The following is a 55,447-nucleotide window of genomic DNA, read 5'->3' on the forward strand; positions in this document are numbered from 1 at the left end:
GTCGCCAAGACACGCGCGCCAGTCCCGACACTCGACACCCAGCACTGACCGACGAAGCGGCGGCCGCAACGACGGTTGAGGCCGCCGCTTCACCCTGCCCACTTGACACAACGCATTCCATATCAGCATTCCGGGCTGCTCCCAGGGCGGTGTCACGACCACAGCTTCTCTCTGGCGGCACAGGATAGGGACTTTCGGCCCACGACACCGGACGGAAAACTACTTACCGTCGTAGGAATGACGTATGTGATCGGTAGCGCGTGTAGGGACATCGTCGACAAGTCCTGTGTGCAGGAGTGCCCGGCCGACTGTATCTACGAGGGCGCACGGGCGATGTACATCAACCCCAACGAGTGCGTGGATTGTGGCGCCTGCCGGTTGGCGTGCCGCGTCGATGCCATCTATTACGAATCCGACTTACCTGACGAGGAGCTCGCGCACCTCGAAGACAATGCGGCGTTCTTCAGCGTGATACTGCCCGGCCGCGACGCCCCGATCGGGGACCCCGGCGGTGCGGCCGCCCTGGGCCGGATCGGCGTCGACACCCCGTTGGTGGCAGCACAACCAGCGTCGACGGCCCAGCACCCCTAGCGGGCGAGGCTCGGCGTCCGGGCGCGCAGAAACCGGCGGGCGATCAATCGGCTGATACCAGGGTGACGGCCCAGCGGCTCGGTCACCACATCGGCGCCGCTGGCTCGCAGTCGGTCCTGAAACAACCCCTCGGACAACAGATACGAGGCCACCACGACGCGTCGGCCACGCCGGCGCAGTGCCGTGACGGCGTCGGCCACCCGCGGTTCGCCGGTCGCGGCGAACGCCAATTCCACGCGGCTGCCGATCGTCGCCGACAGCCATGCAGCGGTGGTGTGCAGGTCGCGCAGCGCGGCCGGGTCCGATGTGCCGGCGGCCGCGAGGATAACGGAATCTTCCGAGCGCCAGCCGGATTCGATGAGTCGGTCGACGATCACTCGCACCAGGGCCGGATCGGGGCCGAGCGCGGGCGTAACCGTGACGGCATCGTGCCCGCTGGCGTTCACATGCGCGGGGATGTCGGTGCTCACGTGATACCCGCGTGCCAGGAACGCGGGAACCAGGATCGCCGGCTCACCGGTGTGGGCGTCGAGTGCGTCGGCCGGGGTGGGTCCGATGACGTCGACGAACGCCACATGCACGGGATGCTTGACCAGCTCGGCGACCTGGCCGGCCAGGTCGCCGATCAACTCCACGCCCTGCGGCTTGCGAGTGCCATGGGCGACCAACACGTAACTCATGACGCGTTCGCCTCGTCGACGGGCAACCGGTAGCCGCGTTTGACGACGGTGGCCACCATCTTCTTGTCTCCCAAGGCCGTTCGCAGTCGTAGGACGGCGGTTTCGACGGCGTGGGTGTCGGTGCCGCTGCCGGGCAGGGCGCGCAGCAGGTCGGCCCGCGACACCACCGCGCCTGGGTGCTGCGCGAGGGCGCGGATGGTGGCCATCGCCGCCGGTGACATCGCCTTGACCGCCCCGTCGACCAGCACGCAGTTGCCGCGGATCTCCAGCAGATGCCCGGCCACCCGAACGGTGCGGGCCTGCAGCAGCGGCAATTCGTCGGTGATGTGGCGGGCCAACGCGCCCAATCGCATGCGTTCCGGAGCCGAGGTCGGTACGCCGAGCCGCACCAGCGGTCGGGCGGTCACCGGGCCCACGCACATCGCGTGCACGCTGCCGCGCAGCGCGGCCAGCAACGCGTCCTCGACACCGAGTTCCTGCGCCCTCATCAGCACCGAGGCAACCGCGGGCGCGGAGGTGAAGCTGACGGCGTCGAACTTCTCCTCGGCGATCCCGACGACCAGCGCGTCGAAGTCACCGTGCCGCGGCGCGGGATGCCAGCGGTACACCCGGATCGGCACCACGTCGGCGCCGGCGGCGCGTAGTTCGTCGAGGAACTCGGGAAACGGGTCCCAGTCGGCGGTCGCACCGTGCAACTGCACAGCGATGCGGGCACCCTCGATACCGCCCTCGAGCAGATAGTGCAGGACCTCACGGGACGACTCGGAGTCCGGCGACCACTCCTCGGGCAGGCCGGCCGCCCGCAGTGCCCCGGTGGCTTTCGGCCCGCGGGACACCACGCGGGCCTTGCTCAGCGCGGCGGTGAGCTCGGGGGCCAGACCCCAGCCGTCGGCGGCGGCCATCCAGCCGCGCAGCCCGATGCCGGTCGTGGCGACCACGATGTCGGGCGGCTCGTCGATGAGGGCCCGGGTGCGGTGGCGCAGTTCGTCGTCGTCGGGCAGCGGCACCATCTCGATCGCAGCCGCGCTCGTCACCGTCGCGCCACGGCGGGTCAGCAGGGTGGCGAGCTCGTCGGCGCGCCGCGCTGAGGTCACCGCGACACGGAATCCGGTGAGCGGCGACCAGTCCGGCTCACTCATGTCCACTGTCTAAACACGTCGTGTTTCGCTCCGGTTACCACGTCGTTGCGGCGCGGTGTCACCGCCGGGCAGGCCGTGAATTTCCGCTCACCGCAGGTCCGGGGTCATTGTGAGGCCTCACCAGACGTCGCCGTCGCGCCAATCGCAGGCGATGTCGACGGCCGTATCGAGGTCCACCGCCGAGCTCACCGGCAGCACGAAGACGGTGCCGTCGTCGTCCGGGGTGCGCATCAGGCCGGTGGGTGTCAGCACCGAGGTGGTGCCGGGCCACGGCACCCAGCCGCGACTGCTGTACAGCGGCCGTCCCAGGTCACTGGTGCTCAGTGCGCCGAGGGCGTAGCCGCCGCGGATCACCTGCTCGGCGGCCTCCATCAGCGCGTGCGCCAGTCCCTGACCGCGGTGGTCCTCGCGCACCGCGACCGCTTCGACGTAGCCGCACCGCAGCGCCGTGTCTCGGCAGAACAGTCGTCGCTGCACGACGGCTGCGTGGCCGATGATCGCCCCGCGCTGGCAGATCAGCGCGTGCATACCGCCCAGCGCGTGCTCCCAGTCGGTGTCGGAGAACTCGCCGCCGTAGGCGTCGGTGAGCATCCGCCGCGCGTCGGCGCGGGAGTCGTCGTCGAGATCGGAGGTGTGGACGAGGCGGGCACGCACATCTGCAGGTCTACCAGGCGGACCGCTCGCTCGGCGGTGAGAACGGCACCCTCGGTCGCGCCCAGTGCAGTCGTACCGTCTGGCTGGATCGGGCTTGGGCGATCGCGTCGACGTCGTCGTCGACGACCACGCCGATCACCGGGTAGCCGCCGGTGACAGGATGGTCGGGTCCGAGTATCACCGGAAAACCGTTGGGCGGCACTTGGATTGCGCCACGTGTCATACCCTCGCTGGGTAGCTGACGGTCCGGCCGGCGGTACTCCAGCGGTATGCCGGCCAGCCGCATGCCCACCCGGTCGCTGCGGTCGGTGACCTGCCAGTTCGTGCGGACGAGGACGTCAGGGTCGACGAACCAGTCGTCCCGGGGCCCGGGCACCACCCGCAGTTCGACGACGCCGTCGTCGAGCGCGGCAACCGGCGCCTGCTCGACTTCGGGGAACTCGTCGGTGTGCTCACCGACCCGCAGCACGTCCCCGGATCGCAGTGGCGGCGGGCCGATCGACGACAGCACATCGAAGCTGCGCGATCCGAGCACCGGTTCGACGTCGAACCCGCCGCGCACCGCGAGATACGACCGCAGACCCGTGCGGGCGGGCCCCAGGGAGATCACCTCCCCGGCACGAACGTGGTGAACGCTGTTGGTGCCGAACGGGATTGCGTTGATCGCGGGATCGGCGTCGGCGCCGGTGACCGCGATGGCCACGTCGCCGCCGCACACGCGTGCGGTGAATCCCCCCAGAGTCACCTCCACGGTGGCGCGGTCGTCGGGGTTGGTCACCAGCCGGTTGGCCAGCGTGTGGGCACGACGGTCGGCGGCGCCGGAGCGGGTCACGCCGAGATGCGACAGCCCCGGCCTGCCCAGATCCTGCACCAGGGCCAGCGGACCGGGCTGCAGGATCTCCACCGTCACCCCGGTCATGCCGTCACCGCCCGGAACTGCACCCAGCGCCCCGGTGTCAGCAGCGCGGGGTCGTCGCGATCGACGTCCCACAGCACGGCGTCGGTCCGGCCGATCAATTGCCAGCCGCCGGGCGATTCCCGCGGATACACCCCGCTGAACGCGCCCGCGAGTCCGACGGCGCCGACGGGAACCTTGGTGCGGGGCTCGGCGCGCCGGGGAACCGCAAGACGCTCGTCACCGCCCAGCAGGTAACCGAATCCCGGTGCGAATCCGGTGAATCCGACCCGCCAGGGCCGGCCGGTGTGTGCGGCGACGACCTCGTCGACCGACATGCCGGTCAACCGCGCCACGTCGTCGAGGTCCTCGCCGTCGTACGTCACGTCGAGGACGATGTCCGCGGTTCCGGCGGGGGGAGAGGTCGAGTCGGCGATGTCGTCGGCAGGAGGCGCGACCCGGCTGAGGCGCTGCCGCGTGGGGGTCTGCAAGCCCGGGCTCGCGAGGATGATCAACACGGTTCGGGCGGCAGGTACGACGTCGACCATGCCGGGCAGCTCGGCCGCCCGCAGTGTCTCGGTCCACGCCAGGACCTCGGTCGTCGTCCCGAATTCCAGCAGCAGAGCCCGATCGCCGTAGTCGTGGATCGCGTCTGCCGTCACCGCCATCTGCCAACGCTACCGTCGCGCGCAGGGTTGAATGCACGGATGGGTGGGGGGTCGGCGCGCGCCGGCGCGCTGATGGCGGTGACCGCGATGGTCTCGGTGCAATTGGGAATGGCGGTTGCGGTCAACCTGATCGAGCACATCGGCTCCGACGGCACGGCGTGGCTGCGATTGGCCTGGGCGGGACTGATCCTGCTGATCGTGGTGCGCCCGCGTCCGTCGGCGTTCACGGCCAAGACGTTCGGTATGTGCGTGGTGCTGGGTGTCGTCAGCGCCGCGGTGTCGCTGTTCTTCATGGCGTCGCTGGACCGGTTGCCCCTGGGAACCGCGACCGCGCTGGAATTCCTCGGTCCGCTCACGGTGGCCGCCGCGCACGGCAGGGGACGCGCGCGGGTGCTGTGGCCGGGTCTGGCCGCGCTCGGCGTGGTGCTGCTCAGCCAGCCGTTCAGCGGCGGCGTCGACCTCAAGGGGGTGGTGCTGGCGCTTGCCGCGGGCGCCGCGTGGGCGCTCTACATCCTGCTGACCCAGAACGTGGGTGATTCGGTCGCCGGTGTCACCGGGTTGGCGGTGTCGATGCCCATCGCCGGGCTGGTGTCGACGTTCACGGTCAGCACAACGGTGTTCGAGCGGATGACGTGGGAGGTCGTCCTGATCGGCTTGGGCATGGCGATCCTGCTGCCGGTGGTCCCGTTCGTCCTGGAACTGCTGGCGCTGCGCCGCTTGACGACGGCGGCGTTCGGCACGCTGATGTGTCTGGAGCCGGCGCTCGCGTTCGTGGTCGGGTTCACCCTGCTGCACCAGGAGCTGGGCGTCTCCGCGATCATCGGCATCTTCGTGGTGGTGATCGCCGGTGTCGGGGCGGCGCGCAGCGGCGGCCGGCAGGCCGACATGCACATCGAGGTCGGCTGAGTCGACGATTCAGCAGAAGCGTTTCAACCGACCAGCTGATACGTGGGCTCCCGGCGCTTGATGGCCGCGATCACCCGGTAGGTGACCGGCAGCATGACCACCTCGATGGCGGTCTTGTAGACCCAGCCGAGCGCGGTGTAGACCGCGAAGTCCTTGAATGTGGTGATGCCGATGGCGCTCGCGGCGATGGTGCAGAACACCAGGGTGTCACCGAGTTGACCGACGAACGTCGACCCGACCAGCCGGGCCCACAGGTGCTTCTCCTTGGTGCGCTCCTTGATCGCCACGACGACCCACGCGTTGAGGGTCTGACCGACGATGAAGCCGGCGAGCCCGGCGACGATCAGCTGGGTGTAGGCGTGCACGACGTTCTCGAAGTGCTCCTGATTGGTGTAGAAATCCGCGGCAGGCAGATAGATGGTCACCCAGAACGCGAGGGCGGCGAGGATGTTCATCGCGAACCCGGTGAAGATGGCCCGGCGTGCGGCCTTGAACCCGTACACCTCACTCAAGACGTCGCCGATCACGTACGTCAGTGGGAAGACGATGAAGCCGCCGTCGGTGATGATCGGTCCGAACGCGACACCCTTGGTGGCGGTCACGTTGGAGATGATCACCAGCGCGGTGAACACCGCGACGAGAATCGGATAGTAGGCCGAGCCGACGCGCGCGAAGGTGGCGTGCTCTGCGGTCTGGGGCTCGGTCACCGGCCCATTAGATCAGCTCAGCGCGGTCGCGATCATCGGCGGGAGCTTGTCGATCACCACCGGGTAGGACAGCACCGAGGCGTAGGCGATCGCGCCGGCGAGCTCCTTGCCGGTGAAGACGGTGTGCTTGCGGGTGATAGCCCGCGACGCGGCGACGACGGGGTCGGCCAGCAGGGCCGCCTGCTCCTCGTCGCTTTCCGTGGTCCAGATCACCACGTCGGCGGAGTCGAGGACCTGGGCGAGCCGGTCCCGCGCAATGGTGCCGTCGGCATCGGCGAGGGTCAGGCCCATCTCGGTGAGGAACTCCCGCCGCCAGGCCGGGCCGGTGACGCGGGCGCCGGCGTCGTCGACGCGGCCGTCGAGCAGCAGCACCGTCGTGTTCGCGAACTCCGGGTGGTCGTCCTTGACCTTCTTCAGCGATGCATCGATGTCCGAGACCATCGTGGTCATGTCGTCGTGGTGGAACGTGGCCTGCCCGATCAGCGCGGCCTGGTCGCGCCAGGGCTCGAAGAAGGCGTCGCGGCCGGATTGCGCAATGGTGGGGGCGATGGCCGTCAGCGCCTGGTAGGTGTCCTGATCCAGGCCTGCGTTCGTCGCCACGATGAGATCGGGCCGGGTGGCGGCGATCTGCTCGATCTGCAGGCCGTCTGCCAGCGACAGCACGGCCGGGGTGGCTCCGCCCAGCTTGGCCTGCGCCCAGGGCCAGACGCCGAAGGGTTGCCCGCCGAACCAGTCGGTGACCGCCACGGGCACCACGCCGACTGCCAGCAGGTCGTCGGCGTCGTTGAGACCGGCGCTGACGACGCGCGTCGGGGGTCGGGGAATCCTGGTCTCCCCGAAGGCGTGTTTCACGGTGACCGAACCGTCGGAGGCCACCGCACCCGGCTTCTCGGATCGGCAGGCCGTCAGCACCGCCGCCACCGCCGTCAACGCCAGGACGTTCCGCCGGGTCCACACTTCTGGCACCCGGCGAGGATATAGAGCCCACCTCGTCATTGCCGGACATTGCAGTGCTAGTGAGTGAGCGGCAGGCCCTCGTCGAGGAAGTTCAGCCCGGCGACGATCGCGGCGGGATCGATGGGGGTGTTGTGCAGGGCGGCCATCATGACCCCGGTCATCGCGCCCGCGGTGACGCGCAGGCGCGGATCGTCGGCGGGGAGTCCGACCCTGGACGCGAGGCCGTCGGTGATCAGCTCGATCGTCTCGATGTACGTCATGTAGAGCGCGCCATGTGCCTCTGGCAACGAGTACAGCAGCCGCTGGCGCGCCATCTCGTCGGCCCATTCTGGTTCGTCGATGCTGGCGAACATCTTCTCGACCGCGTGGCGGTAGGCCGCGATGGGAGACAGGTCGGCGGGGGCTGCGAGGAACATCTCGATGATGGGTTCCGTCAGCTGGTCGGGGATCAGCAGCGCGGCCTTGGTGGGGAAGTAGCGGAAGAAGGTGCGCGACGAGATGTCGGCTTCGGCAGCGATCTGTTCCACGGTGGTGTTGGGGTAGCCGAATTGCTCGAACAGCCGGAAGGCGGCGCATCGCACCGCTTCGCGGGTCTGGCGCTTCTTACGCTCTCGAAGCCCCTCAGCGTGGTCGGGGGACATCCCTCGATTGTGGCGCAGTCGTCTGCCACGAACTGCCGTTCGGATCAGCCGAGAACAAGCGTCACACTTAGCGCGATCATCACGACGGCGATGACGCCGTCGAGCACCCGCCACGTACGGGGAGAGGCGAAGTGGCCGCGCAGCCGCGTGGCTCCGAAGCCCAGGGTCGTGAACCAGACGGCGCTGGCGGTCACCGCGCCGACGCCGAACAACCAACGGTCCTCCCGGTGCTCGTTGGCCAGTGTGCCGAGGAGTACGACGGTGTCGAGGTAGACATGCGGGTTGAGGAAGGTGAGCGCGAGGCAGGTCGCGAGCACACCGGCCAGGCGCGCCGGTCGGGCGTCGGCGGGGGTCAGCGCGCCCGGGTGCAGCGCCCGGCGCGCGGCGAGGAGACCGTAGACGAGCAGGAAGGCCGCGCCGCCATATGTCGCGACGTCGACGAGTCGCGGGTGCGCGCTGACAAGGACCCCGAAGCCGGCGATGCCTGCGGCGATGAGGACGAGGTCGGACACCGTGCACACAGCGACGACGGGCAGGACGTGTTCGCCGCGGATGCCCTGTCGCAGCACGAAGGCGTTCTGCGCGCCGATCGCCGCGATGAGCGCCATCGAGGTGGCGAACCCGGTCAGCAGGACCAGGGCGGCAGGGGACATGATGACGACGCTAGGCACGGGAACAGGAGTAGTACAGCCAAAGATTCTTCAGTCGATTAAGTCGTTCTAAGGATGTCTGTGGTCATGTGTCAAACGCCGTCATTGTCACAAACACCGTCATGATGGCCGAGCTCGACCCGCGCTGAGCCTGCACCGTGATCACGGGCACCCTTCGACCCGAACCGCAAGGCGCAGGCTTCTACTTCACCCTGTGCACAGGCGGTCATCAACCCGGATTGTTCATCGATCCCGGCGGCGACTCCAGCACCGCCCAGCCCGTCCGGCCCACCACCGGAATGATCGTCGGCGCCATCCACGACGCCTCGTTCAGCACATGCTGCCTGCACCTACGACCCGGGCAAACGCTCTTGCTGTTCACCGACGGGATCATCGAAGCCCGTAGGGCAAAGACGCCTTCGACATCGACAGCCTCGCCGCCTTCGTCCACCAACGAGCGCACCTGAGCGCAACAGAGCTGACCCAAGACCTCGCCACCTTGGCCGCCAAACTCGAACCCGATGACGACGTCGCCGTCCTCGCCATTCAAGCCGCCATACGACGCGATTGAACGACGACCATCCATCGACGCAAACCGAGCTGGCCCCGTTGGCGCTTCGCGTCACCAACCGATAGTCGCGGCCGACCCCTACTGACCAGCGGGTACGAAGACGCGGTGTCGGTTCCGAAGTCAGTCGGCGTCCGTGGTGAATCCGCCTCGTTGGGAGCGGGACTGGCGTGACATTCGTCCAGGATTGCGGCGAGTCCAGCGCATCTGCTCGGCGCACGTTGTCGTCAACGTCGCGAGTTCGCGGGATCGCTCACACGCGCGCTGAGCACGCTCGACGGTGTCGTCGATGCTTGCCTTCAGCTGCAGACGCCGCAGTCGAAGTTCCAGAAGCGGTTCAGACAGCGTGACGGGTACGCCGGCTGACCTCGTGCGGTACGCCTTCTGCCGGCAAGCCGGCGAGCAGTATCTGGCGTCGGCACGTGCCACGAATCGATGACCACATCCGATACACGCCACGTCCGCCATAGCCGTAACGTTACATTTGATGTGGCGAGCAGTGCCGCCAAACTCGCGCAGCAGAGCCCGGAGGGTCACGACGATGAGGTCAGCCGGTGCTGACAACGCCTGACGGCGATCCGCGCCACTTGGCCCTGCGGATGGCCGAGGTCGCCCGCGTCGTCGCCGCGCCACGAACCGCAGCCGAGATCTGTATGCGCATATCGACGACCGCCCTCGAGTTGATTCCTGGTGTCGATGCTGCCGCGGTGCTGCTCATGGGTAAGAAAAACGCACTGCAGACCGTCGGGCCGACCGACCGCCTTTCCCTCGAGTCGCATGAACTCCAACGTCGATTCGGCGAAGGACCATGCTTGCAAGCTCTCCGAGACGACGTCGTGGTCTGCGCCGACGACTTTGCCGCCGAATCGCGATGGCCCCGCTACAGCCCTGCCGCAGTCGAGCTGGGCATCCGTGGCGCAATGTCACTGAGACTGTTCACCGCCGACCAGACGGCGGGAGTTTTGAGTCTTGTCAGCTACGCCGCGCGCGGCTGGAGCAACGACGCCCAAATCACAGGGATGGTGTTGGCGGCACACGCCGCCGCCGCAATCACCGCCAGCCGCCAAGCTGAGCAGCTGACCTCGGCGTTGGCCAGCCGCGACCGCATCGGCCAGGCCAAAGGCATCGTCATGGAGCGCTACGCCGTCGGTGACACGCAGGCGTTCGACATGCTCCGGCAACTATCGCAGGAATCGAACAGGCGACTCACTGACATCGCAGCCGACGTCATCGACACCCGCACAACCCATTCACCTGACCGAGACGCACCGCCTCCGGACAAATGCAACCGCTGATCACGGTGACAAGCAACCGCGTCCACGCGTGGTGCCGCTGACACACAGCGGGCGTCACGCACACGCTCATCCACAACACGTGCCTGTCCCGGGTCGGGAATCAGGTGTGGCGTGAGCGACGTCGGCTCGTTCCGCGTGAATCCGCCACCAAGATGAGAAGGACGCTTTCGACATCTTCACTCGGTGAGTTTCCTGGTCAAGCTGGGCAGAAGCACCGTGTCCACGAGCGTACGCACGGTCTCCTCGGTCGGCGGTCGGTCGGCGACCAACGCTCGGAACACGAGGTATCCCGGCAGCAGATCGAAGATCTCCTCGTTGATGGCCGATGCGTCGATCTCGCCGCGTTCCACCGCGGCGGCGAGTACGCCGTCGATCACCAGTTTTCGTTGTATGACGAACTTCTCTTGCAACGCCTGGCTGAGCCGCGGGTTGTGCGACATCTCGTTCAGCACCGCCCGCATGGTGGGAGTGTGTTCGCGCGAGTGCTCGCACACTGCGCGACCGATCTCGAGAAGATCCGTCCGCAGCGCGCCCGTGTTGGGCGGCATCGACGGCCCGCGGGGTGGTCGCCGTGCTGGCTCATTCCGGTCTGATCGGCCTGTCCACGTACTCCACGAATCTGTTGACGCTCATAGCCATCGCGGCGGGCACGGACTACGCGATCTTCGTCGTCGGCAGATATCAGGAGGCGCGAAGCAAGGGGCTCGAACGGCTACCGGCCTACTACGACATGTATAAGGGCACCGTGCACGTCATTCTCGGCTCGGGTTTGACCATCGCCGGCGCCGTCGCATGTATGCAATTCACCCGGCTGCCGTACTTCCAGACCCTGGGCATCCCGGCGGCGCTGGGGGTCGTGGTCACCTTGGCCGCGGCGTTGACGATGGGGCCTGCAGTTCTGTTGATCGCCAGCCGTTTCGGGTTGTTGGAACCCAAGCGCAAGCTACAGGCGCGCGGGTGGCACCGGATCGGCACGGCCATCGTGCGCTGGCCCGGCCCCATCCTGGTCGTGACACTGGGCATCGCGCTGATCGGTGTGCTCGCACTGCCCGGCTACCGGACCAGCTACGACAACCGTCCCTACATCCCGGACAGTGCGCCCGGTGTGGTCGGTATGCAGGCCGCCGAGCGGCACTTCACCGAGGCTCGGATCAACCCGGAGTTGTTGATGATCGAGACCGATCACGACATGCGTAACCCGGCCGACATGCTCATCCTGGAGCGCGTCGCCAAAGCGGTCCTGCACACCCCAGGGATCGCTCGGTGCAGTCGATCACCCGGCCCCTCGGCACACCGATCACGCACAGCTCGATACCGTTTCAGATCAGCGCATCCAGTGCCAGCCAGATCATGAACCTGAGCTATCAACAGGACCGCGCCCAGGATCTGCTCAAACAAGCACACGAGATCGACAACACGATCAATGTGCTCAGGCAGCAGTTGGCCCTGCAACAACAGAGTGCCGCGGTCACCCACGAGCAGACCGAGGCATTCCATGACACCGTGAACACAGTCACCGATCTGCGCGACAAGCTCGCCAACTTCGACGATCAGTTCCGGCCGCTGCGCAACTACTTCTACTGGGAGCCGCACTGTTTCGACATACCGCTGTGTGCCGCGCTGCGCTCGGTGTTCGACTCGCTCGACGGGATCTCCGAGCTGGCCGACAAGTTCAACGCGATCACCGCGAGCCTGGACAAGCTGGATGCGCTTCAGCCTCAGCTCGTTGCGCTGCTACCACCGCAGATCGCCATTCAGGAACGCAACCGCGAGCTGACGCTGTCGAACTACGCGACCACGGGTGGCACCAACAACCAGAGCCAGGAGGCGCTGGTCAACGCCACCGCAATGGGTAAGGCCTTCGACGACGCCAAGAACGATGACTCGTTCTACCTACCACCGGAGGCGTTCGACAACCCGGACTTCAAGCGTGGCCTGAAGTTGTTCTTGTCGCCGGACGGCAAAGCGGCCAGAATGATCGTCACCCATCAGGGCAATCCGGCTGACCCCGAGGGTATTCCGCACATCGACGCCATCAAGGACGCGGCGTTCGATGCTTTGAAAGCCACCCCGATGTCAGACGCCAAGATCTACGTCGCGGGTCTTGCGTCGACGAATAAAGACATCCAGGAAGGGATGACGTACGACCTGCTGATCTCCGCGCTGGCAGCGTTGGCGCTGATCCTGTTGGTCATGATGTTCATCACCCGCAGCATCGTGGCCGCCATCGTGATCGTCGGTACCGTCACGCTGTCCCTCGGGGCGTCCGTCGGTCTGTCAGTCCTGTTGTGGCAGTACATCTTCGGCATCCATCTGTTCTGGATCGTCGTTCCGTTGGCGATCATCTTGCTGCTGGCGGTCGGTGCCGACTACAACTTGCTGCTGATCTCACGGTTCGAGGAAGAGATGCACGCGGGGCTGCGCACCGGCATCATCCGGGCGATGGCCGGTACCGGCCGCGTCGTCACCGCAGCCGGATTGGTGTTCGCGGCAACGATGTCGTCGTTCATCTTCAGCGACCTGGTGGTGCTCGGTCAGATCGGCACCACGATCGGGCTCGGGCTCCTGTTCGACACTTTGGTGGTGCGCTCGTTCATGACACCGGCCATCGCAGCGCTACTGGGCCGCTGGTTCTGGTGGCCGCTGAACGTACGGCCCAGCCCGGCCAGCCGGATGTTCCGGCCGTACGGAACCCGCACCGCGGTGCGGGAGTTGCTCCACCTCGACGAGCGCAAGCGGGACACCCCGACGGCGACCGCCGAGACCTAGCCGGCGCCGGGGCAGACTACTTCCCTTGGCGAGTGCCCAACCCCGCCGACAGCGGCTTGGCATCCGGATGGGCGTCGGGCTGCGGAGCCGTCGGGCTGAACACCGCCTCGCTCTCCGGTCGGAGCATGGTCATGACCCAGGCGAGCGCCGCGAGGATGAGCACCGCTCCCGCGGGGAAGAGAAAAGCCTTCTCCCCGAAGTAATGCTGCAGGATTCCGCCCATCACGGCGCCACAGGTCAGCCCGAGCCACAGCGGCCCCTGGATCCAGAACGACGGGGCGGGCTTGTGCAACAGCATGTTCGCGAGCCCGGCGCCGAAGCGCACGACCGAGCCGGTGACGTACGTCAGCGCGAGGCTGCGGCCGGCCTCGTCCTGCAGCGTCGCATTCTGCAGGCCCAATGCCAGCACGATCGGGTAGACGTGCCACGGAATCGCGTCCGGCCCGTGGGGCATGAACACGCCGAGCAGGGTCAGTGACCCCTGCACGGTCAGCAGCGTCGCCAGCCGCCACCGGCCCGACCACGCGGCGATCAGCGTGCCGAGGAACGCGCCGAAGCAGAAGACGAGGATGACGCCGCCGAACCGGACCACGCCGATCCAATCGGCGTCACTGGCGGCCTCGCCGAAGCGGGTGGTGTTCCCGCTCATGAAGGACATGAACAACTGGGCGTACTCGATGAACCCGATGGCGTCGGCCATCCCAGCGAGCAGCGACAACGTGACCGCGAAGCGGAACCGGGTTCTGTCGTCGGCGGGAAAGCTCTTGTCTGTCACGTCGGCTCCTCATGGGTGGGGCGCGGCAGGCAGCGGCGCGAGACACGGTCGACGTTGACAGTGTGCGGTGAATCACTCTGTCTGTTGTCCGACAACGTCTTTGACGGACCCGTCAAGAGCTCCAGGCTGTGCAACCCATTTCTACCCGACCGTCGAAGCGCGGCAAACTGGTCAAACATGACGGGAGGCGAACGTCAGCGCAAACGACATGGGAGGGGCCCTCGGACCCAGCTCCGCCGGTGTCAACCGACAGTCACCGCTCCTCGTCGCCGGGCCTCGCGTCGAGCGAATTCCGTGTAACTGGTTGCGGGGCGCCCGAGCAGTTTGGGCAGCACGGTCATGTCCCCCGCGGGGAGGCCGTTCTTGTCGTAGTACCGCATCATCGCCACGTAGCAGTCCTGCGATTCCTTCGGCCAGTCCCGGACACCTTTGGCGTTTGATGACTGCCGGATTCCTCGGATGATGTGCATCGGGGCTCTGACTTTGGTTGCTTGCAACGACTTCGCCACGACCGGGCCGAAAGCAGCGATTCCGTTCACGGGATTGGCGACCACGCCTGGTCCGAGTCGCACGGCCGACACCGGATGTCCGAGAACTTTGCTCCACTCGGCAGCCATCTCGTGTCGGGTGAGTTCTTGAGTGGACATGTCGTAGGTGTGGCCGGCGTGGGTCTCGACGGGTCCGGCCAGGATGCGGGCGCTCACCTCGGCGACGTCCTCGCCGTCGACGACGCCCATTACCGAGTCCGCTGACGACGGGTAGGGCAGCACGCCGCCGCGGATGAATTCCCAGAAGTCGAGGTAGTTCTGCATGAAGTGCGAAGCGCGGAGAAACGTAGCCGGCAGGCCCGAGTTGCGGAATACATCTTCAACCCGGCCTTTTTCCTGGTGGTGAAACATCTCTTTGATGTCGGGGTGGATTACGGAGTGGTACACCACGTGCTCGACACCGTTCCTCCGCGCAGCGTCGGCGATGTTCTCCGCGATGGACACTTCGCGGATCACGCTCGTGGGTTGTGCGTGCCACACCCGCTCAACCCCGGCGACCGCTTGGAGGACGTCGTCGCGAGATCGGATGTCGCCGACGACGGTCTCGGTCGCCCCTTCGGCGCGTGCCGTTTGACCCTGCACGGTGTTCTTGACGAATGCGCGGCTGTCGATTCCGCGTTCTCGCAGGCCGCGGAGCAGCGCGCGGCCCACGTTCCCGCCTGCACCTGTCACCAATATCATCGCCTGACCTCCTCGGACGTGGATCGCTTGTGATCCGCATGCTGTTGTTGGACTTGGTTTCTGGTGGAGCGCGCGTTATCGGGCGTGCGCCGGCGTCAGAAGTTGAGCGCGGCATCCTCCGACGACACGAAGCGGTGCAGCTCCTCAAGAAAGCGGCGCGGACGTTCGATGTGCGGCCAATGGCCGGTGTGGTCGAACCGCACCTCGTCGGCCGACGGAACCTTCGACAGGAACAGCGCGACGTCTTCGGGCGGCGACAACGCATCGCCGTCACCGCGCAGGATCCGCGTGGGGCACCTTATCTGCTCCAGGTCGCGGCCGGGATCGCCGATCACTGCCGAAGCCAGGACAGGGAAGGTCGCGGGCGCACCCAGGTCGTGCATGGTGGCGCGCACCACCTCTGCATCGAGCAGATCCGGCCGGGCCACAAACGCCCCCAGCGCAGCCTGTCGCAGGTGCGGTGACCTGGCGATGAGCGTGGCGACCGGCCCGGGCAGGGGTAGGCCGACGACCGCCGACTCGGCGACCAGTGTGGCCACCGACCGGGGGTGACGCCAGAACGTTTCGATTGGACGTCGGAGGAGATGGACCAGCGACAGGATCGGACCTCCGGTGATGATCAACTGACCGAGCCGGGACGGATGTCGCACCGCCACACGTGTACCGACCAGGGACCCCATCGAATGTCCAACCACCACGGGAGCATCGAGCGCGAGTGCGTCGCACGCATCGACGACCACGTCGGCGAGCCCGTCGAAGGTGATGTGGTGTCGCGAGAATGGCGAGGCGCCGAAGCCCGGAAGATCCAGCGCCACAACGCGATAGCTCTGCGACAACACCGGGAAGAGATGCGCGAACCACCGCCAGCCCGCCGAGATGCCGTGCAAGAACACCAGGGTCGGACCCTGCGGGTGAGGCACGTCGACGCAACTCACCCGGGCGGTGGAAGTGTCCACGTAGCGCACGCAGTCATGCCACCGCGCCGTCGGCACCGCACCAGGTAGGGCCGAACCGTAACCAGCCCACACGTCAGGGGAGCCACCCACAGCACACCTCCAGTTCACGACGTCGGCAACACCGGCTCAGCGGCATGCACTTCATGATTTACTGTCATTGACATCAAGTCAACCAACGGATAGCTTCGGGTTCATTCCGATCTCACGCAGTCAGGAGAGTCCTATGACGACAGTCGGAGCGGGTATTGAAGGTCAGTCGGTCGACGCCAAGTTGGTTCCTGTCCATGAGCGGGCCGATCTGCGCCGCGCGTTTGGATGCTTCCCCAGTGGAGTCGCGGCTGTCTGTGCCGATGTTGGCGACTACAGCACGGGGATGCTGGTCAGCTCTTTGACGTCGGTGTCGATAGATCCGCCCCTGTTGTCGGTCTGCATTCAGAAGGGATCGCGCACGTGGGCCTCATTGGAATCGGCTGACTCGCTCGGGGTCAGCTTTCTCGGAGACGGACACGGTGGGCTGTGCGATCGATTCACAGCCGCAGCGCCTCAGCGCCTAGCCGGGGTTGACGTGACGGTGACATCCGAAGGGGCAGTTCTCATCCCGGAGTCAACGGCCTGGTTCGTCTGCTCCCGCCATGACTCGATCGCAGCCGGCGACCACCTCATCGTGCTCCTGCGCATCGACTCGATGTGTGTGCATCCGGGGTCGCATCCGCTCGTGTTTCACGGCTCGGCGTTTCGCCGTCTGGCCGCCTGAGCAACCGCCCCTCCCAACTTCGACCATCCAAGCCGATCAGGAGAACTGACGTGACCGTACCCACCACCACGGAGACCGCCGACGATGTGCTCGACCGAGTGGGCGCGCTGCAGCCCTTGATCCGTGAGCATTCGGCTCAGAACGAACGCGACCGCAAGGTCTCCGACGAGGTCATCGCCGCATTGCGTGACGCCGGCGCGTTCCGATTGGCTGCACCCCGCCGGTTCGGCGGCCACGAGGCAGGGCTGCGAGCTATGCTCGACCTCTCTGCTTTGGTCGCCGAAGCCGACGGCGGAACATCGTGGGTGACAACGTTATCCAACATCAACGCCTGGTCGACGTGTCTGTATGAGACCGCCACCGTCGACGAGATGTACGCCGACGGACCCGACACCATCCTCTCCGGTGTGGTGTCGCCGGGCGGTACGGCTCGCAAGGTGCCTGGCGGCTACATCATCTCCGGCCAATGGCCGTACTCATCGGCGAGCCTGCACGCCCAGTGGGTGTCCGGTGGCGTGTGGGAGATCGATGAGGATGGTGACGAGATCGACCAGGCAATGGTCGTCATGCCCATTTCGGATGTTCAGATCAAGGACACCTGGTACGTGGCCGGGATGCGCGCCTCGGGCAGCAACACGATCATTGCCGACGAAATGTTCGTCCCCGAGCACCGGCTCAGCTCGATGCTTCCGGTGATCTCCGGCGGGTACCTGGAGCAGTACCCGGACAATCCGTTTTATCGTGCGGCGTTCGCCCCCATGTTGGTGCTCGTCCTCGTCGGCCCCCAGCTGGGGTTCGGCCGCGCCGCACTCGACATCGCGGTCGGAAAGGCGTCCGGCAAAGCCCTGGCGTACACCAACATCGAACGTCAGACCGACTCCGTCGCCTTTCAGCTGTTGGTGGCCGACGCGGCGGCCAAGATCGACACCGCGCATTTGCACGCCTACCGCGCCGCCGACGACGTCGAGCGATACGCCACCGAGGGCACCTACCCGGACATCCAGGCGCGAGCCAGGATGCGGGCGGACGCCGCCGTCGCGTTGACGAGCATCAACGACGCCATCAACACACTGTTGAATGCTTGCGGCGCAGGCAGTTTCGCCGAGGTCAACCCCATGCAGCGCATCTGGCGCGACTCCAACGTCGCTGCACGTCACGCGGTGACACTCCCGCACGTCTCGATGGAGACCTACGGAAAGGCCCTCTTGGGCAGGGTCGACCACATCACGGCAATCGTCTGATGCCTACCGCTACCGATGGAGATGCTTGATGCCCGAAATCACCACATCACGAGAAATCGATGCTTCACAGGCCGCAGTATGGGCTTTGGTCTCCAACCCGCGACGGTTCGCCGACTGGAACACGCTGCACCTGAGATGGGATGAAGAACCACCCGCTGAACTGACCACGGGTGTGCGCGTGGTCGACGTCGTCAAGATCAAGGGCATCGTCGACACGATCGCATTCACCGTCGACGACATTCGTAACCCCGAGTTCCTCTCACTGTCCGGTTCTGGCAGCACGGGATCCACCGTCGTGCTCGACGTCTCCGTGACGGCAGGGTCCGCGACCGGCTGCCTGGTCACCCTTCACATCGTGTTCACCAGTTCGGTGTTGTTCGGTCCCTTGGGCAAAGTGGTCGAAAAGGCGTTCCGAAAACAACTCGACGCCTCGCTGGACAAGCTCGCAGCCGCGTTCGTGGGCGCGTAGAGTGTTGTTCTGGAGCGCTTTTCACTGCGAAGGTGTGGCAGCCTAGCGCGTCGGCTGGTCGTCGAGCGTGCTCAATGCCCCGTCGATTCCCATCCCGGGATCGAGTCGGATCGCTTCGCGCATCACAGCGGCCGCCATCGCCACCATCCAGTCGACCATCTCATCGACGTCATACGGTTGGCCGTTGTGCAGCCAGAAGATGGCCGCTTCGTCCATGGCGCTGACGGCGGCCCGGCCCGCCATGCGCACCGCGGGGCGATGTGCGTCGACTCCGAACAATTCGGCGGTGGCTTCCACTGCTCTCCATCTGGCGGCCTCGAACACCTCCCAAGCCAGTGGGTCGGCGCCGCGGCCGCCTAAGATCAGGCGCTGAGCCAGGCCGGGGTTGTCGGCGAGATACCTCAGGTGCGAGGCAACGGCCTGACGCAGCTGATCGATCGGCGGCAGATCAGGTTCAAACACGAATGCAGCGGCGAGTTGTTCCGCCGCCCCGCGCATCGCCTCCAGATAGAGGCCCCGCTTGCTGCCGAAATAGTGAAAGAGCAGACCGTGCGCCACTCCAGCAGCCTTCGCAATGTCACCAACGGCGACATCGTCATAGGTCGTGTCGGAAAAGATCCGCACCGCAGCAGCCACGATGCGCTCGCGGGTCTCTGCTGCCTGCCGGGCCCGGGCGGTCATCTTCTTGGTCGAGTCCGCCACGGTCGGGTTCTTCCTTCCTCGCCAGGGAACGAGCCGGTGCACACCTGCAGCGCTACCCAGATCATTTTAATTCAATGACATTCAGTCAACGGCCGCTGAGGGGCCGCCGGATACGTCGGTCGACACCGTCAGATGTAAGCGACGGACCATCCGCACGGCCTGTGCGGGATTGCCGCCATCGAAGACCGCGGCGTGGATTCCACGCATGGCCCCGGTGATCGTGTGCGCTGCCGCCGGGATGTCGGTGTCCGGGTCGATCGTCGCGTCCGCAGCGCATCGCGTCAGGATCTGCTCGACGCCCTGCTCGAAGGTGTCGTGCCAGCGCTCGGCGAACGATTCCGAACGCGGAACTCCGAGGTCGCGGAAGAGAACGTGCGCGGACGGTGTGGCGTAGATGGCTTCGGCGGACAGCTGCAAGAAGGTGCTCAATTGCGAGAGGGGCTGGTCCGGCCACGGCGAACTCTCGTAGTGACGACGCATGGCTTCGATCAACACGATGGCAGCGTTGTCGATTGCTGCCTTGAACAGTTCGCGCTTGCTGTCGAAGTGATGAAAAGCAGTACGTAGCGCGACACCGCAATGCTGGGCCACTTCTTCGACGGTGATCTGGCTGTAGTCCTGGTTCCGTAGCAGTTCCTGCGTGGCGATCATCAGACGTAGATCGGTGGGAACGGACTTGGTGTCGGGGTTGGATGCACCGCTGACCCATCGGTGCACGGTGGACGGATGGACACCGACCTCCTCCGCAACAGTCGATGCCCGTTCTCCACTGAGCACTCGTTCCACAGCCGACTGCCGCACGGAGATCCCTGGGCTCGACCTACCGGCCATGGGGCGATCGTACGACGACGCAGTCTTGCGTCTATTGCATTTGCCATGCAATAGTCGCATTGGGAGGTCCGCGCGAGCGGTACGCCTCACACGGAAGGGAGGCGCCTCGTGCGCAACGACTACCGGACGGCGCGCGCGTTGGTGACGGGTGCCAGCTCGGGCATCGGGGAGGCGTTCGCGAAGGCGCTCGCCGCTCGCGGCTGTGACCTGATGTTGGTCGCCCGCCGCCGAGAGCGGCTCGAATTGTTGGCCAACGAGCTCGAGGAGCGGCACGGAATCTCCTGTATCTCAGTGCCTTTCGATCTGTCTGCTCGGCACCCGGGAACCGAGCTGCGGGCACTGGTCGACGGTGACGTGGACATCCTGATCAACAGCGCTGGGTTTGCCACCCAAGGTCCGTTCATGGCGGGCGACGCAGAGGACTTCGCCCGGGTACTGGCCGTCGACGTCGGAGCAGTCGTCGACCTCTGCCATGCATTCCTGCCGGAGATGGTCCGACGGCGTCGTGGCGCGATCGTGAACGTCTCCAGCACAACGGCGTATCAACCGGTACCCACGCTGGCCGTCTACGCGGCGGCCAAGGCGTTCGTGCTCAGCTTCAGCCAATCCCTCTGGTACGAGGCGCGAGAACACGGCGTCACCGTCTTCTCGTTGGCGCCAGGACCCACCCACACTGAATTCTTTGACGTGATCGGCGAGAGCGCTACCGCCGTGGGCCGGATGCAGTCCGCTGACGACGTCGCCGCGGCGGGCTTGCGGGCGCTCGACCGTCGCAGGACACCACCCTCTGCGGTCTCCGGGGTGCGCAACACGATCTCCGCGGCACTGGCACGGCTGGTCCCGCGGCGTGTGCTCATGCCGGCGCTCGCGCGGTCGCTGCGACCCGTGGAAGACACGTGATGACCACCGTATCCCATTGCACAACAGGAATATTCAATCCCTACGGCAGGAGCACGCCATGATCTTGGTAACCAGCGCAGCGGGTGGCGTCGGGCGTCCCCTCGTTCGTCAGCTCGCCGCCGACGGCCACACTGTGAGAGCGTTCGTCAAGAACGAAGATCAGGCGCGACGCTCACGGGCGGACGGGGCCAGCGAGACCGTGATCGGTGACCTGGCGCGACCGGGCGACCTTGAACGCGCGCTGAGTGGAACCCGCCAGATCTACCACGCCGCCCCGACCCAGCTCATCGACGAGCTGCCCGTGGCCGAACGACTGATCAACGCAGCCAAAGGTGAACGGCTCGATCAGATCGTGTTCCACTCGGTCATTCATCCTGACATCGCGGAGCTTCCGCACCACCGGCAAAAACTCGAGGTGGAGACCATCCTGCGGGAGTCGGGTCTGCCCGTGACCGTGTTTCGCCCGTCGCACTACATGCAGAACGTTCTGGACTTCTGGGATTTCTTCGGCGCGGGACTACTTCCCTACCCCACCTCACCCGAAATCCCCATGGGCGTCGTCGACGTGGAGGACATTGCCGCCGCGGCGGCCACTGTGTTGACCAACCCCGAGGAGCACATCGGAAAAACCTACGACCTGTCGACGGTGGAACTCACCCGCCACGACATGGCGCGCATCTGGAGCCGCGTGCTCGGTCACCCCATGCTCGCCGTCCGGATTCCGCCGCAGGCACTGGAGAACCCGCTGGCGGCGGTAGCGCCGTTCGGCTCGGCGATCGCGAAATCGTTGCTCTCGACCAGATTGCGTTCCCTTCCCCACGTCGTACGGGGACTGATCGCGGCGCCGAATGCGCGGGGATTTCTAAGCTGGTCGTCAGAGGCGCAGGACACGTACGTGAAGATGATGACGTACTACGACGTACACGGACTCCCCGCAGGAGATTTCGACGATCTGCCGAAGGTGTTGCCGCGGAGGCCGACCGATTACGAGCAGTTCGCTCGCCGTACCGCTGTGGCGCACCGGGTCGCCGCACCATGAGGCCATCGGCACCGGCGCCGTACTCGATCGCTGGATGTATCAGCCGTGAGCCGATACATCCAGCGCAGCACCAACGATGCTGTCGGTGTCGATGCCGTGGAGGCGATACACCGACTCGAGGTCGCCGACCTGACCGAACATGCTCACTCCCAACGATTTACACCGCACACGGTTGATGGTCGCAAGGAACGCCAGGGTGTGGGGATGCCCGTCGAGCACGGTGACCATGGGCGCGGCTCGATCGGCCGGGAAGATCTGGTCGAGGATCCACGATGGTCCCTCGGCGAGCCCGTCGCGGGCCCGGATCGCGCGGTACAGCAGGTCCGGGCTCGTCACGCAGATGACCTCGGCCTCCACATCCGCGCCGGTGAGCCGGTCCGCCGCGGCGAGAGCCTCGGTGACCAGCGCGCCCATCGCCACGATGGACACCGAGGGCGCGGTGGCCGGGCGCACGGTGTAGGCACCCGCGATAACGTGCCGGCGGCGTCGTTCCCGTGCCGCCGGATCCGTCGGGATGCCGGCCAGCTCCTGACGCACCGGACGGGTCGACAGCCGCAGGTAGGACGACGACCCGTCGGGCTTGCCGAGTCGGCTGAGACACTCGAGCAGAATCCACTCGACCTCGGCGGCGAATGCCGGTTCGTAGCTGGTGCAGCCGGGTTGCTCGAGACCGATGGACGGGGTGGTGATCGACTGGTGCGCACCGCCTTCGGCGGCCAGCGTGACCCCGGACGGGGTGCCGACGAGTATCGATTGTCCGCCCGCATAGATACCGAAGGACCACGGTTCCAGCGCACGTTCGACGAACGGGTCGTACAGCACGCCGATGGGCAGCAGCGGCTGGCCCCAGCGGCTCCAGGTGGCACCCAGTTCGCCCAGCAGGCCGACGAGGTTGACCTCGGCGATGCCGAGTTCCATGTGCTGACCGGTCGGGCGTTCGCGCCAGTGCATGATCGTGTCCGAGTCGTCGGCGAACCAGTCGGGGCGTTCCGACGGCGACCACACGCCCACCTTGTTGAGCCATCCGGCCAAATTGGTGCTGGAGCTGACGTCCGGGCTCACGGTGACGATGCGCCGCGCCACCTCGGGCGCCTCCCGGGTCAGGTCGAGCAAGGTGCGCCCCAGTGCACTCTGGGTGGTGGACACCGCGGGCGGGTTGCGCCCGATGTCGGTCGGAACCCGCGGGGTTTCGACGGGCTGGACGGCGTCTCGCTGCAGCCGTTCGGCGACCCGGCGGCAGAGTCGACCGGGGGACGACTCAGGGTCGAATCGGTGGAACGGTTGACCGGCGTCCTCGCCGAGAGTAGCCGCCAGATCAGCGAATTGGTCGTCGGTCAGTAGGGACGAGTGGTTCTGCGGGTGTCCCTGGGTGGGCAGGCGGTAGCCCTTGATGGTGTAGGCGAGGATCACCGTGGGCCGGGTGTCGTCGATCCGGTCGTAGGCGTCGAGCAGCGTGGTGAGGTCGTGACCGCCGAGATTCCCGATCGCCTGGAGGAGGGTCGCGTCGTCGAGGTCGGCGATCACCGCGGCCACGCCGGCCGACTCCCTCCCGTCCCCGGGCAGCCTGCTGCGCAATTCCTCCGCCGAACAGCGCAGCAGCCGTTGATATTCGGCGTTGGGCATGGTGACGATGCGCGTCCGCAGATCGTCTCCGCCGGGGCGGCGGAACAGCGCGTCGAGCACGGTGCCGAATTTCACGGTGAGCACCTGCCACCCGGCGGCGGCGAACATGGCCTCCAGCCGGCCGGAAGCGATGTGGGGGACCACACGGTCCAGTGACTGCCGGTTCATGTCGACGATCCAGACGATCTCCCCGAGCTCCGGCACCACAGGATCCAGCGCTGCCTCCCAGATCGCGCCCTCGTCGAGTTCCGCGTCGCCGACGAGCGAGTACTGCCGGCCGGAACCGCTGCCGCCGAACACGGTGTCGACGTAGCGGCGCGCGACCGTGGCCCAGATCGGCGCGGTCGCCCCGATGCCCACGGATCCGGTCGAATAGTCAACGGGATCCGGGTCCTTCGTCCGGCTCGGGTAGCTCTGCAGGCCCCCGAATTCCCGCAGGCTCGTCATGTACTGCTCGTCGAGAGACCCGAGCAGATAGTTGATGCTGTGCAGCACCGGGGAGGCGTGGGGCTTGACCGAAACCCTGTCGCCGGCGCGAAGCCGTCCGAAGTACAACGCGGTCATGATCCCCGCGATCGATGCCGACGACGCCTGATGTCCGCCGACTTTCAGGCCGCTGGCATTGGGGCGTATCCGGTTGGCGTGGTGCACCATCGCCGTCGACAGCCAGAGCACGCGGGAAGCGATCGCGTCGAGATCCGATACGGTCGCCGCATCGTCGGACCGGGACACGGGTTCGGGAGAGTGGGCAATCGTCATGACGTCAGCTGTCCTTCCGGTCTAGGCGGAGTGTTCACCGCGGTCAGCGCTTGCGTAGCCGTAGACATCCCGCCATTGTCTCTCGATGAACGACACGAGCTGGTCGATCACTGCCGGACCGGTTCGGGCCCGCCACACCACGTGGCCATCGGGGCGCACCACGACCGCGCCGCGGTCACCCACCTCCAGCAGGCCCAGCGCGTACGTACCGGTCACCGCGACGACGGCGAGCGGCGCGGACAAGGGGTGGTGCGAAAGTGCGTCCGACCATCCCTGCGGGTCGGCGGTGAACAGGGTGAGTCCCCGTCGGCGGACGGCGTCATGGGTCGATGTCTCGACGCCGTCGTGCGATGTGATGATCGCGTGCGGGAGTCGCGCGCCGGGATGCGTGGTCGGGCGGTAGATCGCGACATCTCCGTCGGGGCATGGGCCTTCGGACGCGTCGATCAGCCTACCCTGGTAGGCGTAGCCGAACTCCAGACCGCTGGCGACGAAATGCTCCTCCTGCCCGGGAATCGCGTCGGCCATTCGCTGCCGTAGCCGGTCGCTCCGAGTGTTCTTGCGCAGAAGGCGCCGGGTGCGTGAGGTCTGAACGGTGGTCAGGGCGTCTGCGACGGCCGCGATCGCACCGTCGGGCACCCGAGTCAGCGGGAGCTTGCCGATGAGTTCGGTGGCCCGGTGCAACGACCGGTTGGTGATGCCCATGGGAGCAGTGACATGGTCGAGTGCGAAATGGTTGTGGGTGCTCTGCTCGGCGAAGCGCTCGATGACCGGGCGCCGCTCGATCTCGTAGGTGTCCAGCAGCGATTCCGGTGCGCCGTCACGCATGATCGCGGCGAGCTTCCACGCGAGGTTGTGGGCGTCCTGCACGCCGCTGTTGAGGCCGAACCCGCCCGTGTGGGGAAACCGGTGGGCGGCATCGCCGATCAGCAGCAGCTGCTCCGCACGGAACCGGTCGGCGATCTGCTTGGTCATCGTCCAGGTGCCGGTCGAACGGATCCGATAGTGGGTGGATCCGATCACGTCAGGGAGGATGGCGTTCCAGAAACGCCGGCTGTCGCGCGCAATCGCCTGCACGGCATGCAGATACGGTGTCATCAAGACGTAGTCATCATCGGCGTGAGCGATCATCACCCCGCTGAAGCGTGGGTGGTAGATCCAGCTCAGCAGCGGTCGGTTCGCACCTTCCGGGTACAGCCCGGGGGCGTGGAAGAAGACACTGCCCATGTTGGCGAGCACAGGGCCGCTCATGGTGATTCCGGCGGCATCCCGCAGACCACTGTTCGCGCCATCGGCGGCGACGACGAACCGAGGGACGACGACATCGGGATCGCGTTCGTCGGACCGTAGAACCACTCTGTTGCCCAGGATCTCGGCGTGGCAGCCGCGGCGGAAGTCGACGAGTGGCTCGTGCTCCACGGCGTTCCACAGCGCCGGCATGAGCAGGTGCTGACCGATGTGGGAGATGAGGTGGCGACTGTGGGTTCGGACCTCTGCGAGCCGGTCCGGCTGGGACAGCAGGTCGATCTCACCGATCGGGTCGGAACGGACGTCGGTGCACCAGCGGATGATGTTGACGGTGTCGATCGGCGGTGTGATCGCGTCCAGCGCGGTGCTCAGGTCCGGGGAAGCCTGCTGCCAGATCTCCAGCGTCCGCGCGTTGATGACGTGCGCCGCCGGGTGCATGCGCGGGTTCCGACGCTCCTCCACAAGGGTGCTGGCGATGCCGTAGCGTGCGAGCAGCAGCGCCATGGTCGATCCCGCGGCGCCGGCACCGACGATGACGATCGGCTCAGTAGCCATGTGTCACAGCGTCTTCCACGTGATCGCACGCTTGTTGGAGCGCGGCTTCGTGCCGGGCCGCGTGCCGGCGCCCCTGGCGAGGAGCTGCTCGGAGTCGGATCCGGCGCGCAGTTGCTCGAGCAGGTAGTCGGGATCGATGTCGACACCGATGGGGTTGTCGTCAAATTCGCGGCTGTTGAAGTAATCCGCGGTCTGCTGTGCGGTGGGGAAGTTCTCGGTCTGGAACTCCAACCGGATCCCCTCGGGGTCCTCGTAGTAGAGGCTGGTCGTCGGCCCGTGGTTGATGGCCCACACCGGGGTGATGCCGACGCCTTTGAGCCGTTCGTAGGTCAGCAGCAGCTTCTCCACCGAGACGAACGTGAAGGCCAGATGGTCGATGCCGTAGGTCTTGCGGCGCCACCGCGACAGAGGGAACGCGTAGCGCAGCGGTGGGGGGAGTTTGACCAGGGCCAGCCGGTGGCTCTCGTGATCCCAGGTGAGGAAGGCGATCTGGCCGTCTTCGTGGACCACGCGGGCTCCGAAGACGTGGCCGTACCACTCGATCATCTCGGCGCTACGCGCCGTCTTGACTACCCAGTGCGCGATGAAGTCCGGGACCAGACGATCCGGGAGATCGTCGAGGTCCGGTGCCGTGGCGACGGTATCCGCGTCGTCCTGGTGGTCTGGTTGCAAGGGATTGGGTGTGGCACTCATGGATTCGAGCTCCCGTCGGTGGTGATGGTGGTGCGCTGTGTGCCCAGGTCCAGCGTCCCGGCGGCGTTGCGGATGGACGCCGTCACGACATCACCGGGCCGCAGATAGGGCTTGCGCTGGTTCATCCTGACGAAGGCGGCCCACAGTTTGTCCTCGGGCAGCAGCGCCGTGGCGAGACGGCGGACCACTGCGGGCGGTGACCCCGCCACGATGCCGTGCGGCGTTCCGGTCAGCAGGACGTCCCCGGGGTCGGAGTTGCAGAATTCACTCATCTCGGAGAGTGTTTCGGCGGGTTTGTAGAGCATGTTGGCGGTGTTGTCGACCTGCCGCAGCGACCCGTTGACTTCGAGTCGCAGTTCGAGGTCGTCGAGGAGTCCGAAGTCGTCGGGCTCGAGGACCGCGAGCACCGGCCCCAGGGGGCAGAACCCGCGATAGCTCTTGCCTTTCAGGAACTGTCCCTGCGGCAGCTGGACGTCGCGTGCCGAAAGGTCGTTGGCGATGGTGACACCGAAGATGTACTCGGGCAGGTTCTCGGCGGTGATCGTCACCGGTGCATCGACGGTTCCGCGAAGCACCAAAGCGAGTTCGATCTCGTAGTCGAGCAGGGTCACGTGCGCTGGGCGGATGACCGGGTCGCACGGTCCGGTCACGGCGGCGTCGGTCTTGTCGAAGAACAGGTTGAAATCTCGCGCGTCGGGGTCCATCCCGGATTCGATGGCATGTTGGCGGTAGTTCGCCCCCTGGCACATCACCCGGCACGGAACGGTGACCGGGGAGAGCAGGTCGACGTCATCCAGCCCGATGTCCCCGGGGTGTGCCATGGCCGCCGTCCAGTCGGCGCGGCCGCGTTCGATCAGATCCGCGGTACGCGGATAGTCGCCGCTGAGGGGCGAGATACGGTCGCCCATGAGGACGCCCCACGACGCGCGCTCGTTGCGCGAATATCGGACGAGGTGGACGACCATCGACGGCTCCCGATCTGCCGGTCCCTCGACCGGCTCGATGACCAGTCAACTGTTGAGCCGACCCGTGACGCCTGGTCTCTGACCCAGGATCAACGCGCAAGTCTGCGCGCTCAGTCCAATGCGGGGGATGTTCTTTCCAGCACGGCGTCGCCGAGCTCGTCGACGAGGGTGAGCGCGGCGTGCAACTGGAGGCGGCGAATCGTCGCGGGCCGGCCGCGCAGCTGCTCGGCGCGTTGCACCCGGTAGGCGACGGTGTTCCTCGCGACTTGCAGATCGGCTGCAGCGCCGGCCAGGCTCCTGTCCCGGTCGAGGTAGCACTTCAGAGTGTCACGCACGGTTCTCACCGCTTCGGCGCTGCCCGCGAGGTCCCCGAGTTCACGCGCGACGAACTCCCGGGCGGCGGCGAGGTCGCTGCTCAGCATCGCCACGATGTCCAGATCCTCATAGCGATACACGTGGTTCGGCCGCGTCGACATCGATCCGATGCGGGCGGCCTCTGCTGCCCGGCGATGACTCTCGCGAAAGCCCTCGATCCCCGCGCCGGCGGTGCCGACCGCGATGCGCACACCGGGCGGCGTCGCTGCCGCGGGCCTCACGGCTTCGGGCGGCGTCGCCGTCCGTGAACCCCAGGCCCACACCCGCTGTGCACCGATGGGGTGCACGAGCGTCGACACGCACCCAGCCGCGGTAAGAGTTTCCACCGCCACCGTTTTCAGTTGTGCCGGTTCCGCGGATGCTGCCGGACCGGTCCAGACGATGACGCCGAGGTGCCATCTGTTCAGGTCGTAACCGAGAACCCGGACAGCTCTGTCCGTCGGCACCGGGGTTCCCGCCAGCAGGTCCTCCACGATCTGTGCGCGGAGCGCGACCGAGCCCGCCACCCACTCCTCGTGGGCGCGAGTGTATTCCGCGGCCATGTGCGTGGTGAGGACGTCGACGATGCCGAACAGCGCCTCGTTGATCCGCCGCATCTCGGTGAACCGCTCCGTCTCCGGAACAAGACGTTCGGCGGCGTCGAGCAAGAATGCCACCGCGGTCGAGTGAGCGAGGTGAATGCTCCGCAGCATGTGCTCGATGCCAATACCGCGGGCCACCACTTCCATCGGTCCCGTGAGGACCTCCGGCATCTGCGCGAAAGATACGTCGTCGTCGAGGGCGACGAGGGCGAGCGCACCCAGCGCGACGGCTTCACAACCCTTCGCGATCTCATCCGCGACCACGTCCACCGCGAGCTCGGGTATGGCGGCGGTGACACGGGACGCCATGAGCGCACCCAGTTCGACGGCCCAGCCTGCGGGGCCGGGGCCCAGCGCCTCGGCGAGCAGCTGCGCGCGCGCGGGCAGCACGGAACTACCCGGAAAAGCCTCTGGCGCAAGCGGTCCGAGTTCGGCGAACCACGGCTTGATCCGTGTCGTCGGGTCGTCGTCAGGCAAGGGCGATCGGCAGCGTCGCCCATCCGCGCAGGACGCGGGTGTCCCGTCGTCGGCCGCCGTCGGTCAGGGTTGCGTTCGGATGGCGATCGAAGAAGGTGCGCAGGCCTACTGCACCCTCCGACCTCGCCAGTGCTGCGCCCAGACAGAAGTGCCGGCCCCCGGAGAACGACAGGTGTCGCCCGGCGTTGTCGCGGGTCACGTCGAAGGTGTGGGGGTTCGGGAAGATCTCGGGGTCCCGGTTGGCGCCGGCCAGGTACAGCACGACCGCGTCGCCCGTTCGGATCGGGTGTCCCGCAATCTCGCTGTCGGCCACGGCGATGCGCGCGGTGAGTTGCACAGGAGATTCGAGCCGCAGGATCTCCTCGACGGCGTTGGGCCACAGGTCGGGCTGTTCGCGCAGCAGATCCAGTTGATCAGGGTGGCGTAGCAACAGCTCGATCCCGTTGCCGAGCAGGTTCACCGTGGTCTCGAAACCCGCGGCCAGCACCAGACCGGCAGTGGCGAGCAGCTCCGAGTCATCGAGCCGGGTGCCGTCGTCGTTGGCCTCGATGAGCTGACTCATCAGATCGTCTCCCGGCGAGGCCCGCAACTGTCGAATGTGGTCGGTCAACCACTTCGTGAAGCTGCTGAGGCCCTCCTCGACGCGAAGGAACTGCGGCCAGGACAACCCGATGTCCAGGCTGGGGGCTGCGAGTTCGCCGAACCGCAGGATCTGTGGCCGATCCTGTTCGGGCACCCCCAGGATGTCGCCGATCACCGTCACCGGCAGCTGCGAGCAGTACCGTTCGACGATGTCCACCACACCGGACTCACCGTCGAGATCTTTGATCAGCTCCACTGCCGTGGACTCGATGCGTTCCTGCAGCGCCGACACCGCGCGGGCGGTGAAGACCGAGGAGACGGTTTTGCGGTAGCGGGTGTGCTCGGGCGGTTCCACCGACAACAGCGATGGTGGCAGGAGCGGGTGGATGCGACCCCGGGTGCGCAAGCGTTCCTCGATCCGGCCGAGGAACGCGGGCAGCGAGTTACCGCTGGATGTGACGGCGAAATCGTCGGAGCGCAGGACCTGGTGCACCACGCCGTGGTCGGCCGTCAACCAGGCCGCGCGGGCCCGGGCGAGCCGCCCGTGGCGGCGGATCTCTTCGGAGAACTCGCCGGGGTTCGCACGGACGGCGGGGTCGGCGATCAGCCTGCCTTGCAGGTCGCCGCGGCGGGCCCCGACCGTGGTCAGGGCGCGGATGACGCCGTGCAGGGTCAACCAGTGCAGGCGCTGCCGAACGGTCATGTCCCCAGAGTAGAGAGTGCGAGCACCGACTACTTGGATCACAGTCCAAGTAGCCACGCGCGAAGTGAGTTTCCAGACCTAGGGTCGGTGTCGATCGGTTGTCGTCAAACGCTGACGTGCGGGCGGTGTTCTGCCCGGAACAAGGAGCGTCTCGGCTGGCGATAAATCGATGTCGCGACCGTGTCTCAGCGCCTTATCGTCGGCAACATGCAGGTCCGGGTCCACGACGACGCCGAGAGCTTCTCTGCCCTCGCCCATCCGCTGTACGCGCGCGAGCCGATCCGCCACACCGTCGAACTGACGGCGCTCGCCGCCGGCGTCGCCGACGATGCGCTGCTCATGACGATTCACGAGGGTCGCGATGTCATCGGTGCCGCGATGCAGACTCCGCCGTATCCCTTGCTGGTCAATGGCCTGCCGGTCGAATCCGTGGACAGCGCGGTCGAAGTGGTCGCGAGGGGTCACCCCGACTTGTGTGGGGTCCGTGGTCTGCGCGAGCGCGCCCAGTGCTTCGCGGCCAGATGGCAATCGACGGTGAACGCGGGCAGCGTCGTCAACGTCGAGGAGATGCTGTACCGGTTGAGCACCCTGCGTCCGCCGGTCGGTGTGTCCGGAACGCAGCGCCTCGCCACGGAAGCCGATCACCCGCTGCTCGCCGCGCGCGTGGAGGACTTCTTCGTCGAAGCATTCGAAGAGAAGCGCGACGAGGACGCCGGGCTACGATACGTCGAAGACGCTGTGGCCGTGGGCAATCGGTTCGTGCTCTGGACGGTCGACGGCGATCCGGTGAGCATGGCGATGTTGCGCGCGCCCGCGTCGGGAGTCTCGCGGATCGGCCCCGTCCACACGCCCGTGGCGGCCCGCGGGCACGGGTTCGGATCGGCGGTCACGGCAGCGGCGGCGCAGTTGGCTCGTGACGAGGGGGTGCCCGAGGTGGTGCTCTTCGCCGACCTGGCCAACCCTGTGTCGAATGCGATCTACCGCCGTATCGGCTTCGAACCCGTCAGCCAGAACATCCGCATCGACTTCGTGCGCACGGACGTCGGACCGGTCTGACTCACCCGGTGCCGGTGGCGTCTGCCGTGCGTTCCATCGCCCGGACCACGCTGACGGACAGGGGTTCGAAGGAGGCCACCTGCTCATCGGTCGCGTGGACGTCCGTGACGAGCGTCGCGCCGGGTGGAATGGGCGCCCAGGCGTGAAAAGGTCGACGCCCCAGCTTCTCTGCGTGCGCCAGCACATAGACGTGTTCGGCGCGCGCCATCATCAACTCTTTCAGTCGGGTCTGCTCGATGGCGGCTTCGCAGATGCCGAACTCGGCACTCACCGCGTCCGCGCCGAGGAACGCACGGTCGAAGGTGAGCCGTTCGATGGTGGCCTCGGCAAGGGGGCCGACGAACCCCTGGCTGAGGTGCCGCAGGGTGCCCCCGATGCACTCGACCCGCACATCGTCGGCGTCGGCGAGCGCTTCCAGTGCGGTCAGCCCCGCGACCACCACGGTCAGCCCTGGTAGGTGACCGAGGTAGCCGCCCATCGCGCCGACAGTGGTGCCCGCGTCCAACAGGATCGTCTCCCCGGGCTGCACCTGGCGGGCCGCCCACCGCGCGATCGCCTGCTTGGCCTCGTAACCCTGTTGCGCCCGCTGCCTCAGCGACGATTCGGACTGCTGGCTCAGGGCCATCGCGCCGCCGTATGTCCGTGCGATCAACCCCTGCTCGGTGAGGAGGCTCAGATCGCGTCGGATCGTCGACGCCGTCACTCCGAACTGGGTCGACAACTCCTCGACGCTGGCAAGCCCGGTCGACCGGGCCAGCCGGACGATCTCGTCCCGGCGAGCCTTCGAGCCACGTGGCGGCATTGCCTGCTCCTAGCTGAGAACTGTGGTGCTGGTTGCGAGTTCGGCTGCCTGACGAAGAGCTTCGACCATGCTCCCCGCTTCGGCGATCCCCTTGCCGGCGATGTCGAAAGCGGTTCCGTGGTCGACGGAGGTGCGGATCACCGGCAGCCCGACGGTGATGTTCACGCCCGCCTCGATGCCCAAGACCTTCACCGGGCCGTGGCCCTGATCGTGGTACATCGCGACGATCAGATCGTAATCGCCGCGGCCGGCGAGGAAGAACGCGGTGTCGGCGGGCAGCGGGCCGTGTGCGTCGATCCCGTCGGCGACGAGTGCAGCCACCGCCGGCACGATCTTCGCGTCCTCCTCGCCGTACCCGAACAGGCCGTTCTCGCCCGCGTGCGGGTTGATGCCGCACAGGCCGATCTTGGGCGCCGGGTTCCCGGAGCGGACCAGCGCCTCGTGTCCCCGCCGGACCGTCCGCTCGACGAGTCCCGGTTCGATCTTGGCGACGGCGTCGAGGAGTCCGATGTGAGTGGTGACGTGGATGACCTTCAGCTTGGGTGTCGAGAGCATCATCGACACCTCCTCGGTGCCTGTGAGGTCGGCAAGGAGTTCGGTGTGCCCGGGATAGATGTGCCCCGCGGCGTGCAGAGCCTCCTTGTTGAGCGGGGCGGTGCAGATCGCCTGCACCTCGCCTCGGACCGCGAGTTCTGCTGCGACCCTGATGTATTCGTACGCGGCATGGCCTGCGACGGCGGAGAGCTCCCCCCACGGCAGATTCTCCGGGAGCAGCTTCAGGTCGATCACGTCGATGCGACCCGCAGCGGGGCGCGCATCGGCGACGGAATCGACGGCCACGATGTCGCAGTCGATTCCGAGCAGGGCAGCGGCCTGGCGCAGGCGTGTGGCGTCACCGATCACCACGGGGACGCAGCGGTTCAGCGTGTCGGGATGGAGCAGCGCGGGCACGATCACCTCGGGCCCGATACCGGCGCCGTCACCCATGGTGACAGCGACGACCGGCAGGGTGGTGGAGGATGAACTCATGACTGGTTCCTCAATGTGGTTGTGGTGAACAGGGTCTGCCTCTGCGCTGAAGCGAGATGGGTGACGACGTCGACGAGGCTCGCGCGGTCGCCGAAACTTCCCGGCCGGGTGACGACGTGACGCCCGTCGGGCGTCCTACTGACCACCGCACCGTGGTGGACCACGTCGACGGGCCGCAACGAGCGGACTCCGAGCGCGTCGATCACGGCGCGGGCGGTTTCGCCGCCGGTGAGCACGAGGTCGGGCCGAGAGGACGCCGCGCGATCCGCGCCCGCCACGAGCCGACCGAGACGGCCGGCCAGGGTGCGGCGCGCTTTGGAGTCCACTGAGCCTCGCAGCGTCACGACGACGACCGGATGAGCGGTGAGCAGCCCGGCGAGTGCGTCGGTGTCGGCGGCTCCGGCGAGGACATCGGCCGCGTGGAATTCATGGTGTGCCGCTCCGTGCTCCCGGAGCGCACCCACCTGGTCGGAGGCGCTCGCAGCCGCGGTACCTACGACGACGAGCACGCTAGCGCCGTGGTCGCGGGGCGGCACGGCGATGTCGGCGGTCGGCGATGGGAGGGTGCGTGCGAGCGCCGCGGCCAGTGCCGACGTTCCCACGAACTGAACGCCTCTGACGGACAGGGCGATTCGCACCGCATCGTCGAGGTTTCCGTCGGAGGCGACGTCGCAGACGGCGACCGTTCCCGCCGCGACGGCGGATGGGATGTCGCGAGCGGAGAGACCGTCGCGCGCGGGGCGGCGGAGCAGTTCAGCGACAGTGCGAGGTGGCGCGGCCGCTTCCCAGTGCCACAGGTCGGTCTGGTGGAGGGGGACGCCGTCGACGTAGGGCACGCCCCCACGGACGGAACGCCGCAGCGTCGGGAGCCCGGCCGCCAGCACGACCGGTCCGCGCCGCGCGAGGGTGTCGACGGCCGCGCCGACGTGGCCCCGCAGTAGCGAGTCGATCTTGTACATGACCAGCCGGTCGGGGGGTAACGCATCGAGCGCGGTGCGCAGGATGCGGTCCGCCTCGGCTTCGGGCAGCGTGCGGCTGTTCAGGTCGACGATCGTCACGCCGCGTCGATCGGCATCACCGGCGTGGAGGGCCAGTGTGGGCAGCGGTTCCCGGTCCAGAAACGCGGCCGACGCTTCGGCGGCTCCGGACAGATCGTCGGCCAGGATCGTGAGGTCGGCGGGCGCGTTCACAGCGACATCCCCGCGCACTGGGTGATGACCTGGCCCGTGATGCTGCCTGCGTCGGGACCGAGGAGGAACGCGACGGTGCCGGCCACCTCGGTGGGCGCGATCAAACGGCCCATCGGGGGCATCTTCGGTGGGGTGCCGGCACGATGGGGGTCCGCGAGCATCGGGGTGTCGGTCGGTCCTGGCGCGACGACGTTGACCGTGATGCCGCGGGCCACCAGCTCGGCAGCCCAGGACCGGGCCATCCCGATGAGAGCGGATTTGGTTGCGGCGTATTGGCTTTTGCCGGCGCTGCCGGTCATCGTTCGGCTCCCGACGAGCACCACACGGGCGCCGTCGCCCATGCTCGGCACAAGCCCGTTCACCAGGACTTCGGCGGCTGCGACGTGCACACGCCACATCCGGGCGCCGTGGTCGGCGTCGAGTTCGCCGAGCGGAGCGCTGTACTGCACACCTGCTGCGTGCACCACTGCATCGACGTGACCGAATGCGGCGCGCTCCGGGTCCAGTGCGGCGGAGAGGGACTCGGTGTCGGCGAGATCGGTGGGCAGCCAGGTCAGCCTGGGATGCGATCCCTCCGGCGGTCGGCGACTCAGCCCGACGACGTCCCAGCCGTCGTCGAGCAGGCGGGTCACGACGGCAGCGCCGATACCGGAGCTGGCACCGCTGACCACCGAGCGGGGTCGGGTCACGGTGCGGCCCCGTCGATCCAGTCCTGCGTCACCGCGACGTGCTGGATGGCCTGCCGGAACCGGGTGAAGGCGACATGCAGCGCACCGTCGTGGGCATGGATGGACGGGTAGGAGAGCTCACGGTTCACCGCATCGCGAGAATTGTTCGACAGGCAGTAGCCGTCGCCCTCCTCGAGATTGCGCCGCGTCGGCCAGCTGAGCCCGCTGTCGGCGGAGATGGCCAGCGTCATCGGCGCGCGGGGCGCACCCCAGAAGGCGGTCCGCTCGCCGGAGGTGTCCACCGGGGGCGCCGGGGGCGGCTCGGCGGGATCGGCGAGGCCGTCGTCGTCGATCTCGTCGTAGAGCGACAGTCGTCGTGCGGTGGCGTCGGCTGCGCTGGATTCGTTGTACACCAGTGCCATTCGGTCGTCGGGCAGCACCACGAACTGGATCGACGAGTTGTTGTTGGGCAGCACCGTCGGCTGGGGCGCGGACCAGGTGTCGCCGTCGTCGGTGGAGACGCTGCGGTAGATGTTGTCGGCCCAGCGGCTGCGGTACAACGCCACCAGACGACCGTCGGAGAGTCGGCCGATGTTCATGTGCACGCAGCCGGTGCTGTCGGGTACCGGGACCTCGCGCCAGCTCGCGCCCCCGTCGTCGGAGACCATCACCGCGCTGGTGTCGTGGTCGCCCACCCAGCGCTGACCCGGCGTGCGCACGCAGTAGAAGACAGGCAGCAGCATGCGTCCGCTGGGCAGCACGCAGATGGGCTGACGGATGAACACGCCCGCGGCCTCCGTGGCAGGGAGCAGAGTGTGCGGCGGCCCCCACGTCACACCACCGTCGTTGGAGATCCGCCGTTGCACCCGCGCGGTGTCCTGATTGCCGGCGTGCTGAGAGGTCCACAGCAGCCACACCTCGTCACCGCCGTGCACGTGCAGAACGGGATTCTGTTCCGAGCGGGTGGGGTCGTCGGACAACTGCACCGGCGCTGTCCACGTGTCGGAACCGGCGGGCAGCCGGGAGAACCACACGCTGATGTCCGGGACACCCTCCTGGGTGCCGGAGAACCAGACGCAGGCCAGCGAGCCGTCGGGCAGGGTGGCGAGGTTGGCGGCGTGGTTCTGCACGTGGGGTGGCCGCAGCAGCGCGTCAAACCGCCCGGCTTCAGGGTGCGGACGCACTACCCCGTCGGCGCGCAGGCTCTCCGATGGAGCGGTGGTGGGGGTGTTCATCGCGCTCCGTTCAGCGTCACCGCGGCGAGATCGTAGGAGTTGGTGGGCCGCAATTGCATTCCATCGATGCGGGTGCGTCGGCCGAGGGTGGCCTTGGGGACGAACGACCACAGGCACGGGCAGGTCGCCCAGATGCGGCGCTGCGCGTCGGCCAGCAACGCGTCGCGACGCACGGGGTCGACCTCCTCGGAGGCCTGGGTGATGATCGCGGTGATCTCGGGGAAGAGGTAGCCGTGGTAGGTGTCGCGGGTTTCCTCTTTCTTGGCGGTACCCGCGTACATGCCTTGCATGATGGTCAACGCCAGCCCCGTCGGGCTCGGAAAGCCGTTGCCCAGGATGTCCCAGTCCCCGGCACGGCCCTGACGCCACTTGGCGATGTCGCCGCCGGGTTCGAACTGCTGCAACGTCGCGTTGACACCGACTGCCGAGAGCATCTGTACGACCGACTCCATGATGTCGGTGTCGGCGGCGAATTCGCCACTCTCCCAGATGATCTTGACCTTCAGCGCGGATTGTCCCAGCTTCTGCAGCTCGGCCTTGGCACGGTCGGGATCGTAGACGTAGCTGCCGGTTTCGATCGCGCCCGCAAGGCTCAGCGGAATCACTCCTCGCGACGCGGTGACCGAGCCCTGCAGGACGTCGTCGACCAGCGCCTTGCCGTTGATGGCGTAAGTCAGCGCGCGGCGCACACGCGGATCGGCCAGCGGATGGTTGGGCGGCTTGCGGAAGTTGTAGAACAGCTGGTTGAGCCGGACGCCGTCGGCCTGCTGGACAGCGACACCCGAGAGGCCTTCGATCTGGTCGGTGGAGTCGGGGGTGATCGAATCGATGACGTCCAGCTCGCCGCTGCGCAACGCCACCACCCGGCTGGACTCGTCGGGCATGAAGCGAACGCGCACAGATTCCACGTTCGCCTTCGGCGCCCAGTAGTTCTCGTTGCGGGTCAAGGTGTAGATGCCCGACCCGCGGTCGGCCTGCGTCACGGTGAACGGGCCGGTGCCGACGCCGTCGGCCAGGTCCTCGGGCTTGTTGGCCGCTGCGGGGGTGATGAGGATGTTCGACATCAGGTAGTCGAGCACGGGGATCGGACGGTTGGTGGTGAGCCAGAAGCTGGTGTCGTCGATCTTCTCGACCGTCGGCCACTCGGGGAAGAAGGTGGCGACGAACGATCCGTCGACCTGGGAGTACATCGACAGGGCGGTCGCGACGTCCTCGACGCGCACAGGGGACATGTCCGAATACCGGATGCCCTGGCGCAACCGGACGTACCAGCGGGTCGGCTCGACGAGGCGGAACTGATCGGCGAGCACCAGCCGCGGCTTGAGGTTCGCGTCGATCTCGGTCAGCGCCTGGCGTACCGCGCGCTGCACCGTCAGCGCCGCGTCGTACTGAAGGAGCTTGTTGTCCAACGTGTTCAGTGCCCGGTTGAGACCGAGGCTCACGGTGGTCGGTCCGGGCCTCCCCGTCGGCGTGGCGCACGAGACGATGCTGGGGGCGAGCGCCAAGCCGGCACCGAGGAAGAGCCCCGATCGCAGCATGGACCGCCGTGACAGGCGCCGTTCGAACAGCTGCTCGGTCATCGCCGACCTCCCTGATGCGCTGTGACCACTACCACACCGACTGTAGGGAATCTGCGCGCAATGCGCAACTACGCGCAGACAATTGCGCAAAACACGCACTAGTGCCATTGTGATGTAGGCGACATCCGGGCACGCGTATCCGGCAGGTCACTGGGTCTGACCGAAGACGCCGCCGCGAGGTTCGAGGGAAAGGGTCGACGATGGCCGATCAACTGTTGGCACCACCGGTGCACCGGGCGTCCCCGTCCGCCGCGCCCGCGCGGCGCAGCATCGCCGGTGTCGTGTTCGGGCCGACGGCGCGCTACATCCTGCGGCGTCTCGGCCAGAGCGTGCTGACGGTGTTCCTGACGCTCACGACGGTGTTCGTGCTGATCCGTCTGGCGCCCGGCGACCCGGCCTACTCGCTGGCCGGACCGTTGGCCACCACCGAGGATCTCGCGCGCATCCGCACGCAGATGGGTCTGGACGAGTCGGTGTTCGTGCAGTACGCCAAGTACCTGCAGGGTCTGCTGCATCTCGATCTCGGCACGTCGTATTCGTTCCAGGCGCCCGCGTTCGACGTCGTGCTGTCGCGCCTTCCCTACACCGTGACGCTGGCCGTGTCGGCCATTCTGCTGACCACGCTGGTCGCGATCCCCCTCGGGGTGTGGATGGCCCGTCACGCCGACACTCGCCGGGAGCTGGCCGCCAACGCGGTGACGATCACCGGCCAGTCGATGCCCGACTTCTGGACCGGCCTGATGCTCATCACGATCTTCGCGGTCCTGATTCCCGTGCTGCCGCCGGCCGGCTTCACCACCTGGTCCAGTCTGATCCTGCCGACGGTGACGATCGCCGTGCTGCAGGTCGCGCTGATCTCCCGCATGGTGCGCCGAGAGATGGTCGGCGCGTTCCTGTCACCGTATGTGACGGTCGGACGCTCCCGCGGTGTGTCCGAGCGGGAACTGATCTGGCGCTACTCCATGCGCAACTCCGCGATCCCGGTGCTGACTGCACTGGGCACCCGGTTCGCGTCGATGCTCAACGGTGTCGTGGTCGTCGAGGTCGTGTTCGCCTGGCCTGGCGTCGGATCACTTGTGGTGCGTGCGTTGGAAACCCGTGACTATCCGCTGATCCAGGCCACGGTGCTGGTCACCGCTGTGCTCGCGATCCTCGTTCAACTACTCGTCGACCTCTGCTATCCACTGCTGGACCCGCGCGTCCGGCTCGGGAAAGGACAGGGCGCATGACCGCTCCCACCACCGATGTCATCGAACCTCCTGCGCAGCCGCGGCCGTCGGCGGTCACCGCACGCGACATCGCCCGCGCCGGCGCGACCCGGCGCCGCCGGGACAGCCGTCTCAAGACCTGGGTGGGCTCGATCGCCGTGCTGATCGTCATCCTCCCGGTGATGCTGGCCCGCGTACTGCCGTTGCCGTCCCCTGATGCCACCGACCTCGCCGCCCGCCGGTTGCCGCCGCTGACCGACGGCCACCTGTTCGGCACCGATCAGCTCGGTCGCGATCTGCTGGCCCGCGTCCTCTACGGCGGGCAGGTCTCGCTGGCGATCGGCCTGCTCGCCGTGCTGGTCTCCGGGATGATCGGGCTGGTGCTCGGAGCGCTCGCCGGGTATCGCGGCGGCTGGATCGACACCATCGTGAGCCGCCTGTTGGAAGCCCAGCTCTCCCTGCCGCTGCTGATGATGTTGCTGTTGGTGGTCGCGCTGTTCGGACCGTCGATCCCGGTGATCACCTTTGTCATCGCGATCGCGCAATGGCCCGAGATCGCGCGTCTCACACGGTCTCTCGTGCTGGTCGAGCGGGAGAAACCCTACATCGCGGCCGCCCGGGTGCTGGGCCTCGGGCATGCCGCGATCCTGGTCCGCCACATCGTGCCCAACATCGTCAAGCAGGTGTCGCTGGTGGTCCTGCTGCTCCTCGCGCAGGCCGTCCTGCTCGAGAGCGCCTTGAGTTACCTCGGCGCGGGACCGCAACGCCCGTTCGCGACGTGGGGCCGCATCATCTCCGACGGCCAGGATTACGTCACGACGTCCTGGTGGCTGGTCACGCTGCCGGGCCTGGTGATCGCCCTGCTTGTCGTCGGGGTGAACTTCCTCGGCGACGGGCTGCGCGACCGCACGGGCGGCACCAGACGCAGCCTCTGGAAGGCGCTGTCGCTGCGGGGAAGGAACAACTGAGATGGGCAACTTGCTCAAGGTCGACGAACTCCAGGTCGAACTCATCACCGCCGGGGGAGTGGTGCGCGCCGTCGACGGCGTGTCCTTCTGCATCGACGCCGGCGAGACCGTGACGATCATCGGCGAATCGGGCTCCGGGAAGTCCACCACCGCGATGGGAATCCTCGGCCTGCTCCCCACCGATCTGGCGGTCCTGTCGGGCAGCGCCACCTTCAAGGATCGCGAAATACTGGGCGATCACGCCGAACTCGGCAAGGTCCGCGGCAGGCACATCGCGCTGGTCCCTCAGGACCCCATGACCGCACTGAGCCCCGTGCACACCATCGGATCGCAGCTGCGCGACGCCGTCCGCCACGGCGGCGTGCGGGGGCGCTCCGCCGAGCGGGTCCGCGCCGTCGAACTGCTCGATCAGGTCCACATCCCCCGTCCCGCGGAGCAACTCGGCAAGTATCCGCACCAACTGTCCGGCGGCATGCTGCAGCGCGTCCTCATCGCAACAGCTCTGGCGGCCGGCCCCGAACTGATCGTCGCCGACGAACCGACCAGCGCCCTCGACGTGACGGTGCAGGCCAGCATCCTCGACCTGCTCCTGGAACTGCAGCAGCGCACCGGCGTCGCGATGCTGCTGATCACCCACGATCTGGGCGTCGCCCGGCTGATGTCGGACCGCATCTTCGTCATGAAGGACGGCCGCTTCGTCGAAGGCGGCGACGCTGAAGCGCTGCTGGGGAATCCGCGCAGCGCCTACACCAAGCGACTTCTCGACGCCGTGCCCCGCTTGGATGCCCATTCGATCACGGAGGTTCCGGCATGACCCAGCCCCTGCTGCAGATCGACGACCTCGTGGTCGAATACCCGGTCGCCGGCGGCGTCTTCCGCGCATTGAACTCGGTGAGCCTGGCCGTGGAGAAGGGATCGTGTCTGGCCGTGGTCGGCGAATCCGGCTGTGGCAAATCCACCTTGGCCAAGGCCGTCGTCCGGTTGCTGCGTCCGACGTCGGGCCGGATCGTCTTCGACGGTACCGACATCGCCGGCCTGTCCGAGCGCACGCTCCGCCCCTTCCGCTCCCGGATCCAGATGGTGTTCCAGGACCCGTACGGCTCGTTGGACCCGCACCTGAGTGCCGTCGACATCGTCGCCGAACCGCTGCGCCTCCGGGGGGTGCGCAGCAGCCGGGACCGCCAGGCTCGCGCCGCCGAACTCATCGACCGTGTCGGGCTGCCCACCAGCGCGTTGCACCGCAAGCCCGCGGAGTTCTCCGGCGGTCAGCGGCAGCGCATCGGCATCGCGCGTGCCCTGGCCAGCGAACCCGATCTGCTGGTCTGCGACGAGGCCACCAGTGCGCTCGACGTGTCGGTGCAGGCCCAGGTGCTCGACCTGCTGCGCGAAATCCGTTGCGAGACCGGGCTGACCTATGTGTTCATCTCCCACAACCTGGGCGTGGTTCGGGAGATCAGCGACACCATCGTGGTGATGAAGTCCGGCAACATCGTCGAATGTGGCTCGACGGACACCGTTCTCGCCAGTCCCGCCGAGCCGTACACCAAGGCTCTGCGCGCCGCCGCGCTCGACCCCACCACGATGGTCGGGATCAAACCTCGCAACGTGGTCGCGCGCCTCGACCCCACCGCCACCCAAGGAGCCGCCTGATGCCCGCCCTCGATCTCACCCGCCCCGTCCTGGGCACCATGACCTTCGGTGACACCGTGTCGGCCGAACTCGCCGCAGAGATGCTGGACGTGGCGCTGGCGGCGGGCATCACCCACATCGACACGGCCAATGCCTACGCGGCGGGGCTGACCGAGGAGATCCTGGCGGGCCTGTTGCGGGGCCGGCGTGACCAGGTCACCGTGGCGACCAAGGCGGGCATGCCCCATCCGGACGCCGGCGACGACGCGCCGCTGTCCGCGCGCGCCGTGCGGGCGAGTCTCGACGGCAGCCTGCGCCGTCTCGGCATCGATCGGGTGGACCTGTTCTACCTGCATCAGCCCGACCGCCGCACGCCGCTGCGCGAGACGCTGCAGACGGTCGCGGATCTGGTGGGCGAGGGCAAGGTGGGCGCCCTGGGCGTCTCCAACTACGCCGCGTGGCAGATCGCGGAGATCAACCACCTCGCCGACGAGGTCGGGGCGCCCCGGCCCGTCGTGGCGCAGCAGGTGTACAACCTGCTCGCGCGGCGTATCGAGGACGAATACGCCGAGTTCGCGGCGACGACCGGGCTGGTCACGATGGTGTACAACCCGCTCGGCGGCGGTTTGCTCACCGGGCGGCACACCTTTGATGCCGACCCGTCCGAAGGGCGGTTCGGGGATTCGCGCCTGGCCACGATGTACCGCGAACGCTATTGGAATGCATCGATTTTCGAAGCGATCAGCCAGCTGTCGACCCTCGCCGAGAAGGCGGGCATCCCGATGTCGGAGCTGGCTCTGCGGTGGCTGGTGAGTAAGCCCGCGTCGGGTCCGATCCTGCTGGGTGCGTCGAAGGTCAGCCATCTGGAGGCCAACATCGCGGCCATCGCGGCGGGTCCGCTCGACGACGATCTGGTCGCGGCGTGTGATGACGTCGGCGCTCCGCTGCGTGGCGCCATGCCGAACTACAACCGCTAGGAGACCCATGACTGCGCGTGACTTCACCGCCCGACTGCGCCGCAGGGAGCGTGTGATCGGCTACTGGTCAGTGCTCGACAGCCCCGTGTCCACCGAATGGCTGGCCCATGTCGGCTACGACTACCTGGCGCTGGACATGCAGCACGGACTGATCGGCTACTCAGGCATGGTGGCCGGCCTGACCGCGATCGATGCCGCGCACGGACCGGCCGGCGTGGTGCGCGTCGAAGCCAACGATCCGACTCCGATCGGACGGGCTCTCGACGCCGGTGCTGCGGCCGTCATCGTCCCGCTCATCGACACCGCTGCCGATGCCGCCCGCGCGGTGAGCGCGGGAACGTACCCACCGGCCGGCATCCGCTCCTACGGGCCGATGCGGTCACAGCTTCGGATCGGGCCCGTCCCCGCCGCCGCCAACGCGGAGACCGCGGTGCTTGCGATGATCGAGACGCCGCTGGGCCTTCAGAATGTCGAAAGCATCTGTGCGGCAGACGGTCTCGCGGGCGTGTACGTGGGCCCGTCGGACTTGCGGTTGGCGGTCGGTGGTGCGCATCCGCAGGACCCCGCCGTCGACGACGAGTTCGAGGCCGCGCTCGTGCGCATCAAGGCTGCAGCAGAGGCGCACGGCATCGCCGCGGGCATCCACACCCCCGACGGAGCGAGCGCCGCGCGACGGCTCGCCGAGGGGTTCACGTTCGCGTCGGTCGCGTCGGACCTGACACACCTCAAGCAGGTCGCCGCTGCTCACCTCAAAGCGGCGAACGAAGGCCTCTGAGCGAGTCAGGGCAGCCGACGCTTCGTCAACGCGCCCTCGGTCAGATCGCGGCGCACCTGGTCGATCATCGACCGCGCGCGAAGCGGCGGGCTGCTCGAATGTGACTGCAGCGCAACGCCGGCGATGAGGTCTGCCAGTGCTCCCACTGATGACCACCGCGGTTCCCAGCCCAGTTCGGTTCGGGCGCGGGAGCAATCGAGCAGCGGGACACTGAACGCCAGATCCAACCACCCGCGGTCGATCGGTTGCAGCCCGACCCGCCACGTGAGATCGGCGAGCGTACCGAGCACGCGGGACGGCACGTGAAGCTGGAAGGAGCCCAACACCTGCGCCACCTCGGCGCGGGTGATCGGCGGGTCGGCGGCCAGGTTGAACGCGCCGGTGGCACGCCGTTCGAGTGTGCGCAGGATCGCGGCGGCGACATCGTCGGCGTGGATCAGCGGGATGCACAGTCGGCGATCCAGGGGCAGCACCGGAAGCAACGGCACGGCGATCATCGGCACCCACCCCGGCAGCGCATAGCGCATCAACCCGCTGGCCGCTGCCCGCTGAACGATGAAACCCGGTCGCATGCGGGCGATCCGGATACCGTCCGAGCCGTGCTCGCGCTCGTAGTCGTTGAGCAGCTCCTCGGCAGCGGACTTGTCCCGGCTGTACGGCGAGGACGGAATACCCGACGTGACCCAGGATTCGTCGACGCGCCGGGTGTACCGCCCTGCGGCGTAGGTGCCGACAGACGACATGTGGATCAGGTGCGGGACCGCCACCTGATGGGCCGCCTGCAACACGGCCAGGGTTCCTCCGACGCCCAGCCGCGTCAGATACTCGGTGTTGCGGGTCGGCTGGAACCCCCACGCGAGGTGCACGATGGCGTCGGCGCCTTTGACGATCGGCATCAGGCGTTGCGCCGCATCGGGTTCGGTGAGATCCAGTTCCTGCCAATCGACGTCCCGATAGACGCCGTCGGCGTCGGGTGGACGCCGCACGACGCCGACGATGTCCCACTCCGGTGCCTCGTCGGCGAAGCGGCGCAGCAGCGCTGTGCCGACGTTGCCGGATGCGCCGGTGATGACGACGCGCATCGCGTCAGGCCGTCGCCGCGGGACTGTCCGGCACCGGCAGCGAATCGGCGCTCGCCGACGACCGTGCCCGGTCCCGCCGGCGCGCGATGATCAGTGCGCCGGTCAGCAGCGTCGCAGTGAGCAGCGTGGGCACGAACAGGAATTGCGCCAGCGCGACCCTACGTTGGATTTTCAGCCCCGTGCGGGCCGCGGACCGGGTCTTGCTGGTGACGCTCATCTCTGCCTCCGCTTCGTGAGTGTGCGTCGGCCATACCCGGGTCATCGGTCTCGCAAACGCCGTCACCGGACTCCTGCGGGTGGAACGTGACATCGACGCGTTGGAAACCTTTGGCCTGCTGAGCTTCCGCCTGTCCGGCGTACATCTTGCGGTCCGCCTCGGTCAGCTCGACGTTGTCCGTGAACGGGGTCAGCAGGGCGCGCGGGTGCAACTGATCGACGCGCACCGCGTTGATCTCTGCGCAGATCAACAGCGTCGTCGACACCAGGTACAGGAACGCGAGCAGGCCGAGCACGATGGCGAACACGCTGTTGGTCGCGCTGGCCGAGCTCAGCACGTGCGCGACGTAGGCGGCGCCGAACCATTGCAGCAGCTGCCAGAGCACCGCGGCAGTGATCGCCCCGGGCAGCACATCGCGATAGCTCAACGGCCGCACGGTGGTGACCCGGAACGCGGCGACGATGACCGCCGTGTTCAGCGCCAGCGACGCGAGCACCACCCCGGTGGTGCCCAGGAAGCCCAGACCGGCCCAGGCCCGGCCGACAGCGGTCAGCACGGTCGTCGCGATGACCGCCGAGCCCAGCACGAACAGCAGCAGCAGGCTGTACAGACGCGCCCGAATCGGGTCCGGGCGGGTGTACCGCGGTACGGCCCACACGATGTTCATCGCGTTCTGCAGCGCGTTGCCGACGCCGAGCCCGCCGTACAGGGCGCCCGCGATACCGATGATCACCGCGGTGGTGCCGCCGCTGAGCGCCTCAGGTTGGCTGAGCTGGTCACTGATGACCGGGAACTGGTCGATGGCGGCGTTGACGATCTGCTCGCGCCACTCCGGTCGGCCGGAGAGCACCACGCCCAGCACCGTGGTCAGGAGCAGGAGCAGGGGAAACAGCGAGACGAAGGCGTAGTAGGTGATGAGGGCGGCGAGGTAGCCGGCCTGATCGTCGACGTACTTGTAGACGACGGCGATCGTGAACCCGGCCGCTCGGCTGCGTTGTTGCAGGCGATCCAGCCACTTGACCATCGTGTGACCTCCCACGCCTTCACGGCCCTGCGCCGCTGCGGGGATACCCGCTCACCTGCTGATTCACTCCCGCCGTCCGCGCGAGCGGCGCAGCCTGCGGCCGCGGCGGCGCAGCTCGTTCTCGCTGGTGATGTTCTTCTCGATCGCGGTGGTGTCGCGCAGGGGCAGCTGAAGGTCGTCCTCGGCCCTCATACCCGCCTGCAATTGACGACCACGCTCGAGCTCGGAATCGACCTCGGCGCCGAACAGCAGAGCGAGGTTGGTCAGCCACAGCCACAGCAGGAACACGATGACACCCGCCAGCGTGCCGAAGGTCTTGTTGTAGCTGCCGAAGTTCGCGACATACAGGCCGAACAGCAGCGACGCGACGATCCAGGTCAGGATCGCGATCGCCGCTCCGACGCTGATCCAGCGGAATTTCGGCTGCTTGACGTTGGGGCCGGTGTAGTAGAGCGTCGCGACGCCCATGACGATGAGCACCAACAGAACGGGCCACCGCGCGACGTTCCAGATCGCCAGTCCGGTTTCTCCGATGCCCAGCCGGGCACCGACGACTTCTGCGACGGGTCCGCTGAGTGCGAGAAGGAAGGCGGCGACGGCCACGACGATCAGTCCGGCGAGGGTCAGCCCGAGCTGCTGCAGACGCAGCTTCCACGCCGGCCGGCCTTCCTCCACCTCGTAGATGCGGTTCATCGCGCGGCCGAACGCGCCGACGTATCCGGATGCCGACCACAGCGCACCGAGAAGGCCGGCGACCAACGTGAACCCGGCCGAGGGTGCGTTGACCAGTTGATCGAGCGGTTGACGCAACACGTCGACCGCAGCGCCGGGACTGACGTCGTCGACGATCCCGAGGATGGTGTCGGCGGTGCGCTCACCCTGGCCGAACACCCCCAGCAGCGACATCACCACCAGCAGCGCGGGGAACAGCGACAGCACCGCGTAGTAGGTGAGGGCCGCGGCGAGATCCATGCACTGGTCGCGGGTGAACTCGCCGACGGTCTGCCGCAGCACGTACCGCAGCGACGGCCGTGTCAGTTCGGTCGGTGACTCCGGCTTGCTGGGGTCGTCGGGGGCGGGGCGGGTGTCGTCGTCGGGCGGCGGCGTGCGGTCGACGGCCGGCGCTACCGGGCGTGGCGGGTGTGCCGGGCGCGACGACCGCGTCAGCGCACCGGTCGCCAGCCCTGCCAGAAACGCTCCGGCCAGCGCCACGGGGCTGCGTCGCGATCTGGGAGCCTGGACCTGATGCTGCATGGGCCGTTAGTGCCCCGCCCTCTGTGCCCGCAAACGCTTGCGGCAGCCGTCAGAAGGCGTAGCGGATGCGACACTCCGGAAGGGTCGCGCCGATCAGGTCGGTCAACTGGTTCACCCACCGGCCTTTCCACCCTGACTTGTAGCGCACGTTCCACTGGCCGCTCTCGCTGCGTTTGACCTGCTGCAGATCCGGGCGCCACAGCAGCTCCTCGCCGCGGGGATGCCAGCCGAGGTTGACGTCGTGCAGGCCTTCGTTGTGCGTCAGGAAGATGATCTCGGCCGCCAGCTGGCCGCGGGTGCGTGCGCTGGTGCCGTCCGCCACCTGCGTCAGCAGTTCGGCCCAGTCGGCCAACCAGTTCTCGTGCACGATGACCGGACTGAAGTTCAGGTGTACCTCGTAGCCGGCGTCGACGAAGTCGTCGAGCGCGGCGATGCGGTCGGCGATCTTCGACGTGCGGACGTCGACGATGCGTGATGTGTCGGACGGCATCAGGCTGAATCGGATGCGGGTGCCGCCGCGTGGGTCGTAGGTCAGCAGTTCGGGGTTGACCAGCTTCGTGGCGAAACTCGCTTTGGCGTTCGGCAGGCGCGCGAACAGGTCGACGAGGTCGCGCACGTTGTCCGAGACCATCGCGTCGACCGAGCAGTCGCTGTTCTCCCCGATGTCGTACACCCAGTCGACCGGATCGCATTGATTGGGAACGGTTTTGGTGCCCTGGCGACGTGCGTGCCGTTCGAGGTAGCCGGTGATCTTCTCGATGTTGGCGAACACGGTGATCGGATTGGCGTAACCCTTGCGCCGCGGCACGTAGCAGTACGAGCAGGCCATCGCGCAGCCGTTGGACGTCGACGGTGCGATCCAATCGCTGGAGCGCTCGTTGCGACGCGCGCTCAAGCTCTTCTTCTCGCCCAGCACCAGCACTTCCCGCTTGTTGCGCACCCAGTCCTCGACATTTCCCTCGTTGCCGTACAGGCCGGGAATCGCCTGGTGCGAGAGGACCTCGATGCGTTCGGCGTCGGGATGGCGGTCGAGTACCTGGCGGGCGCGGGGGAAGCGTTCGATGTCGGGCTCGTGGAAAATCCGTCTGACGTCGAGCAGCCGGCCGGCGAGGGGTTCGGGGGTCCGGCGGTTCACCGACAGACAACGACCATCGGGACGCGCGGGTTCCTGGTTTGTCGGGTAACGCAGCGGGCACTCAAACGCACATGACGGAACCGAAGACCGAACCCTCCACCGGGGAGTTGTTGGGTCAACTGTCTGCTCAGACGTCGCGGCTCATCCGCGACGAGTTGCGGTTGGCGCAGAAGGAAATGCAGGAGTCGGCCAAGCATGCCGGCAAGGGCGCCGGTCTGGCCGGTGCGGCCGGGCTGCTCGCAGTCCTCGGCCTGGCCACGTTGATCGCCGCGGCGGTGGCCGCGCTGTCTCTGGTGCTGCCGGTGTGGGCCGCGGCGGTGATCGTGGCCGTGGTGGTGTTCGCCGTGGCAGGCGTGGCCGCGCTCATCGGCAAGAAGCAGGTCGACAAGGTGCCGCCGCCGGCAGCCGTCGCGGTGGACAGCGTCAAGACGGACATCACCGAGTTGAAGGCCCACACGGAAGGCGCTCGCCATGGCAGCACAGCCTGATCAGCGGCCCGAGCCGGGCCCCGATGCGGGAATCGGCGAGATCGAGGCCGACATCGAGCGCACCCGCGCCGAACTCGGGGAGACCGTCGGTGCGCTGACCGACAAGCTGGACGTCAAAGGGCGCGCTCAGCAGAAGGTCGCGGACACCAAGGAGTCGGTGGCACAACGCAGCCACGATGCCGTCGACACCGTCAGGGCGAAGCCTGCCCTCCCGGTCGGGGCGATGGTCGCGATCGTGGCGACGGTCGGCGTTCTGATCTGGTTGCGGCGCCGCAACTGACGGATCACTCCTTCTCGGTCAACTCCGGCGAGTTCTCCCGCGTGGCCATGCCGCCTTCCTTGCCGTGATCGGCAGGTCCCGGCCGGTCTTTGTCGTCTGCGTGCTCGTCGTGCTCTTTGGTCATCACGTCCCCTCCTGACCGTCCCAGGCTATCGGCCGGGCGTACGCTGACCCTCCGTGATCGACATCGCGCTGAGCGACATGCGGGACTGGTTCGGCTTCGGCGTGGCGGGCAATTTCGCCGGACATCTCGAGCAGGCCGGCGAAGCCGTGGACTTCGTCAACGTGGCCAGCGAGGGTGAGGCGCCCAAGGGCATCTTCCCTTGGTACGCGCCGGGCTCCGACACCTTCCTCGGCGAGTTCCCGCTCTCCAACGACGAGACCCGCCTGCCCCCCGAAAGCCCCGAATTCTCAGGCCCACTCAACCTGCAGATCGAGCCCGAGGTCGGGCTGGCCTGCCGGGTGGTGTGGCGGGGCGACACCGTGGTCACGCTGCAGCCGTTCGCGCTCGGGGCGTTCAACGACTGCTCGATCCGCCGGCCCGGCGCCAAGAAGATCAGCCACAAGAAGAACTGGGGATCCGCGTCCAAGGGGGTGTCCCGCTCGTTCTTCGAGATCAGCGATCTCACCCCGGACGGGCCGACCGCGACGCTGCGCTTGGTCTGTCTGCTCCACTCCGATGGCGAGGAGCACACCTATGGCGTCGACAGCCCGGTGATCGGCTACTCCTACTACGGCGAGGTGCTGCTCGACTGGATCGTCGAACGGCTCGCCAACCAGAAGGGGTCCGACGACACCCCGCTCGAGGACGTCGGCGCTCTGATGGTGGCCAGCGGGCACCCCGAGAACGTGCTGATCGGGATCGGGGCCACCCGCTACACCGAGCTCGGCGAGAGCACGTTCCTCAAGTCCGGCGACGACGCCATCGTGCGCGTCTACGACACCGCCGACGACGCAGCGGCCGAGCTGCGCCAGACCGTGCGGTAAGGAGCGCCTCGAGCGGTCCACATCACACCCGGGGTCGGGCCCGGAATTTTTCGCGCGGTCAGCGGCATTCATCCAAGTGTCGTCATCGGGGCGGCCACGACGGAGGAGACCGAGATGACCGATCAGCACACCGTTCGACGGGCTCTCCTCCTGGGCGGTATCGGCGCGGTCGCGGCCGCCGGACTCATCGGTCCCGGCGCAGCGAATGCACATGCCGCCGAATCCTGCTCCGACGTCGCAGTGGTCTTTGCGCGCGGTACCGCGGAGCCGGCCGGGCTCGGTCGGGTCGGGCAGGCGTTCGTCGACGATCTGCGCGCAGAGCTGGGCGGGCGCAGCGTCACTGCGGCGCCGGTGAACTATCCGGCTTCCTACGACTTTCTGCAGTCCGCCCCTGCCGGCGCTAATGATGCCAGTGCCCAGATCCAGGCCACCGCCGCCCGCTGTCCCGATACCCGCATCGTGGTGGGCGGGTATTCGCAGGGCGCGGCGGTGGTGGACCTGATCGCCGGCGATCCCGCGGCCACCTTCGGTTTCGGGCGACCGATGCCGGCCACCGTCGCAGACCACGTCGCGGCCGTCGCGGTGTTCGGCAACCCCGCGGGGCACATCGGCCGAAGCCTCACGACCTCGAGTCCCCTCTACGGTGCCAAGACCATCGACCTGTGCAACGGTGCAGACCCGGTGTGCTCCGCCGGTGATGATCGGGCCGCGCACAGCAACTACGTGCAGGCCGGCTTGGTCTCGCAGGCAGCCGATTTCGCCGCCGGACGAGTGAAGGCCCCGGCGCCGGCCGGCGTGCTGGTCGACACCGCCGGCACCGTCGGCTGACGATTCAGCCCGCCCAGTGTCCGCGGCGTGCCACAGTGCAGTGTGCACACGAGCGTCGCGGTCATCGGAGCCGGACCCGGCGGTCTGGTCGCGGCGCGTTGGCTCGCCGCCGAGGGCTTCGACGTTCACCTCTTCGAGAAGGGGCAGCAGCTGGGTGGCCAGTGGACGGGAACGCCCGGCACCAGCGGTGTCTGGCCGCAGCTGTACACCAACACCAGCCGTGTCCTGACCGCGTTCAGCGACCTCCCTCATGACGGGACCGAGACGTTCATGGCGGCTCCCGAGATCCTGCGGTATCTGCGCCGCTACGCTGACATGTTCTCACTGGTCGAACGAATCCGGTTGCGCACCAAAGTCACTCGCGTCAGCCGTGACGGTGACCGGTGGTCCGTCGAGACAGCGGACGGCGCCGAGGAATTCGACCGGGTCGTGATCGCGAGTGGGCGTTTCCAGACACCCGCGCTGCCGACGGTGCCGGGCCTGTCGACCTTCAGCGGGCCGGCGGGAGTGCGGTCCACGTTCGACTACCGCAGCGTCGAACCCTACCGAGGTAAGCGCGTTCTGGTCGCGGGCTGCGCTGTCAGCGCTCTCGAGGTCGCCACTGAGCTCGTCCATGGCGGCGCCGCCGCGGTGACGGTGACGCAGCGCCGACAGCGCTACGTACTGCCGAAATTCGCCGCCGGGGTGCCGTCCGACCACCGCATCTTCACCCGGTACGGCGCCCTGGCCGCCGAACGTCTTCCCGTGGCCGAAGTCGATCGTCAGCTCAAGGCGATCGTCACCGCCGCCGGTGGCAGTCCCGAACAGTACGGGGCTCCCGCGCCCGATCCGTCGCTGTTCGCCGCCGGGGTCACCCTCAGTCAGCACTATCTGCCGCTGGTCGCCGAGGGACGCATCGGCATCCGGCCATGGCTTCAGACGGTGTCCGGTCCCGACGTCACGTTCGCCGATGGGGCGACCGAGCAGTTCGACGGGATCCTGTTCGGCACCGGCTTCCGGCTGGATCTGCCCTTCCTCGCCGACGAGATCCGCACGACCCTCGGTGTCGACGACGTGCATCTGGAGGCCGATCGCTACACCTTCCATCCCGATCTGCCAGGGTTGGCGTTCGTCGGGATGTGGGACCAGTCCGGTGGCTACTTCGTGCCCCTGGAGCTGCAGGCCCGGTGGTTGGCCTACACCTGGTCGGGTCGTCTACCGGCCGACGTCGCGCAGCAGCGCGCGGCCGTCGATGCCTACCGGACCCGCCGCGGCCTGCCGCAGAAGACACGAATGAACATCGCCGCCATCGGTTTCGCGCGCGCTGCGGGCTGCGAACCGCAGCTCGATCGCTGGCCGGACCTCCGGCGTGCCCTGCTGTTCGGGCCGCTCGCACCGAGCTGCTTTCGGTTGGACGGACCGGACGCCTTGCCCGGCGCCGCCGCGCAATTCGTCCGTGACGCAGCGGCGTTCGGAGCGATCACCTCGCCCGACTTCACCGATCGCGAACAGGTCGACTGGGATCTGCTGCAGAAATACTGAACACAACCTGCTTCCCATTAGCATTGCTGAGGTGGAGCAGGTGGACACCGGTCAGCTGGCTGCCCTGGCGGCGGTCGTCGAGTTCGGCAGCTTCGACGCGGCCGCCGCCCACCTGCATGTCACGCCGTCGGCGATCAGCCAGCGGATCAAGGCCCTCGAACAGCGCACCGGTCAGGTCCTCGTGATCCGCGAAAAACCCTGTGTGGCAACACCGGCAGGTGCGCCGCTTCTTCGGCTGGCAGCCCAGACCGCGTTGCTGCAGGCCGAGGCGCTGGCGGAGATGCGCGGCGGATCGGCCGAGACGATGCGTGTCTCGCTGGCAGTCAACGCCGACTCGATGGCGACCTGGTTCACCGGTGTCTTCGTCCGGCTCACCGACGCGCTGCTCGACGTCCGCATCGAGGATCAGGATCTGTCCGCACGTCTGCTCCGCGAGGGTGTGGTGATGGGCGCGGTGACCACGGAGAGCGCCGCGGTGCCAGGGTGCCGCGTCGAACCTCTCGGCATCATGCGCTACCGACCGGTGGCCACCCGTGCGTTCGTCGAACGGCACCTGCCGGACGGGTTCACCGCCGCGGCCGCGGCGCAGGCACCGTCGCTGGCGTGGAACCGGGACGATGCGCTGCAGGACCAACTCGTCAGGCAGGTGTTCGGCGCGGATGTGCGCCGCCCCGTGCATTACGTGGCGACCGCAGCGGGGTTCGGAGCCGCCGTGCACGCCGGGCTGGGTTGGGGCATGTATCCCGAGCAATTGATCGACGCGTCCTTCGTGCAGTTCAGCGACCAGCATCTCGACGTCCCGCTGTACTGGCAGTGCTGGAAGCTCGACAGCGCCACAGTCGCTCTGGTGACCGACGCGGTGAAGTCGGCGGCGACGGGCCTGCTGCCGCCCCGGTGAGGCCGGCCGGGGACAATCATCGCCATGGATGCGCGGGTTCGGGTTCGGATCCTCGGCGTCGGGATGGGGCCCTCCCAGGTGACGTCCGAGGTCGCCGCTGCGCTGAGGTCGGTCGACTACGTGCTCGCGGCCGACAAGGCCGGCCCCGAGGCCGACCCCCTGCTCGACCTGCGCCGGGCGATCGTCGACGCGTTTCCCGGACCGGACGGCCCCGCCGAGGTGATCGCGATCAGCGATCCGCCGCGCGATCGCTCGGCCGGGCTGAGTGCCGGGCAGTACGAAGCCGCGGTCGCGGACTGGCACGCGGCGCGCGCCGCACGCTACGCGGAGGTCCTACGGAGCCGCGGCGGGACGGCCGCATTCCTGGTGTGGGGCGATCCGTCGCTGTACGACTCCACCATCCGCATCGTCGAGCACGTGCGGGGACTCGGCGTCGAGCTCGACTACGACGTGCTGCCCGGCGTGAGCGCTCCGGCCTTGCTGGCGGCGCGGCACCGTATGGTGCTGCACGAGGTCGGACGGTCCGTGCACATCACCACCGGTCGGCGCCTGCAGGAGGCGGTCGCCGCGGGACTCGACAACATCGTCGCCATGCTCAACCCGCCGCCACACCGCCTCGATCTCACCGGGCTCGACGACTGGACCATCTGGTGGGGCGCCAATCTCGGCGCACCGGGGGAGCAGCTGCTGACCGGCCGGCTCGGTGATGTCGCACCGCTGCTGTCCGACGCGCGTGCTGCCGCAGCGGACATCGATGGGTGGGTGATGGACCTGTTCCTGCTGAGGCGCTCCTGATGGCCGGTCTTCTGATCGCCGGCACCACCAGCGATGCGGGCAAGACGCTGGTCACCACCGGGCTGTGCCGGGCGCTCGCGCGCCGCGGCATCCGCGTCGCCCCGTACAAGGCGCAGAACATGTCGAACAACTCCATGGTCGCCGACGGATGTGTCGAAATCGGCCGCGCGCAATGGATTCAAGCGCTGGCGGCCGGCGTCAGGCCCGAGCCGGCGATGAACCCGGTGCTGCTCAAACCGGGCAGTGACCGTCGCAGCCATGTCGTGCTGATGGGCCGGCCGTGGGGCGAGGTGTCGTCGGCGGATTGGCTCCACGGGCGGCGGGCACTGGCCACCGCCGCCCATGCCGCGTACGACGATCTGGCGTCCCGCTATGACGTCATCATCGCCGAGGGCGCCGGCAGCCCCACCGAGATCAATTTGCGCGCAGGCGATTACGTCAACATGGGGCTGGCCCGCCACGGCGGACTGGCCACCGTGGTGGTCGGCGACATCGACCGAGGCGGGGTGTTCGCCGCGTTCCTCGGCACTGTCGCATTCCTGTCGCGTGAGGATCAGGCCCTGGTCGCAGGGTTCGTCGTGAACAAATTCCGCGGCGACCTGGCATTGCTGAGACCCGGCCTCGACTCGCTCGAGAACAGCACGGGAAGAACGGTGTTCGGAACACTGCCGTGGCAACCCGACGTCTGGCTGGACTCCGAGGACGCGCTGGACCTGACGACGGTTCGACGGCCCAGGGCGGGGGCCCGCCGGGTGGCCGTGGTCCGGCTGCCGCGAATCAGCAACTTCACCGACGTCGACGCGCTGCGACTGGAGCCCGAGCTCGACGTGGTGTTCGCCTCGCACCCCAGCGCCCTGGCCGACGCCGACCTGATCGTGCTACCCGGCACCAGATCCACGATCGCCGACATGGCGTGGCTGCGCTCGCGCGGACTGGCCGACGCCATCATCGCCCACGCGGCGACCGGCCGCCCGCTGCTGGGCATCTGCGGCGGATTCCAGATGCTCGGCCGGGTAGTGCGCGACCCCGCGGGTGTCGAGGGCGAAGCGACCGAGGTGCCCGGTCTGGGACTGCTCGACGTGGAGACCGACTTCGTGGCCGAGAAGACACTGCGGCTACCGCACGGAACCTGGCTCGGCACAGCGGCATCAGGCTACGAGATCCACCACGGACGGGTCACGGTGTCCGACGCCGCGCACGATTTCCTCGCGGGTGCACGCCGCGGCGCAGTCTTCGGCACGATG

At 67.5% G+C, this 55,447-nt stretch carries 57 protein-coding genes and 1 pseudogene (1 of these 58 cut by a window edge); 25 read left to right on the top strand and 33 right to left on the bottom strand.

What is annotated here, in order from left to right; all coding sequences use genetic code 11:
* Positions 1 to 237 precede the first annotated feature (237 nt).
* On the top strand, positions 238 to 591 hold the full coding sequence (gene fdxA / locus MHN84_RS26355; RefSeq protein ID WP_241207430.1) for a ferredoxin: 354 nt from the start codon (positions 238 to 240) through the stop codon (positions 589 to 591).
* Here the strand turns inward: fdxA and MHN84_RS26360 are convergent.
* The 5 genes from MHN84_RS26360 to MHN84_RS26380 all read right to left on the bottom strand — a co-directional run bounded on the left by MHN84_RS26360 (position 588) and on the right by MHN84_RS26380 (position 4,627).
* The gene (locus MHN84_RS26360) at positions 588 to 1,271 is read right to left on the bottom strand and encodes a sirohydrochlorin chelatase (RefSeq protein WP_241207431.1); all 684 of its coding nucleotides are present in this window, start codon (positions 1,269 to 1,271) and stop codon (positions 588 to 590) included. The genes fdxA and MHN84_RS26360 overlap by 4 nt on opposite strands.
* A complete protein-coding gene (locus tag MHN84_RS26365; protein ID WP_241207432.1) occupies positions 1,268 to 2,410 on the bottom strand; it encodes a uroporphyrinogen-III synthase in 1,143 nt (380 codons plus the stop codon). The genes MHN84_RS26360 and MHN84_RS26365 overlap by 4 nt, the downstream gene beginning before the upstream one ends.
* Before the next feature lie 117 nt (positions 2,411 to 2,527).
* Positions 2,528 to 3,064, bottom strand: a complete 537-nt coding sequence (locus tag MHN84_RS26370) for a GNAT family N-acetyltransferase (RefSeq protein ID WP_241207433.1) — start codon at positions 3,062 to 3,064, stop codon at positions 2,528 to 2,530.
* Between the two features lie 10 nt (positions 3,065 to 3,074).
* Positions 3,075 to 3,983: a biotin-dependent carboxyltransferase family protein gene (locus MHN84_RS26375; protein WP_241207434.1), complete on the bottom strand. Its 909-nt coding sequence runs from the start codon at positions 3,981 to 3,983 to the stop codon at positions 3,075 to 3,077.
* On the bottom strand, positions 3,980 to 4,627 hold the full coding sequence (locus tag MHN84_RS26380; RefSeq protein ID WP_241207435.1) for an allophanate hydrolase subunit 1: 648 nt from the start codon (positions 4,625 to 4,627) through the stop codon (positions 3,980 to 3,982). The genes MHN84_RS26375 and MHN84_RS26380 overlap by 4 nt, the downstream gene beginning before the upstream one ends.
* A 39-nt stretch (positions 4,628 to 4,666) precedes the next feature.
* Here MHN84_RS26380 and MHN84_RS26385 point away from each other — a divergent pair, with 39 nt between their 5' ends.
* Positions 4,667 to 5,533 (top strand): DMT family transporter, encoded by an 867-nt coding sequence (locus tag MHN84_RS26385; protein WP_241207436.1) that lies wholly within the window; start codon positions 4,667 to 4,669, stop codon positions 5,531 to 5,533.
* 23 nt (positions 5,534 to 5,556) lie between these two features.
* Here MHN84_RS26385 and MHN84_RS26390 read toward each other — a convergent pair whose 3' ends face one another.
* From MHN84_RS26390 to lysE, 4 genes are read right to left on the bottom strand one after another with little or no spacing between them, the layout of a single operon-like run.
* Complete coding sequence (locus MHN84_RS26390) at positions 5,557 to 6,240, bottom strand: queuosine precursor transporter (RefSeq protein WP_241207437.1); 684 nt, start codon at positions 6,238 to 6,240, stop codon at positions 5,557 to 5,559.
* Positions 6,241 to 6,252: 12 nt separating this feature from the next.
* Complete coding sequence (locus tag MHN84_RS26395; protein ID WP_241207438.1) at positions 6,253 to 7,206, bottom strand: ABC transporter substrate-binding protein; 954 nt, start codon at positions 7,204 to 7,206, stop codon at positions 6,253 to 6,255.
* A gap of 47 nt (positions 7,207 to 7,253) precedes the next feature.
* Positions 7,254 to 7,838, bottom strand: coding sequence for a TetR family transcriptional regulator (locus MHN84_RS26400; RefSeq protein WP_241207439.1), 585 nt, complete (start codon positions 7,836 to 7,838; stop codon positions 7,254 to 7,256).
* 44 nt (positions 7,839 to 7,882) lie between these two features.
* Entirely contained in the window at positions 7,883 to 8,491 is a 609-nt protein-coding gene (gene lysE / locus MHN84_RS26405) for an L-lysine exporter (protein WP_241207440.1), read from the bottom strand.
* Positions 8,492 to 8,646: 155 nt separating this feature from the next.
* Here lysE and MHN84_RS30045 point away from each other — a divergent pair, with 155 nt between their 5' ends.
* Both MHN84_RS30045 and MHN84_RS26415 read left to right on the top strand, forming a co-directional pair.
* The gene (locus tag MHN84_RS30045; protein ID WP_374238433.1) at positions 8,647 to 8,955 is read left to right on the top strand and encodes a SpoIIE family protein phosphatase; all 309 of its coding nucleotides are present in this window, start codon (positions 8,647 to 8,649) and stop codon (positions 8,953 to 8,955) included.
* 700 nt (positions 8,956 to 9,655) lie between these two features.
* Entirely contained in the window at positions 9,656 to 10,351 is a 696-nt protein-coding gene (locus tag MHN84_RS26415) for a GAF and ANTAR domain-containing protein (RefSeq protein ID WP_241207501.1), read from the top strand.
* A 176-nt stretch (positions 10,352 to 10,527) separates the two neighbouring features.
* On the opposite strand, the gene MHN84_RS26420 is transcribed toward MHN84_RS26415, so the two are convergent.
* Complete coding sequence (locus MHN84_RS26420; RefSeq protein ID WP_241207442.1) at positions 10,528 to 10,899, bottom strand: TetR-like C-terminal domain-containing protein; 372 nt, start codon at positions 10,897 to 10,899, stop codon at positions 10,528 to 10,530.
* Here MHN84_RS26420 and MHN84_RS26425 point away from each other — a divergent pair.
* Positions 10,899 to 13,120: pseudogene (locus MHN84_RS26425) on the top strand (RND family transporter); the annotation flags it as partial. The gene MHN84_RS26420 and the pseudogene MHN84_RS26425 overlap by 1 nt on opposite strands.
* A gap of 16 nt (positions 13,121 to 13,136) precedes the next feature.
* On the opposite strand, the gene MHN84_RS26430 reads toward MHN84_RS26425, so the two are convergent.
* The 3 genes from MHN84_RS26430 to MHN84_RS26440 all read right to left on the bottom strand — a co-directional run bounded on the left by MHN84_RS26430 (position 13,137) and on the right by MHN84_RS26440 (position 16,080).
* Positions 13,137 to 13,895 carry a YoaK family protein gene (locus MHN84_RS26430; protein WP_241207443.1) on the bottom strand — a complete coding sequence of 253 codons (759 nt, stop codon included), beginning with the start codon at positions 13,893 to 13,895 and terminating at the stop codon, positions 13,137 to 13,139.
* A 242-nt stretch (positions 13,896 to 14,137) separates the two neighbouring features.
* Positions 14,138 to 15,124 (bottom strand): SDR family oxidoreductase, encoded by a 987-nt coding sequence (locus tag MHN84_RS26435; RefSeq protein WP_241207444.1) that lies wholly within the window; start codon positions 15,122 to 15,124, stop codon positions 14,138 to 14,140.
* 95 nt (positions 15,125 to 15,219) lie between these two features.
* A complete protein-coding gene (locus tag MHN84_RS26440; RefSeq protein ID WP_241207445.1) occupies positions 15,220 to 16,080 on the bottom strand; it encodes an alpha/beta fold hydrolase in 861 nt (286 codons plus the stop codon).
* Positions 16,081 to 16,303: 223 nt separating this feature from the next.
* Here MHN84_RS26440 and MHN84_RS26445 point away from each other — a divergent pair, with 223 nt between their 5' ends.
* The 3 genes from MHN84_RS26445 to MHN84_RS26455 are packed head-to-tail and all read left to right on the top strand — an operon-like array spanning position 16,304 to position 18,544.
* Positions 16,304 to 16,834, top strand: coding sequence for a flavin reductase family protein (locus MHN84_RS26445; protein ID WP_255730983.1), 531 nt, complete (start codon positions 16,304 to 16,306; stop codon positions 16,832 to 16,834).
* A gap of 50 nt (positions 16,835 to 16,884) precedes the next feature.
* A complete protein-coding gene (locus MHN84_RS26450) occupies positions 16,885 to 18,075 on the top strand; it encodes an oxidoreductase (protein ID WP_241207446.1) in 1,191 nt (396 codons plus the stop codon).
* A gap of 28 nt (positions 18,076 to 18,103) precedes the next feature.
* Positions 18,104 to 18,544: an SRPBCC family protein gene (locus tag MHN84_RS26455; RefSeq protein WP_241207447.1), complete on the top strand. Its 441-nt coding sequence runs from the start codon at positions 18,104 to 18,106 to the stop codon at positions 18,542 to 18,544.
* A 42-nt stretch (positions 18,545 to 18,586) separates the two neighbouring features.
* Here MHN84_RS26455 and MHN84_RS26460 read toward each other — a convergent pair whose 3' ends face one another.
* Positions 18,587 to 19,246, bottom strand: coding sequence for a TetR/AcrR family transcriptional regulator (locus MHN84_RS26460; RefSeq protein ID WP_241207448.1), 660 nt, complete (start codon positions 19,244 to 19,246; stop codon positions 18,587 to 18,589).
* A gap of 81 nt (positions 19,247 to 19,327) precedes the next feature.
* The gene (locus MHN84_RS26465; RefSeq protein ID WP_241207449.1) at positions 19,328 to 20,077 is read right to left on the bottom strand and encodes a TetR family transcriptional regulator; all 750 of its coding nucleotides are present in this window, start codon (positions 20,075 to 20,077) and stop codon (positions 19,328 to 19,330) included.
* 108 nt (positions 20,078 to 20,185) lie between these two features.
* Between MHN84_RS26465 and MHN84_RS26470 the strand changes: the two genes are divergently transcribed.
* Together MHN84_RS26470 and MHN84_RS26475 are read left to right on the top strand one after the other, a co-directional pair.
* A complete protein-coding gene (locus MHN84_RS26470) occupies positions 20,186 to 20,977 on the top strand; it encodes an SDR family oxidoreductase (RefSeq protein WP_241207450.1) in 792 nt (263 codons plus the stop codon).
* A 58-nt stretch (positions 20,978 to 21,035) separates the two neighbouring features.
* Positions 21,036 to 22,016, top strand: coding sequence for an SDR family oxidoreductase (locus MHN84_RS26475; RefSeq protein ID WP_241207451.1), 981 nt, complete (start codon positions 21,036 to 21,038; stop codon positions 22,014 to 22,016).
* A 39-nt stretch (positions 22,017 to 22,055) separates the two neighbouring features.
* Here MHN84_RS26475 and MHN84_RS26480 read toward each other — a convergent pair whose 3' ends face one another.
* From MHN84_RS26480 to MHN84_RS26505, 6 genes are all read right to left on the bottom strand, one after another.
* Positions 22,056 to 24,398, bottom strand: a complete 2,343-nt coding sequence (locus MHN84_RS26480) for a pyruvate dehydrogenase (protein ID WP_241207452.1) — start codon at positions 24,396 to 24,398, stop codon at positions 22,056 to 22,058.
* A 21-nt stretch (positions 24,399 to 24,419) separates the two neighbouring features.
* The gene (locus MHN84_RS26485) at positions 24,420 to 26,201 is read right to left on the bottom strand and encodes an FAD-dependent monooxygenase (RefSeq protein ID WP_241207453.1); all 1,782 of its coding nucleotides are present in this window, start codon (positions 26,199 to 26,201) and stop codon (positions 24,420 to 24,422) included.
* Between the two features lie 3 nt (positions 26,202 to 26,204).
* Complete coding sequence (locus MHN84_RS26490) at positions 26,205 to 26,894, bottom strand: VOC family protein (protein ID WP_241207454.1); 690 nt, start codon at positions 26,892 to 26,894, stop codon at positions 26,205 to 26,207.
* Entirely contained in the window at positions 26,891 to 27,859 is a 969-nt protein-coding gene (locus MHN84_RS26495) for a fumarylacetoacetate hydrolase family protein (protein ID WP_241207455.1), read from the bottom strand. The genes MHN84_RS26490 and MHN84_RS26495 overlap by 4 nt, the downstream gene beginning before the upstream one ends.
* Positions 27,860 to 27,969: 110 nt before the next feature.
* Positions 27,970 to 29,292: a CdaR family transcriptional regulator gene (locus MHN84_RS26500; RefSeq protein WP_241207456.1), complete on the bottom strand. Its 1,323-nt coding sequence runs from the start codon at positions 29,290 to 29,292 to the stop codon at positions 27,970 to 27,972.
* Positions 29,285 to 30,577, bottom strand: a complete 1,293-nt coding sequence (locus tag MHN84_RS26505) for a cytochrome P450 (RefSeq protein ID WP_241207457.1) — start codon at positions 30,575 to 30,577, stop codon at positions 29,285 to 29,287. The genes MHN84_RS26500 and MHN84_RS26505 overlap by 8 nt, the downstream gene beginning before the upstream one ends.
* Before the next feature lie 207 nt (positions 30,578 to 30,784).
* Here MHN84_RS26505 and MHN84_RS26510 point away from each other — a divergent pair, with 207 nt between their 5' ends.
* On the top strand, positions 30,785 to 31,633 hold the full coding sequence (locus MHN84_RS26510; RefSeq protein WP_241207458.1) for a GNAT family N-acetyltransferase: 849 nt from the start codon (positions 30,785 to 30,787) through the stop codon (positions 31,631 to 31,633).
* 1 nt (position 31,634) lies between these two features.
* Here MHN84_RS26510 and MHN84_RS26515 read toward each other — a convergent pair whose 3' ends face one another.
* The 6 genes from MHN84_RS26515 to MHN84_RS26540 are packed head-to-tail and all read right to left on the bottom strand — an operon-like array spanning position 31,635 to position 38,137.
* Entirely contained in the window at positions 31,635 to 32,435 is an 801-nt protein-coding gene (locus tag MHN84_RS26515; protein WP_241207459.1) for a DeoR/GlpR family DNA-binding transcription regulator, read from the bottom strand.
* A 9-nt stretch (positions 32,436 to 32,444) separates the two neighbouring features.
* Entirely contained in the window at positions 32,445 to 33,464 is a 1,020-nt protein-coding gene (gene pdxA, locus MHN84_RS26520; protein ID WP_241207460.1) for a 4-hydroxythreonine-4-phosphate dehydrogenase PdxA, read from the bottom strand.
* Positions 33,461 to 34,654 (bottom strand): four-carbon acid sugar kinase family protein, encoded by a 1,194-nt coding sequence (locus MHN84_RS26525; protein ID WP_241207461.1) that lies wholly within the window; start codon positions 34,652 to 34,654, stop codon positions 33,461 to 33,463. Before MHN84_RS26525 ends, pdxA begins: the two co-directional genes overlap by 4 nt.
* Positions 34,651 to 35,343, bottom strand: coding sequence for an SDR family NAD(P)-dependent oxidoreductase (locus MHN84_RS26530; protein WP_241207462.1), 693 nt, complete (start codon positions 35,341 to 35,343; stop codon positions 34,651 to 34,653). Before MHN84_RS26530 ends, MHN84_RS26525 begins: the two co-directional genes overlap by 4 nt.
* Positions 35,340 to 36,557, bottom strand: coding sequence for an exo-alpha-sialidase (locus MHN84_RS26535; protein WP_241207463.1), 1,218 nt, complete (start codon positions 36,555 to 36,557; stop codon positions 35,340 to 35,342). Before MHN84_RS26535 ends, MHN84_RS26530 begins: the two co-directional genes overlap by 4 nt.
* Positions 36,554 to 38,137 carry an ABC transporter substrate-binding protein gene (locus MHN84_RS26540; RefSeq protein ID WP_241207464.1) on the bottom strand — a complete coding sequence of 528 codons (1,584 nt, stop codon included), beginning with the start codon at positions 38,135 to 38,137 and terminating at the stop codon, positions 36,554 to 36,556. The genes MHN84_RS26535 and MHN84_RS26540 overlap by 4 nt, the downstream gene beginning before the upstream one ends.
* Before the next feature lie 200 nt (positions 38,138 to 38,337).
* Between MHN84_RS26540 and MHN84_RS26545 the strand changes: the two genes are divergently transcribed.
* The 6 genes from MHN84_RS26545 to MHN84_RS26570 are packed head-to-tail and all read left to right on the top strand — an operon-like array spanning position 38,338 to position 43,694.
* Positions 38,338 to 39,366, top strand: a complete 1,029-nt coding sequence (locus MHN84_RS26545) for an ABC transporter permease (RefSeq protein WP_241207465.1) — start codon at positions 38,338 to 38,340, stop codon at positions 39,364 to 39,366.
* Positions 39,363 to 40,313 (top strand): ABC transporter permease, encoded by a 951-nt coding sequence (locus tag MHN84_RS26550; protein WP_241207466.1) that lies wholly within the window; start codon positions 39,363 to 39,365, stop codon positions 40,311 to 40,313. Before MHN84_RS26545 ends, MHN84_RS26550 begins: the two co-directional genes overlap by 4 nt.
* Position 40,314: 1 nt before the next feature.
* Positions 40,315 to 41,127, top strand: coding sequence for an ABC transporter ATP-binding protein (locus MHN84_RS26555; protein ID WP_241207467.1), 813 nt, complete (start codon positions 40,315 to 40,317; stop codon positions 41,125 to 41,127).
* Positions 41,124 to 41,963: an ATP-binding cassette domain-containing protein gene (locus tag MHN84_RS26560; RefSeq protein ID WP_241207468.1), complete on the top strand. Its 840-nt coding sequence runs from the start codon at positions 41,124 to 41,126 to the stop codon at positions 41,961 to 41,963. Before MHN84_RS26555 ends, MHN84_RS26560 begins: the two co-directional genes overlap by 4 nt.
* A complete protein-coding gene (locus tag MHN84_RS26565) occupies positions 41,963 to 42,919 on the top strand; it encodes an aldo/keto reductase (protein ID WP_241207469.1) in 957 nt (318 codons plus the stop codon). The genes MHN84_RS26560 and MHN84_RS26565 overlap by 1 nt, the downstream gene beginning before the upstream one ends.
* Positions 42,920 to 42,926: 7 nt before the next feature.
* Positions 42,927 to 43,694, top strand: a complete 768-nt coding sequence (locus tag MHN84_RS26570) for an HpcH/HpaI aldolase/citrate lyase family protein (RefSeq protein WP_241207470.1) — start codon at positions 42,927 to 42,929, stop codon at positions 43,692 to 43,694.
* Positions 43,695 to 43,699: 5 nt separating this feature from the next.
* Here MHN84_RS26570 and MHN84_RS26575 read toward each other — a convergent pair whose 3' ends face one another.
* The 5 genes from MHN84_RS26575 to MHN84_RS26590 all read right to left on the bottom strand — a co-directional run bounded on the left by MHN84_RS26575 (position 43,700) and on the right by MHN84_RS26590 (position 48,406).
* Entirely contained in the window at positions 43,700 to 44,776 is a 1,077-nt protein-coding gene (locus tag MHN84_RS26575) for an NAD-dependent epimerase/dehydratase family protein (RefSeq protein ID WP_241207471.1), read from the bottom strand.
* A gap of 4 nt (positions 44,777 to 44,780) precedes the next feature.
* Positions 44,781 to 44,909 carry a hypothetical protein gene (locus MHN84_RS29760; RefSeq protein WP_255730977.1) on the bottom strand — a complete coding sequence of 43 codons (129 nt, stop codon included), beginning with the start codon at positions 44,907 to 44,909 and terminating at the stop codon, positions 44,781 to 44,783.
* Between the two features lie 25 nt (positions 44,910 to 44,934).
* Positions 44,935 to 46,017, bottom strand: a complete 1,083-nt coding sequence (locus MHN84_RS26580; RefSeq protein WP_241207472.1) for a YihY/virulence factor BrkB family protein — start codon at positions 46,015 to 46,017, stop codon at positions 44,935 to 44,937.
* Between the two features lie 63 nt (positions 46,018 to 46,080).
* Positions 46,081 to 47,271, bottom strand: a complete 1,191-nt coding sequence (locus MHN84_RS26585; protein ID WP_241207473.1) for a YihY/virulence factor BrkB family protein — start codon at positions 47,269 to 47,271, stop codon at positions 46,081 to 46,083.
* A 49-nt stretch (positions 47,272 to 47,320) separates the two neighbouring features.
* A complete protein-coding gene (locus MHN84_RS26590) occupies positions 47,321 to 48,406 on the bottom strand; it encodes a spore photoproduct lyase family protein (RefSeq protein ID WP_241207474.1) in 1,086 nt (361 codons plus the stop codon).
* A gap of 71 nt (positions 48,407 to 48,477) precedes the next feature.
* On the opposite strand from MHN84_RS26590, the gene MHN84_RS26595 reads away from it, so the two are divergent.
* The gene (locus MHN84_RS26595; RefSeq protein ID WP_241207475.1) at positions 48,478 to 48,894 is read left to right on the top strand and encodes a phage holin family protein; all 417 of its coding nucleotides are present in this window, start codon (positions 48,478 to 48,480) and stop codon (positions 48,892 to 48,894) included.
* Positions 48,878 to 49,174 (top strand): DUF3618 domain-containing protein, encoded by a 297-nt coding sequence (locus tag MHN84_RS26600; protein WP_241207476.1) that lies wholly within the window; start codon positions 48,878 to 48,880, stop codon positions 49,172 to 49,174. Before MHN84_RS26595 ends, MHN84_RS26600 begins: the two co-directional genes overlap by 17 nt.
* Positions 49,175 to 49,178: 4 nt before the next feature.
* On the opposite strand, the gene MHN84_RS29765 is transcribed toward MHN84_RS26600, so the two are convergent.
* The gene (locus tag MHN84_RS29765) at positions 49,179 to 49,301 is read right to left on the bottom strand and encodes a hypothetical protein (RefSeq protein WP_255731004.1); all 123 of its coding nucleotides are present in this window, start codon (positions 49,299 to 49,301) and stop codon (positions 49,179 to 49,181) included.
* Between the two features lie 50 nt (positions 49,302 to 49,351).
* Here MHN84_RS29765 and MHN84_RS26605 point away from each other — a divergent pair, with 50 nt between their 5' ends.
* The 6 genes from MHN84_RS26605 to MHN84_RS26630 form a co-directional block, all read left to right on the top strand.
* Entirely contained in the window at positions 49,352 to 50,161 is an 810-nt protein-coding gene (locus tag MHN84_RS26605; RefSeq protein WP_241207477.1) for a DUF5718 family protein, read from the top strand.
* Positions 50,162 to 50,275: 114 nt separating this feature from the next.
* A complete protein-coding gene (locus tag MHN84_RS26610) occupies positions 50,276 to 50,989 on the top strand; it encodes a cutinase family protein (RefSeq protein ID WP_241207478.1) in 714 nt (237 codons plus the stop codon).
* A gap of 27 nt (positions 50,990 to 51,016) precedes the next feature.
* A complete protein-coding gene (locus MHN84_RS26615) occupies positions 51,017 to 52,510 on the top strand; it encodes an NAD(P)-binding domain-containing protein (protein ID WP_308192994.1) in 1,494 nt (497 codons plus the stop codon).
* Positions 52,511 to 52,541: 31 nt separating this feature from the next.
* Entirely contained in the window at positions 52,542 to 53,408 is an 867-nt protein-coding gene (locus MHN84_RS26620; protein WP_241207479.1) for a LysR family transcriptional regulator ArgP, read from the top strand.
* A 24-nt stretch (positions 53,409 to 53,432) separates the two neighbouring features.
* Positions 53,433 to 54,203 (top strand): precorrin-6A synthase (deacetylating), encoded by a 771-nt coding sequence (cobF, locus tag MHN84_RS26625; RefSeq protein ID WP_241207480.1) that lies wholly within the window; start codon positions 53,433 to 53,435, stop codon positions 54,201 to 54,203.
* Positions 54,203 to 55,447: the 5' portion of a cobyric acid synthase gene (locus tag MHN84_RS26630; RefSeq protein WP_241207481.1), read on the top strand. It continues 219 nt past the right edge of the window; the window shows 1,245 of its 1,464 coding nt (coding positions 1-1,245); its start codon is at positions 54,203 to 54,205; its stop codon lies beyond the right edge, outside the window. The genes cobF and MHN84_RS26630 overlap by 1 nt, the downstream gene beginning before the upstream one ends.

The sequence above is a fragment of the Mycobacterium sp. PSTR-4-N genome (assembly GCF_022348085.1).
Classification (GTDB): Bacteria; Actinomycetota; Actinomycetes; order Mycobacteriales; family Mycobacteriaceae; genus Mycobacterium.

Excerpts from the sequence above, each read along its gene's own strand:
- fdxA (WP_241207430.1), top strand. The coding sequence starts at position 238 with ATGACGTATGTGATCGGTAGCGCGTGTAGGGACATCGTCGACAAGTCC.
- MHN84_RS26360 (WP_241207431.1), bottom strand. The coding sequence starts at position 1,271 with ATGAGTTACGTGTTGGTCGCCCATGGCACTCGCAAGCCGCAGGGCGTG.
- MHN84_RS26365 (WP_241207432.1), bottom strand. The coding sequence starts at position 2,410 with ATGAGTGAGCCGGACTGGTCGCCGCTCACCGGATTCCGTGTCGCGGTG.
- MHN84_RS26375 (WP_241207434.1), bottom strand. The coding sequence starts at position 3,983 with ATGACCGGGGTGACGGTGGAGATCCTGCAGCCCGGTCCGCTGGCCCTG.
- MHN84_RS26380 (WP_241207435.1), bottom strand. The coding sequence starts at position 4,627 with ATGGCGGTGACGGCAGACGCGATCCACGACTACGGCGATCGGGCTCTG.
- MHN84_RS26385 (WP_241207436.1), top strand. The coding sequence starts at position 4,667 with ATGGGTGGGGGGTCGGCGCGCGCCGGCGCGCTGATGGCGGTGACCGCG.
- MHN84_RS26400 (WP_241207439.1), bottom strand. The coding sequence starts at position 7,838 with ATGTCCCCCGACCACGCTGAGGGGCTTCGAGAGCGTAAGAAGCGCCAG.
- lysE (WP_241207440.1), bottom strand. The coding sequence starts at position 8,491 with ATGTCCCCTGCCGCCCTGGTCCTGCTGACCGGGTTCGCCACCTCGATG.
- MHN84_RS26415 (WP_241207501.1), top strand. The coding sequence starts at position 9,656 with ATGGCCGAGGTCGCCCGCGTCGTCGCCGCGCCACGAACCGCAGCCGAG.
- MHN84_RS26420 (WP_241207442.1), bottom strand. The coding sequence starts at position 10,899 with ATGCCGCCCAACACGGGCGCGCTGCGGACGGATCTTCTCGAGATCGGT.
- MHN84_RS26435 (WP_241207444.1), bottom strand. The coding sequence starts at position 15,124 with ATGATATTGGTGACAGGTGCAGGCGGGAACGTGGGCCGCGCGCTGCTC.
- MHN84_RS26445 (WP_255730983.1), top strand. The coding sequence starts at position 16,304 with ATGACGACAGTCGGAGCGGGTATTGAAGGTCAGTCGGTCGACGCCAAG.
- MHN84_RS26455 (WP_241207447.1), top strand. The coding sequence starts at position 18,104 with ATGCCCGAAATCACCACATCACGAGAAATCGATGCTTCACAGGCCGCA.
- MHN84_RS26465 (WP_241207449.1), bottom strand. The coding sequence starts at position 20,077 with ATGGCCGGTAGGTCGAGCCCAGGGATCTCCGTGCGGCAGTCGGCTGTG.
- MHN84_RS26475 (WP_241207451.1), top strand. The coding sequence starts at position 21,036 with ATGATCTTGGTAACCAGCGCAGCGGGTGGCGTCGGGCGTCCCCTCGTT.
- MHN84_RS26480 (WP_241207452.1), bottom strand. The coding sequence starts at position 24,398 with ATGACGATTGCCCACTCTCCCGAACCCGTGTCCCGGTCCGACGATGCG.
- MHN84_RS26485 (WP_241207453.1), bottom strand. The coding sequence starts at position 26,201 with ATGGCTACTGAGCCGATCGTCATCGTCGGTGCCGGCGCCGCGGGATCG.
- MHN84_RS26490 (WP_241207454.1), bottom strand. The coding sequence starts at position 26,894 with ATGAGTGCCACACCCAATCCCTTGCAACCAGACCACCAGGACGACGCG.
- MHN84_RS26495 (WP_241207455.1), bottom strand. The coding sequence starts at position 27,859 with ATGGTCGTCCACCTCGTCCGATATTCGCGCAACGAGCGCGCGTCGTGG.
- MHN84_RS26505 (WP_241207457.1), bottom strand. The coding sequence starts at position 30,577 with ATGACCGTTCGGCAGCGCCTGCACTGGTTGACCCTGCACGGCGTCATC.
- MHN84_RS26510 (WP_241207458.1), top strand. The coding sequence starts at position 30,785 with ATGCAGGTCCGGGTCCACGACGACGCCGAGAGCTTCTCTGCCCTCGCC.
- MHN84_RS26515 (WP_241207459.1), bottom strand. The coding sequence starts at position 32,435 with ATGCCGCCACGTGGCTCGAAGGCTCGCCGGGACGAGATCGTCCGGCTG.
- pdxA (WP_241207460.1), bottom strand. The coding sequence starts at position 33,464 with ATGAGTTCATCCTCCACCACCCTGCCGGTCGTCGCTGTCACCATGGGT.
- MHN84_RS26535 (WP_241207463.1), bottom strand. The coding sequence starts at position 36,557 with ATGAACACCCCCACCACCGCTCCATCGGAGAGCCTGCGCGCCGACGGG.
- MHN84_RS26540 (WP_241207464.1), bottom strand. The coding sequence starts at position 38,137 with ATGACCGAGCAGCTGTTCGAACGGCGCCTGTCACGGCGGTCCATGCTG.
- MHN84_RS26545 (WP_241207465.1), top strand. The coding sequence starts at position 38,338 with ATGGCCGATCAACTGTTGGCACCACCGGTGCACCGGGCGTCCCCGTCC.
- MHN84_RS26550 (WP_241207466.1), top strand. The coding sequence starts at position 39,363 with ATGACCGCTCCCACCACCGATGTCATCGAACCTCCTGCGCAGCCGCGG.
- MHN84_RS26555 (WP_241207467.1), top strand. The coding sequence starts at position 40,315 with ATGGGCAACTTGCTCAAGGTCGACGAACTCCAGGTCGAACTCATCACC.
- MHN84_RS26560 (WP_241207468.1), top strand. The coding sequence starts at position 41,124 with ATGACCCAGCCCCTGCTGCAGATCGACGACCTCGTGGTCGAATACCCG.
- MHN84_RS26565 (WP_241207469.1), top strand. The coding sequence starts at position 41,963 with ATGCCCGCCCTCGATCTCACCCGCCCCGTCCTGGGCACCATGACCTTC.
- MHN84_RS26570 (WP_241207470.1), top strand. The coding sequence starts at position 42,927 with ATGACTGCGCGTGACTTCACCGCCCGACTGCGCCGCAGGGAGCGTGTG.
- MHN84_RS26575 (WP_241207471.1), bottom strand. The coding sequence starts at position 44,776 with ATGCGCGTCGTCATCACCGGCGCATCCGGCAACGTCGGCACAGCGCTG.
- MHN84_RS26580 (WP_241207472.1), bottom strand. The coding sequence starts at position 46,017 with ATGGTCAAGTGGCTGGATCGCCTGCAACAACGCAGCCGAGCGGCCGGG.
- MHN84_RS26585 (WP_241207473.1), bottom strand. The coding sequence starts at position 47,271 with ATGCAGCATCAGGTCCAGGCTCCCAGATCGCGACGCAGCCCCGTGGCG.
- MHN84_RS26595 (WP_241207475.1), top strand. The coding sequence starts at position 48,478 with ATGACGGAACCGAAGACCGAACCCTCCACCGGGGAGTTGTTGGGTCAA.
- MHN84_RS26600 (WP_241207476.1), top strand. The coding sequence starts at position 48,878 with ATGGCAGCACAGCCTGATCAGCGGCCCGAGCCGGGCCCCGATGCGGGA.
- MHN84_RS26610 (WP_241207478.1), top strand. The coding sequence starts at position 50,276 with ATGACCGATCAGCACACCGTTCGACGGGCTCTCCTCCTGGGCGGTATC.
- cobF (WP_241207480.1), top strand. The coding sequence starts at position 53,433 with ATGGATGCGCGGGTTCGGGTTCGGATCCTCGGCGTCGGGATGGGGCCC.